We start from the raw sequence: 57,671 nt of genomic DNA on the forward strand, positions 1-57,671 counted from the left end.
AGAGACTGAAGAGAAAGAGTTGATGAAACGTAAATCAGCTCTTTCTTTTTTTATAACTATATTTGTATATTATATATACTTTAGCTAAGCAAATAATAAAGCTATAATAGTTGCTTTATATCAATGCTTAAGCTGAAGAAAAAGATGTTGAAACCCATACGAAAAAATAAATATATGTATAGGATTTGATTATACTTTGATGTATGCTAAATATAGCATGGAAGTAAAAAGCTATTCATGGATTGATTTTTGAAAAGTAGAGACATCTAAAACAAAGGTATAGAGGTGTGAAAGTGTGAAATTTGGAAAGACTTTGACGCTTAATAACGGAGTAGAAATTCCTCAAATTCAATTGGGAACTTGGTTAATCAATAATGATGATGTTAGAAAAACAGTACGCCAGGCAATTGATGTTGGCTACCGTGCCTTTGATACTGCCAAGGACTACGGCAATGAAAGGGGAGTCGGTAAAGGTATTTGGAACTCCGATATTGAACGTAGTGATATATTTTTAACAACTAAGTTGCCAACTGCGGTTAAAGACTATGAAGGTACTAAGGAAGCGATAGACGAAGCCTTAGACCGTTTTAGCTTGGAGTATATTGATTTATTGCTTATTCATTCACCGCAAAACCTTGGATTGAAGTAAATCGAACCAACGACCGCCATTTTGAAGGAAATCTAGAAAATTGGCGTGCAATGGAGGAAGCTGTAAAAGCAGGTAAGGTTAGATCAATTGGCGTATCTAATTTTTTGCAAGAAGACGTGGCAAATATTGTCAATAATGGCACGATAAAGCCTGTAGTTAATCAAATTGAGGTCCATATTAATAAGGTACCAATGGATTTGATGAAATATTGCAATGATTTGGATATTAAAATTGAAGCTTATTTACCATTAGCACATGGACGATTACTTAAAGATCCGAAAATAAATATGCGAAGAAATATAATGTAAGTCCGGCTCAATTAATGTTAGCCTTTGATTTACAACTTGGATGCATTGTATTGCCAAAGAGCGATAATGTTGCGGAAATGAAAGAAAATTTGAATATCAATTTTCAAATTAGTGATGAGGATATGAAAAAATTGGTCAAGCTCAAGGAGAATGACCAAAATGTAGCTGTTTAATAAGTATTGCGATAAACGATACTTATTTATTTTAAGAAAGAAAAATGAACGAAATAAAATTAATAGCAATCGATATTGATGGGACCTTAGTTAATTCTAAAAAAGAAATAACGCCAGCAGTTAAAAAAGCCGTTTTGGCTGCTAGAGATGAAGGTAAACAAATAGTTATTTGTACAGGTCGTCCTCTATCTGGTGCACAGTGGTATTTAGATGAACTAGGCTTAAATAAGCAAGATAATGAGTATGTGGTCAGTTTTAATGGGGCAGTAGTTGAATCAACCAATGGTCAGGTTATTTTCAAACAAGGCTTGAAATATGATGATTATATTGATCTTGAAGCAATTGCACGTAAATTGAACTTGCATTTTCACAGCGTAAGCCTAGATCGAATTTACACAGCTAATCGAGATTTAGGACATTATACAATTTATAATTCGCGTGTAGTTAAATTAGAAGTGTCTTATCGAACTCAAGAAGAGATGCGCCACATTCCACTTATTAAATGTATGTATATTGATGATCCAGATTACTTAGATAGTAAAATTACGAGTCCATTATTTCAAAAGATGAAGGATCGGGTAGTTTTTTCTAAAACTGAGCCATTTTATTATGAAGCGACTGCAGCCGGAGTTGATAAGGGGGCTGGACTAAGAAGACTGTGCGATTATTTGAAAATCGCTCCCAAAAATGTTATGGCTTTAGGTGATCAGGCAAATGATGCACCCATGCTAGAATATGCTGGTGTCGGAGTGGCAATGGGCAATGCAGTTGATTATACTAAAGAGCATGCCGATGCCGTAACCGCTGATTGTGATCATGATGGCGTAGCTCTTGCAATTAATAAATTTGCAAAATAGATGTTAATTTAAACAAATTAGTAGTATCTTGACTTAAGAAAAGAATACTTAAATAGAAGTTAATAAAGATGAGTAAAGCAAAAATTTTAGTTTTAGGTGGCTTAAGAGACGACGCCTTGACAGACTTAAAAGAAGTATGTGATATAACTATTGGACCTGTAGGTCATCGTCCAGATGATGATCGCCAATGGGTTTTAGATCATATCGCCGAATATGATGGTGTAATTGTTGCTAAGATGATTTTTGATAAGCAAATGATCGACGCAGCCAAAAATTTAAAAATAATTTCAACATATGGTGTTGGCTTTGATCATGTAGATACGGAATATGCAAAGGAAAACGAAATTGTAGTTTCAAATTGTCCTGAAAGTGTTCTGCGTCCAACTGCTGAATTAGCTCTAACAATGATTTTAGCTTCTGCACGTCGAATTCGTTACTATGATCATACTTTACGTGAAGGCGTATTTTTAAATGCTGATGAATATGATAATCAAGGCTATTCAATCGAAGGCAAAACCTTGGGAATTTTAGGCATGGGTAGAATCGGTCAGCAAGTTGCTCGTTTTGCTAAGGCATTGGGGATGAAGGTTATCTATCATAATCGTCATCAACTTGATGAAAAAATTGAAGCAGAACTTGATGCTAAGTATGTTGACTTTGATGAATTAATTAAGAATGCTGATTTCTTAAGTTTACATGCTCCTGCAACCGATGAAACTTACCACATTATTAATGCCGATGTGTTTAAACAAATGAAGGACACTGCATTTTTAATCAATGTAGCTCGCGGTTCTTTAGTTGATAGTGACGCTTTGATTTCTGCTTTAAAGAATGATGAAATTGCTGGTGCAGCATTAGATGTCTTTGAAAAAGAGCCACATCCTAGACAAGAATTAGTGGAGATGGACAATGTAATTATGACTCCACATGTTGGTTCAGCTACTCATGTTGCTAGATTTAATTTATCTAAAGAAGCAGCCAATAATGTTTTATCCTTCTTTAAGGATGGCAAAGCCATCAATCAAATTAATTAAAGACAATACGCGTGGTGCTAGTTAAGTCGTTTTAGTTAATAAAAAAGTCCAATCGGATTAGACTCAAGTTGTAACTTAAATTAAATAGAAAAGAGTCTGATCTAATTGAACTACCTCAAGCTTGATCGTTTTTCTCACCATTTACAAGTTAGCTTTGCTCGTCTAAATGTAATTTGTCGTTCCTTGTACAAGTTTTGTGCTCCTGATGAATTGAAGCACCGTAAAAATGTTGATCAGGTTAAAATTTCTGACAGCTCTATCTTAGCGATGCTTATTTGGCAAACTGAAATTGGTATCGAATCTCAAAGAAGATTTTGTAAATTCTTTGTCGGTTTGTCTCATTCTCGCTTTAATCGTCGGGCACGAATGCTTATGCCTTTAATGCGCTGTATCCGTCAAGATTGGAATCAAGAAGTAAAAACAGCTGGAGAATTCTTAATCATTGACAGCTTCCCAGTTCCAGTTTGTCAGCCCATCCGCAACTATCGCGTCAAGATCTTTCGTGGCATAGCTGATATCGGCTATAAAGCCACTAAAAAAATCTATTATTACGGCTTCAAGGTTCACGCGCTAGTAAGTGATGACGGCTATGTGCTTGACTACGCAGTCACTAGAGCATCAGTGCATGATGCCAAAGAAACAGTAGAATTGATGATTAATGCTCATCCAATTAACCATTATCTTTTGGGCGATGAAGGCTACTTAGGAAAAGATTTAGCTACCGAGTTAAAAGGTATGGGCTATGTGCTTTGGACACCATATCGAAGAAACATGGAAGGCGCTAAAAAGCATAACGATCATCAACTGATGGCAATTAGAAGAACAATTGAAAGCGATTTTTCTTTGCTCAGTTACTATAACGCTGAAAATAACCGAGCAAGGAGCTTAGCTGGTTTTCAGCAGCGGCTAGAAATAGCCATTTTAGCTTATAATATGGCATATTGCCTAGAACGATTTAACTAGCACCACGCGTAAAGACAATATAAAAAACAGCAATTTTGAAATTGCTGTTTTTATTTTACATAATTTTGGGTATGTTAGTCGTGATCGAGTTGGCTGTGATGGTAGCCGTAGACAAAGTAAATAACAGTTCCAATTACTAGCCAAATGACAGCCATTAGATATACTTCAGAACTTAAATGACAAATCATAAAGATACAGATTAAACTAGAAATAATAGGTAAGTATGGATAACCTGGAACTTTGAAGCCATCGTTGGTAATATCTGTTCTTTTTCTTAGTTTTAAAATACCGAAAGATACTAACGTAAAGGCAAAAAGAGTACCGAAGTTAACCAAGTTAGCTAATTGATCTACTGAGAAGAATGCTGCACCAAGAGCAATAATAATAGTTACTACTACTAATGCGTTTTGAGGAGAATTGTGTTTTTTGTCTAACTTGCTGAAAGTAGTTGGAAGCAGGCCATCTCTAGCCATGGCATAAATTAAACGAGAACTTGAATAAATCATAGTCAACATCATAGTAGCCATTCCGAGCATTGCCCCAAATGACAGCAATTCTGCCACCCAATTTTGGTGAACGTATTGTAAAGCAAAAGCAACAGGGTTAGAAACGTTTAATTTGGTATAGTTAACCATTCCTGTTAAGACAATTGATACGCCAAAGTATAGCAGAGCTGCAATTGCTAAAGTACCAATAATTCCTAGTGGCATGTTTTTCTTAGGATTTTTAACTTCGGCAGCGGAAGAAGAAACTACATCGAATCCAAGAAAGGCAAAGAAAACCGTGGTTGCTCCCTTGATTACGCCTGAAAAATGATATGGCAAAAATGGATGATAATTTGCTGGTTTAATAAAGTGTAAGCCGGCAAAGATGAAAATTAAGATAATAGCAATTTTGATAAATACTGCTACGATATTGATCTTAATTGAATTTTTCATTCCTCGAGAAAGCAAAATACTGATCAAGAGAATGATTAAAACGGACACTAGGTCAAAATAAACACCATGACTTAGATCCATTGGCCCTGAAACGGCATGGGGAATTTTGAGGCCGAATGGACTAATAAAAGAGCTGAAATAAGAGGACCAACCAGCGGCTACTGTAGCTACAGAGAGCATGTATTCAAGAATTAAAGCCCAACCGATAATCCAGCCGGCAAATTCACCGTACACAATATTCCCGTATGAATAGGCACTACCAGCAACTGGAATAGCTGAAGCAAATTCGGCGTAACACATCCCTGCAAGCGCACAAACTATAGCAGCTACTACGAATGATAAACTTACACCTGGCCCGGCTAGGGTAGCTGCTACTGTTCCTGGTAAGATGAAAATCCCAGTACCAATTACAGCACCTACCCCGAGGGACATTAAGTCTACTGCATTCATTGTCTTGGCAAATTTAATATCTTTACCTAGATAATTTTGAATGCTTTGTTTTCTGAAAATATTAAATCTCATTACATCATCCCTTAAAATAAAGTTAGATTAATTTTACATTATATTTTTAATTTTTTGAAGAATAAAAAGCCCTATTTTGCAATAAATAGGACTTTTTGTGTTAATTCTTAATTTTTTGTTTGTACCACTTGAATGAAAAGCAGATCATTGTGACCACACTTAAGCCGGCAATGATTAAAGAGTATTCTTCAAAGATAGTAACAATAACTTGCCATTTTTCTCCCATGTATGAACCTAAAGCTACTAAAATTGTATTCCAGACTAAGCTTCCTAAGGTAGTGTAAATTAAGAACTTAGACATTTTTACTTTTGCGGTTCCTGCTGGAATAGAGATAAAGCTTCGTACGACAGGGATGCAGCGTCCGTAGAAAATAGCGCCTGTGCCATACTTATCAAACCAATTAATGGCCTTTTGTACATCTCCTCTTTTAAAGCCAAGCATTTTGAACGCTTTGTGATCTAGGATGCGTTCTAAACGCTCTTCATTTAGGAACCAACCAACACCGTATAAAATTAAGGCTCCAAGTACTGCACCAATAGTAGAGGCAATAATTGTTCCCACAACTGTCATTTGTGAGTGGTGTGTAGCAAAGCCAGCGAAAGAAAGAATTACTTCGGAAGGAATTGGCGGAAAAACGTTTTCGATAGCAATTAGAAAACTGATGGCCATGTAGCCAAATTGGTTGATTAAGTCAAAAACAAAATTAGTCATCATGTATCCTCTATATTTCTATAACAATGTACATTTAATTTAGCAAATTTTGATATAAATAGCTATGGCTTGTGAGCAAAGTTAATATCTTCTTAAAAAAGCTGTGGTACACTATTACATACGAATTTTTGTTAGGATGAGAATAATGGCAACACAATTAATTGAAAATAAATTAAAACTTTTACCAGAGAAACCGGGCTGTTATTTGATGAAAGATATTAATGGTACGGTTATTTATGTTGGCAAATCTAAAAATCTAAAAAATAGAGTACGTTCTTATTTTAAAAGCAAACAAGTAGGACGAAGGGCAGAACTTGTTCGTGAAATTAGAGATTATGACATCATTACTGTTTCTACAGACAAAGAAGCCTTTTTATTAGAAATTACTTTAATCAAGAAATACCAACCATATTACAATGTGCAATTAAAGCAAGGGACAGGCTATCCGTATATTGAAATTACACGGGAACATGATCCTCAGACACGTTTAACAAGTATTGTACGTAAAGATGGTGGCTACTATTTTGGGCCTTATCCCAATGTCTATGCTGCACAGGCTACCTTGAAGTTTATTCAAAAAGTTTTTCCATTAAGACGCTGTCATGGTTATCAAGGACGCCCATGTCTTTATTATCATATGGGGCAATGCTTAGGTGCTTGCTTTAAAAAGGTTCCTCAAAAGGAGTACGATGAGCAGATTAAAAAGATCAAACGTTTTTTGAATGGAGATATCGGTGCAGTTAAGCAAGATTTAACTCAAAAAATGGAGCAGGCTTCTGAACAGCTTGAATTTGAAAGAGCTGCGGAGATACGTGATCAGTTAAAATATATTGAAGAAACTGTTGAAAAGCAGAAAATTATTTCTAATGATAATACTCAACGTGATATTTTTAACTATTATGTTGATAAATCATGGATTTCTATTCAGATTTTCTTCTTGCGTCAGGCCAAATTATTGCGGCGTGAGACGCGCATGTTTCCATTGACTGACACCACTGATCCAGAAGACGCCTTTACTTCTTTTATTGTGCAATTTTATGGTCAAAAAAACCGTGTTCTTCCTAAAGAAGTATTGATTCCAGCAGGATTTGATAATGCTACTTTAGCAGAGGTTTTAACAGTACCGGTTAGAACTCCTCAGCGTGGTCAAAAGAAGTCCTTGCTTGATATGGCTAAAGACAATGCTAAGTTGAAGTTAGACGATAAGTTTAGATTATTAGAACTAGGCAACCGTAAGACCAAAGGTGCCCAAAAAGAAATCTTCGATGCACTAGGCTTGCCATATGGCCACATTATTGAAAGTTTTGACCACTCGCACATTCAAGGAGCAGATCCAGTTTCTGCTTTAGTAGTATTCAAAGATGGAGAACCTGATAAAACGGCTTACCGTAAATATAAGTTAAAAGGCGAAGTTGAACATCAAAACGGAGGCGATGAAGTTCGCAATACCCGTGAAGTTGTTCGCCGTCGATATGGTCGTTTATTGCGCGAACATAAGAAGATGCCAGATTTGATTTTGATGGACGGTGGTCAAATTCAGGTTGATGCTTGTGAGGATGTTTTGCGTAATGAGCTTAATTTAAATATTCCGGTAGCGGGTATGGTAAAGGATGACAAACACCGGACTAACCATTTGCTGTTTGGTGATCCGATTAACGGCGTGCCATTAAAACTAATACCGTTGAATCCAAAATCTGAAGGCTTTTATTTAATGACTCGAATTCAGGATGAAGTTCACCGTTTTGCCATCACTTTTCACCGTAGAAGACATGCTAAAAATGCTTTATCTAGCCGGTTAGATTCAATTAAGGGAATTGGACCCAAGAGCCGGAATAAGTTATTGCGCAAGTTTGGTTCCTTGAAGAAAATTAAAGAAGCATCAGTGGATGATTTGCGTGCAGCAGGGTTGACATTACCCCAAGCACAAACTGTAAAATTAATGTTGTAAAACCCAGAATTCGCGCTGTTGAGCGTATTTGTGTGGTATAGTATAAAAGTTAGATTGAGACGGAAGGAAGAGATAAACATGCCTACATTTGTTGATCAGACTAAAATTGAAGTCCAAGCCGGAAAAGGCGGCGATGGCATGGTGGCTTTCCGCCATGAAAAATATGTTCCAAATGGCGGACCAGCAGGCGGTGATGGCGGCCGCGGCGGCAGCATTATTTTTGTTGCAGATAGTGGTTTGCGTACTTTAATGGATTTCCGTTACCGACGCAAGTTTAAAGCCGATAGTGGTGAAAATGGTCGAATAAAATCCCAATATGGTCGTGCAGCTAAGGACCTCTACTTGAAGGTGCCTGTGGGGACAACCGTTTATGATTTTAATACTGGTGAATTAATTGGCGACCTAGTTGAAAAGGGCCAAGAGTTAGTAGTAGCAAAAGGCGGCCGCGGTGGCCGTGGTAATATTCACTTTGCTACGAGTGTAAATACCGCTCCTGAAATTGCAGAAAATGGTGAACCTGGTGAAGACAGAGTTTTACGTCTTGAGTTAAAGCTCTTGGCTGATGTTGGTTTAGTAGGATTCCCATCAGTGGGTAAATCTACTTTATTGTCAGTAACCACTAAGGCTAAGCCAAAGATTGCAGCCTACCAATTTACTACTTTAACTCCTAACTTGGGAATGGTAATTCTACCAGATGGTCGTGACTTTTCAATGGCCGATTTGCCAGGTTTAATTGAAGGAGCTAGCCAAGGCGTAGGACTTGGTATTCAATTTTTGCGTCACGTTGAAAGAACTAAGGTAATTTTGCACTTAGTGTCAATGGACCCTAATAATGGTCGTGAAGCAATTGAAGACTATCACACCATCAAAAACGAGCTGAAAAATTACGAAACAGATTTATCCAAAAAACGAGAACTAATTGTTGCCTCTCAAATGGATATTCCTGGTGCGGAAGAAAAGCTTGCCGCATTTAAGAAGGCGTTAAAAGAAGAGGAAAACAATGAACCTGTTTATGAAATTTCCAGTGTAACTCATAAAGGTGTCAATAAGCTTATGAATGATACTGCAACGCTTGTTGAAGAAGTAGAAAAAGAGCGTGCAGAAGAAGAGCCTAAGGTTGTACAAAAGACCAAGGAATACAAGTATCAGGCACCACAAAAGAATGAATTTACTATTGAAAAAGTTGGAGAACACGAATTTGTTGTTAAGGGCGAACAGTTAGAAAGATTAGTTCAAATGACTAACTTGGATCACCAAGACGGAATTATGCGCTTAGCAAGACGTCTTAAGAGATTAGGCGTTGATGATGCATTGCGTGAAAAGGGAGCAGTTAATGGTGACGATGTCGCCATCGGCAAATTTGTCTTTGAATTCGTGCAATAAGGGTAGAAATGAATATGAGAAGAAATCGGTTTATTACAGGATATTCTGGACTTAGAACATTAGCAGTTATAGGGGTAATACTTTATCACTTTGATCCTAATTCTTTTATCGGCGGGTATCTAGGAGTGCCGATTTTTTTCGTTTTGTCAGGCTATTTAGTGACCGATCATATGCTTAATTCATATGATCAAACTGGTTCTTATAACAATCGCCATTTTTATTTGAATAGAATTAAGAGACTTTATCCGCAATTAATTGCAGTATTATGGATAAGCGCAACATATATTTTTCTTTTTCAAAGGAATTTATTAGCTAAACTAAATCAAATTGTTTTTGCTAATTTGCTAAATGTCTTTAATTTTTGGCAAATAAATAATGGTCAAAGCTATTTTGAACGTTTTGCCAATAATGAATCGCCGTTTACGAACTTGTGGACGATGTCCATCGAAGGACAATTTTATATAATATGGCCGTTAGTCATCTTTTTGTTAGTCAAATTAGTTAAAAAGAAGAAACGAATTTTTTACTTCTTATTAGCGCTATCTTTTTTGTCAGCATTAGAAATGGCAATATTATATTTAACTAAAACTGACATTAATCGAATTTATTACGGAACAGATACTCGATTTTTCTCATTAGGATTGGGAGCCGCTTTAGCTGTTATTTGGCCGGTAGAGGTGTTAAATCCAGAAGTGCCAAAGCAAGATAGAATCATATTAGACTTAGTAGGTCTTGTTTCCTTTATTTTGCTTTTGGTAATGTATTTTGCTAAGGCGATGAATCCACAACAAGCATTTGCATATTGTGGTGGGATGCTGCTATTTTCATTGATTGTGTGCATTTTTGCTGGAGTAATTGCACATCCAAGCAGTCATTGGAATCAAATTATGACTAATAAGCTTTTTGATTGGATCGGTTCAAGAAGTTATGGCATTTATCTTTATCAATTCCCAGTAATGATTTTCTTTGAATCTAAAATTAATAACCTGGGCGATCATCCCGTCATGTATCGAATCATTGAATTGATTTTAATTTTAACTATTAGTGAAATAACATACCGTTTAATCGAGCGGCCAATGAGTAAGATTACTTGGAAGAAGACCAAACAATATTTTGCTCATGTTTTCGATATGCAAGCTAGAAATTATGTGAAGAAAGGTCAAGCCGTATTAGCCGCATTTGTGATAATATTTGGCAGCATTGCTATTGCGATTTCTCTTCATGTTAAAGCAGAAGATTTTAATAAAAGTCAGTTAGCGCAAAGAATAAATCGTAACGCTAAAAAACAAAAGTCAGATAATGCTAAATTAATTGAAAAGTTAAAAAAGCAGAAAAAGCAGAAAAAACAAAAAGAAAATGAATCAAAAATTATAAAAGAAGCGGCTGAGAAAGCAAAAAGTAATCCAGTTAATCAATCATATGTTAAATATGGTATTTCTCAACTTGATTTGGAATTAGCACAAAAAATTCAGGTAACTGCGATCGGGGATTCCGTCATGGCAGGATCAAGCAATGATCTTAAGCAGCTAATGCCTAAAGCTTTGATTGACGCCGCAGTATCTCGTCAATTAAATGTGGCCTTTGGTTTGTTAGATAGTTATAAGAGACAGGGTGTCTTAGCCGACAACGTGCTGATTGGCTTAGGTACGAATGGCCCATTTTCAATGGATGATTTAAATAGGATTATGCAAGAAGTTGGACCTAAACGAAAAGTATTTTGGATCAATGTTCATGTACCAACTCGTGATTGGCAAAGACCAGTAAATGATTTGCTAAAACAAGGTGCAAAACGATATCATAATCTTATAGTCATTGACTGGTATTCATATTCAAAGAATCATCCTAAATGGTTTTATGATGACCATACTCATCCGAATATTAAGGGTTCTAAATATTACAGTACCTTTATCACTAAGACAATTATTAAGCATTCAAAGTTTTAAGTTTAGAATAGGATTTTCATGGAATTACAATTTTTGGGCACTGGAGCAGGACAGCCGTCTAAACAGCGTAATGTTTCAAGTGTCGCGCTTAAGTTATTAGATGAATTAAATGAAATTTGGCTATTTGATGTTGGGGAGGCTACTCAACATCAAATTTTGAGAACAAATATTAGATTAAGAAAAGTTACGAAAATTTTTATTTCGCATAATCATGGTGATCATATTTTTGGCTTACCAGGACTTCTTTCAACTCGATCTTTTCAAGGGGATGTAGGTCCATTAACTATTTATGGTCCTGCTGGTATTGAACAATTTGTTAAAATTTCATTGAAAGTATCAAGAACTAAAGTATCGTATCCAATTAAGTTTGTGGAATTATCTAAACCAGGTTTAATTTGTCAGGATAAGGGATTTCGTGTTTATACTGATCGATTAGATCACAGAATACCTAGTTTTGGATTTAGAGTAGTGGAAGATTCTCACCCTGGTGAACTTTTAATTGATAAACTAGCAAAGTATAATATTCCTAACGGTCCACTTCTGGGTAAATTAAAACGAGGTGAGCAAGTTACTTTAGCTGATGGAACGGTGCTAAATGGCAAGGACTTTTTAGGTGCTGAAAAGCCAGGTAGAATTGTCACCATTATTTACGATACTCGGTCTACACCAAGTATTGCTCGTTTGGCAAAGGATGCTGATGTTTTAATTCATGAGTCAACTTTTGCCGGGAATGAAGCTAAGCTGGCTCATAGTTATTACCATTCAACTTCTGTTCAAGCAGCTAAAATTGCTAAAGAGGAAAATGTTAAGAAGCTATGCTTGAGTCATATTTCTGCTCGTTATATGGGTAGCAAGGCCAAAAAACTTGAGAATCAAGCTAAGAAGGTTTTCCCGAATACAATATTAGTTAATGATTTTGATCAAGTTAATATTCCAATGAAAGGTGCAGAAGAATGAAAGATTCATTAAGAAATAAAGTTGTTATTATTACAGGTGCTTCTAGTGGCATTGGTCGTTCAATTGCTCTTGAAAGTGCTGGCCGCGGTGCTACCGTTATTTTGATTGCTAGAAGAAAAGAACGTCTGGACGAAATTGCGGCAGAAGCTAGAGAATTATCTGGTGCAGAAGCTTACGTTTTCCCAACAGATATGGGCAAGCCTGATGATATTGAAAGGGCTTTTGATGAAATCACCAAGCAAGTTAAGCATATTGATTTCTTAGTTAACTGTGCAGGCTTTGGTAAGTTCGAAGAATTTATGGAACAAAAGATGCAAGATGTAACCAACATGTTTCAAGTAAATGTTTTAGGTTTAATGTACTTCACTAGATTGGTCGGTCGCGTCATGATGGAACAAGAGACCGGTCAAATCATTAACTTCGGTTCAATTACTGGTAAAGTTCCAACTACTAAGTCAGCTGCTTACAGTGCTTCTAAGGCTGCAGTTATTCAATTCTCAAATGTACTGCGTCTAGAACTTAAGCCATTCGGTGTTAAAGTGATGACAGTTAACCCAGGTCCTGTTTACACTAACTTCTTTAACATTGCTGATAAGACAGGCAACTATGTGGAAAATGTACAAGAGTTTATGCTTGATCCAGATGATGTAGCTTGGCAAGTTGTCCATTTCTTTGGCAGCGATAAGCGTGAACTTAATTTGCCATTAAGCTTGGCTGTATTGGCAAAACTTTACAACTTATTCCCAGCACTTGGTGATAAGCTTTCTTTAAAGTTTGCTTCTAGAAAGTAATTGGAAATGGAAAAAGAGAAGAATCTAATTATAGGCTCAATTATCGCTTTAATTGCGGTAATTTTCGTCGTTCTAAATACCGCACCAGTAGCAATTAATTTTGGCTTTTTTAAAGTTAGATTGCCATTAATCGTTATTTTGGTAGTGATGGTAATTATTGGGATGATTATTGCTTGGTTTTTCGGCCGTGATAAAAAAGAGAGAGATAAGCAATATTTCGGTTCAATTTTAAATAAAAACAAGAAGAACCAAGAATAGATCTTGATTTATTCTTAATTGAATAGTATGATTGAATCACGTGAGTAATTCAGGGTTAATTAATCCTGAAGCTTAAGACTACAATAAAGGAGATCAATTAAATGGCAGTTCCTGCAAGACATACTTCTAAACAAAAGAAACGTTCACGTCGTGGTCATATTAAGTTGAGTGTTCCAGCAATGCACTATGATGCAACTACTGGTGAATACCGCTTAAGCCACCGTGTTTCACCAAAGGGTTATTACAAGGGTCGTCAAGTTGTAAATAACAACGATAACGGCAATAACTAATTAAAAGGCACCTGGAATGATGGTGTCTTTTTTTATGCCTAAGAAAAGGAAACAGAAAGATGAAATTAGTATTTTTACACTCTAGTGATACTCATGGCTTTTTACTGCCAACAGATTATCAAAATAAGACTGATTATAATGCACCTTTTAGTTTAAGCAGAGTTAGTTCAGTGATTAAAGCTGAAAAGAAAAAGTATGGTGATAATAATGTTGTTGTCACTGATGCTGGTGATTGCCTTCAAGGTTCTCCACTTGCTTCATATGCTCATTCTACTGGTGATTATAGTGATTTACGCAAATTTACTGAAGCATATAATGCAGTAGGGTATGATGCACGTTGTTTGGGTAATCATGATTTTAATTTTGGATTAGATTATTTAAGCTATTACGTTGATAATAATAAGGCTCCAATTATTAATGACAATGTTTTAGATGCTGAAACTAAGGTGCCGTTTTTTGGTCGTGAATATATCATCATTAAGAGAAACGGCTTAAAGATTGGTATTTTAGGTATTACCACTCAATATATTCCTCATTGGGAACCTAAAGAAAATGTGGCTGGTCTAGAATTTGCATCCGCATATGAAAAGATTAAGCATTATGCCAAAATTTTACGGCCACAAGTAGATATTTTAGCTGTAATGTACCACGGTGGATTTGAAAGTGATCCAGAAACTGGCGAAGCTACTGAGCCACATCGTGGTGAAAATGAAGGCTATAAGATTTTAACTGAAATTCCTGAAGTAGATGTCTTTTTAACTGGTCACCAACACCGTCGTTTGAATGTAGTTACTAAAAATACTGCAATTGTTCAACCAGGTTATCGCGGAGAAGCAGTTGCGGAAGTAATTGTAGATGTTGATGATAACACTAAGAAAATTACCAATATGACTACTAAGTTGATTGATACTAAGGACTATGATCCAGATCCTGCTGTAGTCGAGAAAATTGCCGATTTAGACAAGAGAACTCAAGAATGGTTAGACAAGCCTATAGCTCACTTAAATAAGCCTGCACGGATTGAAAATGCCATGAAAGGCCGCATTGAGGGGGCACCATTCATCAACTTGATTCAACAAATGCAATTATGGTTTACAAAAGCCGATGTCTCTGCCACTGCTGTTATGAGTGAAAATGCTAAAGGTTTTAATGAGACAGTTACTATGCGTGATGTTTTGTTAAACTATCCATATGCTAACCAACTTTGTCGCGTTAAACTGACTGGTAAAGAATTGCGTCATATTATTGAACATAGCGCTGGCTTTTTGAAGAAAGACAAAGATGGCAAGATTGGCTTCATCGATCGCTGGATTAAACCTAAGCCAATGCTTTATCATTTTGATGTCTTTTATCCAGTTGAATATGAAGCTGATTTATCTAAGCCAGAGGGTGAACGTCTGACTAAGCTTACTTTGCATGACAAGCCAATTGAAGACGATAAGATTTATCATTTAGCTGTCAATAATTATCGTGCAATGGGTGGTGGATTCTATCCTGAATACAGTATGGACAAAATCGAAATGACACTTGATAAAGATTATGTTCAAATGTTTAGCGAATACTTAACTCATGGCGATGTACAAGTAGACACCAAGAAAAACTATAAATTCTATTAAGAAGACAAAAAAACACGTGAGAACTTTGAAATTCTCACGTGTTTTAATTTTAAAATAATTATTTTAACTTACTGTATTTACTGTTGTCTTTGTGTGAATGAGCAGTAATAGTTGCAATAATTGCTGAGAAAAGAATGCCGAAGATAAGGCCAACGACCAAGCAAGTTTTGACATCGTTAGTGTTGAATGAGGCACTTTGAGTTAAAGGACCAGCAATAAAGCCTACAACAAACATGTAGATTATGCTCCATACAATTGTGACTAGATATCGACCCATATTGATTCCTTCTTTCGGATAGAATTTTATCAAAAATAAGGCGCAATTTCAAACGAGATTAATGCAATTTGTTATACTTAATTTGATAAATTTCTGCAGTGAAAGGTGGTTATTTTATGCAAGTAGCAACACTTCAAAACCTAAGTTCGTTTACTTTGCTAGATAGTCCTACAAAAGTTCCAGATTTAATCGAAACGGCCAAGAAACGAGGCTATCAGGCAGTAGGATTAGCTGATGTAAACGTAACATATGGCTTGGTTAATTTTTATGAATTGGCTAAAAAAGCGGGAATTAAGCCACTTTTAGGGATGCAGCTGTGTTTAAATGGTTTAGTTGATAGTACGCAGAAATATGACTTGCTTGCGTTTGCTAAAACAAATGCGGGGTACCATAACTTATTGCGTTTATCGAGTGCGATTAATCTACTAACTGAAAATGGACAAAATAATAATGTCTTAACTCTAAGAGATTTAAGCAAGTATTTGACTGATTTATTGCTCGTTGTGCCTGCAAATACTAAAAGCGAATTATTGTACTTATTTGAGACAAATAAGCAATTAGGTAGTGATTTAATTCGAGATTTGAAAGAATTAACGCCTGATCTTTATTTAGGCGTGTATGCTAATCAAAGTATGCAGAATTATATTGATTATGTGCGCAGTTTAAGCAAACAATTTGATTTACCCTTACTTGCAACTGAAGATAGCGAATACTTAAATCCACATGATCAATTTTTACAAAAAACTTTGCGTGCTATTGCTACAGGAAATAAAATTCAGGATGTGCTGCCTTTAGCTAAGCAAGAAGGATCACATTACTTAGTTGAAGCAGAGCAATTGCTTCAGCGATACCATGAATTTGATCTGGATGATGCAGTGAATAATACATGGCAAGTTGCTGAAAAATGCAATGCAGAAGTTGTTTTTCAGAAGCCTGTTTTGCCTAAATATCACCAAAAAAGGTTTGCAACTTCAGAAGAATATTTGCATTACTTGGCTCAAACTGGCTTACAGCAACGCTTTGGTCAAAATAAAATTCCAGCAGAATATCAAAAACGGTTGAATTATGAACTGCGCGTCATTAATCAAATGAGGTTTGATGACTACTTTTTGATTGTATGGGACGTGATTAATTATTGTCATCGTGTTCAAATTACGACTGGACCAGGACGGGGCTCAGCATGTGGTTCGTTAGTTTCTTATTCATTACGAATTACCGAAGTTGATCCAATTGAATACAACTTGCTGTTTGAACGTTTTTTGAATCCAGCTCGTCATGAAATGCCGGATATTGATTTGGATATTCCTGATGTTCAAAGAGATACTGTAATTAAGTATATGTATCAAAAATATGGCATGGATCATGCGGCACAGATTTTGACATTTGGTACGCTAGCAGCAAAGCAAGCATTGCGTGATGTAGGCCGAGCATTTGGCTTAACAATGGTCGAAATTAAGAAATGGGCAGATGCGATTCCATATTCAAAGGGCAAGATTACGTTAAAAGATGCATATCGACAGTCAAGGGAGTTGCGTTTATTAGTCGATGCTACACCCGAAAACAAATTGCTCTTTAAAACAGCTTTAGGTCTAGAAGGATTGCCGCGCCATTACTCTATTCATGCTGCAGGATTAGTGATTAGCGATAATTCAATCGCAGGAATTTCAGGATTGCAAGCGGGTCCGTTAGGGATACCGGTTACGCAACAGACTAAAAAATACGTTGAATCTTTGGGTCTCCTTAAGATCGATTTCTTAGGGTTGCGTAATCTAACTGTGCTAGGCAATATTTTGAATTTGATTCGCCAGCAAGGAATAAAGATCGATCCTAATCAAATTCCTTTAAATGATGCGCAAACTTTGCAGCTATTTCAACAAGGAAAAACGGATGCAGTCTTTCAATTTGAATCTGGAGGAATTCGCCAGGTTTTGCGCAAATTGCATCCCGATAATTTTGAAGACTTAGTAGCGGTGAATGCTTTATATCGTCCGGGTCCTATGCAAAATATTGATGCCTTTGTCAGAAGAAAAAATGGGCAAGAAGCAGTTAGATATCCTGATCCTAGTTTAAAAAAAATATTGCAGCCAACATATGGCATCTTGGTTTATCAAGAACAGGTAATGCAAACAGCGCAAATTTTAGCTGGCTTTTCTTTAGGCGAGGCTGATATTTTGCGGCGGGCCATGTCTAAGAAAAAGCAAGATGTAATTGAACAGGAAAAAGGTAAGTTTATTGCTGGAACAATTAAACAAGGTCATACCAAGGCCGTAGCTGAACGGGTATATCAATATATAGAGCAATTTGCCAATTATGGTTTTAATCGTTCACATGCTGTTGCTTATACTAAGATTGCTTACTGGCTAGCTTACTTAAAAGTCCATTATCCTGCTGCGTTTTATACGGCAATGCTAAATTCAGCAGCTGGAGCTAAAGCTCAGGATTATATTATGCATGCACAGGAAGCTAATATTAAAATTCTGCCCCCTGACATTAATTACAGCAGCCTTGAATATACCTTGAAAGACAAAAAGATTTTAGTAGGGTTAAAGGCTATTAAAGGCTTGCGGGTTGATTTTGCTAAAGAGATTGCCGATAACACCACGCCGTATAAATCATTAAATGATTTTCTTCGCCGAATAGATCCTAAGTTTTTGCAGGTTGATGCTATTAAAGCTTTGATCATGGCCGGAGCCTTTGATCAGCTTGAAAAGAATCGTAACGAATTGCTGATTAATTGCGATGAAATAATTGCTAATGTGCAATTGACAGGCCAAAATATTTCTTTATCTGAGATATTGGGGGATGCTCCGCTTAAGCCAGCAGAAGAGCCAACGAGTGCAGAAAAAGTTGAAATGGAAGAAAAAGTTTTAGGTTTTGCCACAACTACGTCACCATTAATTGCTGTTCAAAAATTTGCTCAAAAATTCAATAGTAGGCCGCTCAATCAATTCCAATTAAATGAATCGGGAGTTGGAGTCGGTAAATTGATCCGATTTAAACAAATTAGAACTAAAAACGGTAAGAATATGGCTTTTGCTAGCTTTGCTGATACTTCTGGAGAGCAAGAGGTTGTGATTTTTCCCCGCATTTATGAAAAATTTGGCACAGAGTTAAAGGTAGGAGATATTTATTTATTGGGATTACGTGTACAAGGAGACCGTTTTGATCAAAATAAAAAGCAATATTTACTTACCAATTTGCGAAAAGTAAATTTTAAAGAATAATTTTAGACAAGAGGAATTTATTTCTTGCCATACATGTAAGTGCTAACATTTTTTAAATAAAAATAAACCGTAATTTAGCCCAATTTTTGTGAGATTTTTGGGTGAAAAAATGTTAATATTTATTTGATGTGAGAAATTACACAAAATAATCATGATGAGGTGAATTCATGAAACGGATTGGTATTTTAACTAGTGGTGGAGACGCCCCTGGTATGAATGCAGCAATTAGAGCTGTCACCAAGACTGCTATCCATCATGGACTTGAAGTCTTTGGAATTCGTTATGGTTTCGCTGGTTTGGTTGCAGGTGACTTTGTTCCGCTTACTACGGAAAATGTTGACCACAAGATAAGTGAAGGCGGTACATTCTTGTACAGTGCCCGCTTCCCTGAATTTGCACAAGAAGAAGTGCAACAAAAGGGTGTTGAGCAATTAAAGAAGCATGGTATTGATGCTGTTATCGTTATTGGCGGTGATGGATCATACCATGGTGCTTTAGCCTTGACTCGCCACGGCGTAAACTCAGTTGGTTTACCAGGAACTATCGATAATGATATTCCTTATACTGACTACACGATTGGCTTTGATTCTGCTTGTCGTACTGCTATGGACGCAATCGATAAGATTCGCGACACAGCAAGTAGTCACCACCGCGTCTTCGTTGTTAACGTAATGGGACGTGAATGTGGTGACATCGCTATGCGTGTTGGTGTAGCTAGTGGTGCAGATGCAATTGTTATTCCTGAACGTCCATACGACGTAAAAGAAATTGCAGAAACTATCACTCGTGGTTTTGCAGATGGCAAAGATCATGGTATCATTGTTTTAGCAGAAGGTGTCATGACCGCTGATAAGTTTAAGGATGAATTACTTAAATACGGCGATTTTGATGCTCGTGCTAATGTCCTTGCGCATATGCAACGTGGTGGCTCACCAACTGTCACAGATAGAGTAAATGCTACTAAGATGGGTAACTATGCTGTTAAGTTGCTTCTCGATGGGAAGGGCGGTTTAGCTGTCGGCATGGAGAATGGTCAACTTGGTACCCACGACATTCTTGATCTGTTTGACGGAAAGCACCATGGCGATTATGCGTTGTTGGATGTAAATGAAGAAATGACTAAATATTAATTTAGTTGATTTTTGGAGAGGATTTTTTTAATAATGAAGAAAACTAAGATTGTTAGTACTTTAGGACCAGCTTCAAACGATATTGAAACTATTACTGCTTTAGCTAAAGCTGGTGCAAACGTATTCCGTTTCAACTTCTCACACGGTGACCACCCAGAACACCTTGCTCGTATGAAGATGGTTCGTCAAGTGGAAAAGGATACTGGTTTGCTTCTTGGTATCGACCTTGACACTAAGGGTGCTGAAATCAGAACCACTGAACAAGAAGGTGGTAAGTTTACTATTAATACCGGTGACATGATCCGTGTATCAATGGACGACACTAAGAAGGGTAACAAGGACATGATCCACGTTACCTACGAAGGTTTGTACGATGATACTCACGTTGGTGGTCACGTATTAATCGATGATGGTTTGGTTGACCTTTTGATCAAGGAAAAGGACGACTCAAAGAGAGAATTAGTCTGTGAAGCTCAAAACACTGGTGTTATCGGCTCAAAGAAGGGTGTTAACGCTCCTGGTGTTGAAATTCGCCTTCCAGGTATCACTGAAAAGGATACTGACGACATTAAGTTCGGTTTACAATACGGTATTAACTTCATTACTGCTTCATTTGCACGTAAGGCTCAAGACATCTTAGACATCCGTAAGCTTTGTGAAGAAGCTGGTGCAGATTACGTTAAGATCTTCCCTAAGATTGAATCACAAGAAGGTATTGACAACGCTGACGAAATCTTACAAGTTTCAGATGGTTTGATGGTTGCTCGTGGTGACATGGGTGTTGAAATTCCATTCATGGAAGTTCCATTTGTACAAAAGAGCTTAATCCGCAAGGCTAACGCACTTGGTAAGCCAGTTATTACTGCTACTCAAATGCTTGACTCAATGCAAGAAAACCCACGTCCAACTCGTGCCGAAGTTTCTGACGTTGCTAACGCTGTTCTTGATGGTACTGACGCAACTATGCTTTCAGGTGAATCAGCAAACGGTCTTTACCCAGTTAAGGCTGTTAAGGCAATGGCTGAAATTGACGAACGTACTGAAAAGCAAATGCTTAAGCGTAACACTTTAGCACTTCAAAGATTCGAAGCTTACAAGGGTTCAAATGTAACTGAAGCTATCGGTGAATCAGTTGTACGTACTGCTCAAGAATTAGGTGTTAAGACTATCATTACTGCAACTAACTCAGGTTACACTGCACGTATGATTTCTAAGTACCGTCCAAACGCAGACATCATTGCTTTGACTTTCGATGAAAAGATCCAACACTCATTGGGTATCGTTTGGGGTGTACAACCATTATTGACTGAAAAGCCTAAGTCAACTGATGATATGTTTGAAGTAGCTGCTAAGGTAGCTAAGGAAAAGGGCTTTGTTAAGGAAGGCGACCTTGTAATCATCGTTGCTGGTGTTCCAGTTGGTGACTCAGGTACAACTAACTTGATGAAGTTACAAATCATCGGTAACAAGCTTGTTCAAGGTTTAGGTGTTGGTAACGGTTCAGTTATCGGCAAGACTGTTGTAGCAAACTCAGCTGAAGAAGCTAACAGCAAGGTTAAGGAAGGCGACATCTTAGTTGCTAAGACTACTAACCCAGACTACAACCCAGCTATCAAGAAGGCTTCAGGTTTAGTTGTTGAAGCTTCAGGTTTGACTTCACACGCAGCAGTTATCGGTTTATCATTAGGTATCCCAGTTGTTGTTGGTGCAACTAACGCTACTGAAAAGATTTCTGATGGTTCAACTATTACTGTTGATGCTCGTCGTGGTGCTATCTACCAAGGCGAAATCTCAAACCTTTAATTAAAAGATAAAATAAAAATAGATTAGCTAATCAAAAAAATAGTCAGCTTTCGAGCTGGCTATTTTATTTTGCGCAAATATCTTTTATACTTGTATATGAAAGAATATGTAAAGTAGGAGATTATAAACATGCTTGGAACTGTTGCAAAAGGAAAAATAATTGATGAAAATGATAATGCCTATTATGTACAAATTGATGGCACTACTTATGAACTAAAAAAGCAAGAGCTTACCCAAGACGAAATTCCTAAGATCGGTGATGAAATAGAAGGCTTTATTTATGATAACAAGTCTCATGATCGAGAAATGACCCAGTTTTTACCTTTTGCTCAGCCTGATCAATATGGCTGGGGCAAGGTAACAGAAGTTCGACCGGGTTTAGGTGTATTTGTTGATGTCGGATTACCCGATAAAGATGTGGTAGTATCTATGGATGACTTGCCACGAGAAAAGGAAAGATGGCCTCGTCGTGATGATCGTCTTTTGGTGCGATTAGAAACCGACTATAAGGATCGAATTTGGGCTAAGTTAGCAGATGAAAATATTTTTGATCAGTTAGCAGCAAACTTTCCGAATGGAATGAATAATGAAAATGTTTTCGGAACTGTTTATGCTAGTCGTGAAATTGGTGCCTTTGTTTTAACTAATGATTATTATTTAGGTTTTGTACACGAATCACAAATGCCTCGTCCAATGCGCTTAGGTGAACAGTTTAAGGGCAGAGTTATTGGTATCAGTCAATATGGTCGATTAAATTTAAGTACTTTGCCACGTGCTTTTGAAGAAATTGACGATGATGCTCAGATGATTTTGATGAGTTTGCGCCGAAGAGAGACTAAAACTTTACCATTTTACGATAAATCTGATGCGCAAGATATAAAGCGTTACTTCGGTATTTCTAAATCCGCATTTAAGCGCGCATTAGGTCATTTGCTCAAAGCAGGCTTAATCGAAGAAGATAAAACTGCCGGTGCTATCACTTTAATTAAAGATCCAGAAGAGAATACTGATGGAGAAGAATAAACTACAAGACCAGATTGATGATTATTTACGCTATAGTCAAATTGAACGTGGCCTAAGCAATAATACGATTACTGCTTACCGTCAAGATTTGGAAGAGTACCTGGCTTTTGTAAAAAAAGAGGGTATGAATTCTTGGCCAACAGAGGCTAGCGATGTAGATGCCTTTTTAGCAAGACAATACGATTTAAATAAAGCTACTAGTTCAATTAGTCGGCTCATTTCTAGTATGCGTAAATTTTATCAATGGCTTGCGCGTCAAAACATTCAGAAGTTAAATCCAATGCTTGAAATTGATTTACCTAAAAAAGAGCGACGTCTTCCTGTAGCTCTAAATCAGAAAGAAATTAATGATTTGCTTGCACAACCTGATATTAAACGAAAATTGGGTTTAAGAGATCGAGCAATATTGGAAACTTTATATGCGACTGGTATGCGTGTAAGTGAATTGATTAATTTGGAATTACAAGACTTACATGAAGATTTGGGTTTAGTTAGAGTATTGGGTAAAGGCTCTAAGGAGCGCTTGATACCGATTAGTTCAGTTGCTTTGCATTGGATAAAGCAATATCAACAAGATGTGCGAGATCCATTAATTTTAAAAGCTGGTCAAAATGATGAGCATATTTTCTTGAATAGTCGAGGCAAGCAACTTACACGGCAGGCAATTTGGCAAATGATAAAAAAATATTGTCAATCTGCTGGAATTACTAAAGATGTTACTCCCCATACATTGCGCCATACGTTTGCAACGCACTTACTTGAAAATGGGGCAGATTTACGGGTAGTGCAAGAGATTTTGGGACACTCAGATATTAGTACTACCCAAATTTACACTAATCTATCTCAAAAACATATTTTACAAGTATATCAAAAGACACATCCTCGTCTTTAGGTGATTAATAATGCTAATACAATATAAAAAAGACTATGAAAAAACGGCAATGGGATTACTCTCATATTTGCCTGATTTTAAAAATATTGAAAATCTAAAAGAAGAAGTAGGACTTAATCAAGAAGATAATGATTTTCTGCTTTATTTGTACCGTAATAAACAGAATAATATTGTAGGAGTGTTGGGTACACAAGTAACTAAGCAGTTTGTTGTGATCAGATATCTTTCTTTAGCTCCCGGTTTTCGTGAAATTAGTTATGAAAAAGAAATTGTCAGTGAGTTAAAAAATGAATACCCTGATAAAAGAGTTACCGCTGTACCTGAATATACCAATTTATTAAAAACTGTCGAAGAAGATAATGAATAAAAGTAATTTAACGTTAGAGTTACCTAATTTTGAGGGGCCATTAGATTTATTGCTCCATTTAATTCAATCGCAAAAAATAGATATTTATGATATTCCCATTGCTCAAATTACTAGTCAATATTTAGAGTACTTGAGGCAAATGCAAAGTCTGAATTTACAAATTGCTGGGGAATATTTTGTGATGTCTTCAACTTTGCTTAGAATAAAGTCACAATATTTATTGCCACAAAATGATTTTGTAGATGAAGTGGAAGCTGAAGATGATCCTCGGGATGAATTAGTACAGCAATTAGTACAATATTCAATTTTTAAAAAGATTTCTGCATATTTTAAAGAAAGAAATGAAGAAGTACCAATTGTTGTGTCAAAGGAAGCAAGTGTTTCAACTTCTGTTAAGGTTCAACCATTGCCTAAAGGACAAATTACTTCAAATGAACTGGCAACAACTTTTTCCATGGTTCTCCGCAGATTAAAGATGCGTCAACCGGATACTGCTTCAATTAAAGTGGCTGAGACTCCAATTAACGAAATGATTGATTATTTGCATCAGCGTTTTGCAAAAAAACGACAAGTCAGCTTTTTTAGTTGTACTGATCAAATGCATAGTATTTCTGATGTGATTGGTTTGTTTTTAGCAATGCTTGAATTGAGCAAAAAACACGAAATTCGAATTTTACAAGCAAGAGAATTTGGTGATTTAAATTTAGAAAGAATTGATGTAAATGGCAAGTAAAGAGGCAAATTTAGAAGCACTTTTATATGCGGCTGGTGATAATGGATTAGAAGAGCAAAATTTAATTGAAATGCTAGAGATTGATGGTGAAACTTTAGATAAGGTTGCCGAGAATTTGCAACGAAAGCTAACGAAGAATTCAGATTCTGGCTTGCAATTAATTCATATTGCTCATACATACAAGTTGACTACTAGTCCGCAAACAGCCAAGATTATTGAAAAATATTTTCAAAAAGATTTAACAAAAAACTTAAGTCAATCAGCTCTAGAAATTTTGGCAATTGTTGCATATCGTCAGCCTATTACTAGGGTAGAAATTGATGATATTCGTGGGGTTAATTCATCTGGAGCATTGCAGACATTAGTTTGGCGCGGTTTGATTAAAGCCGATGGCAAAAAAGATGCTCCTGGACATCCTAAATTGTATGTAACTACGGATTATTTCTTACAGTATTTTAATTATCATAGTTTAGCAGATTTGCCTTTAATAGAAGATTTTGTGGATAATGATAGTAATGGTGAAATAGATTTGTTTGAGGCAAAAGGAACCGCAGATAAGCAAATGCAGAAAGAGAAAAGATAATGGTAGAGAGACTGCAAAAAGTAATAGCAGAAGCAGGAATTGCTTCCAGAAGAAAAGCAGAAAAAATGATTGTAGCTGGCCGCGTAAAAGTGGATGGTAAGGTAGTTACTAAGCTAGGAACCAAGGTTGAAACTTTCAGTAATATTACGGTTGATGATGAACCAATTGAAAGAGAAAGCTTGCATACATATCTTTTCTATAAGCCACGTGGTGTTGTTTCTACTGCAGATGATGATAAGGGTAGAAAAACGGTTGTTGATTATTTTGAAGATGTGCCATATCGTTTATATCCAGTTGGCCGTCTTGATTATGATACTTCAGGTTTGCTTTTAATGACTAACGATGGTAAGTTAGCTAATTTATTAATGCACCCTAGAAATGAAGTATCTAAAGTTTATGTTGCTAAAATCAAGGGGATTTTAACTCCTGATGAGATTAAAACATTAACTACAGGGGTTAAATTGGATCGTTTTAAGGCTGCTCCAGCAAAGGTAAAGATTCTTAAAACAGATAAACGTAAAGATACTCAAATTGTTCAATTGACTATCCACGAGGGACATTATCATCAAGTTAAGCGTATGTTTAAGGCTGTAGGACATTTAGTTGAAAAATTATCCCGTGAAAAATATGCATTTTTAACCTTAGATTCTCTTACTTCTGGACAATATCGCGAATTGTCAAAGCGCGAAGTTGACAAATTAATGAGATTAGATTAACTTATACTTAGAAATTAAATATATAGGTTATTGTCTTCAGGGCAGGGTGAAAATCCCGACCGGCGGTTAGAGTCCGCGACCCACGCAAGTGGCTGAATCTTTTGATACCGATAGTTAAAGTCTAGATGGAAGAAGACAGATCAATAAAGTAAATCTTACTTTACTTTATAAAGGTCTGTTGCTGGAGCAATAGACCTTTTTTGTAGGAAGGAAAGTAAGTCATGAGTAAATCTAGAGCAAATGCTACAGGATTAGCTAATATTATTGCGTATGCGTTAATTGGGTGTATTGCCTTTGTGGTAATGAAATTTGAGTTTCCAATTATCCCTGGCGTAGGCTTTTTAAAGTTTGATTTTTCAGATGTAATTATTACAGTTGGAATGTTTATCTTTGGAGCTGTTCCAGGTGTAATTATTGCATTAATTAGAATGGTGTTAAGCTTGATTTTTGCTGGTTTTGCTTTACCAAGTGTAGTAGGTGAAATTGCAGCTTTTCTTGCTTCGATGTCTTTCTCTTTGCCATTTTATTTCTTTAGTAAGAATGTTACGGTTGAGAATAGAAAAACTAAGATGGGAATAGTTAAACCAATGTGTGGATTAATTATTGGTATTCTGGCAATGACCTGTGTGATGTCTTTAACTAACGCATTTATTTTGACTCCAGTATATGCAGTAACTGCGGTTCCTAATTTACCTGCGATTAATAGTTATGGTGCTTTGTATCACTTCACTGAAAAGGTATATCTAGGTCAGTTATTACATTTACCATCTATGCAAGCTTATATTTTTACGATTATAGTGCCATTTAATTTATTAAAAGGTGTAATTAACAGTGTCGTTGTATATTTGCTTTTTGAGGCAACTATTAAGACGATTAAGCCATTTGTACGAAAAAGATTTAATTTGAATTAAAGTAAAATCCCATTAACTTTTTAAGTTGATGGGATTTTTCATATTCAAAGACTATTAAAGTATGCTAGAATTAATCCGTTAAGTGAATGGAGGAATTTACAGATGGATAAAAAATCAACAGGGCCATATCAACACTATGAACGGCCAACTGAAAAGCGAAGTTCACAGGATAAGCAGCCCAGTGGATCTGCTAGATGGATTGCAGTTATTGTGATTTTAGTTGTTATATTAATTGCATTAATCCCAGTTGTTCATCGTTTGTCATCAGGCCATTCTGAAAAAGCTGAAGAAGTTCAAACAGTTAAGAAGGTTTCTTCTAAAAAGTCATCTAAGGCAATTAAATCATCAAGTAAAGCTAAAAAGACTTCATCTTCAGCTAAGAAGAATTCTGTTGAGACTAGTTCAAGTTCATCTCAAAAGACTGAACCTAAGACTTATTTAGTTAAAGATGGTGATACTTTAACTAATATTGCAGAAAAATATGGCATGACTGTTGATCAATTAGCCAGATTAAATAATCTTGAAGATTCTTCAAACGTCAATGTTGGCCAAACACTTAAATTGAGATAATCTTTCAGAAAGGGTAAAAGAGGTCGAGCAGTAAGATCTCTTTTTTATTAAAATGCAAGTAGCAGTAGATGGACCTGCATCAGCAGGTAAAAGCACGGTTGCTAAAATCATTGCTAAAAAGCTGTCTTACGTTTATATAGACACTGGTGCAATGTATCGTGCATGTACAGTTATTGCTCGTAATCACAAGCTAGATTACGGGGATGAAGCAGGAATTTTGCAAGCTATTGATGAAGATGGAATTGAATTGAAATCTGAACATGGTGAGCAAAAGGTGTATGTAGCAGGAAAAGATGTTTCTAAAGAAATTAGAACACCAGAAATTTCTGCTAATGTGTCACAAGTTTCTGCCTTGCCTAAAGTACGAGAAAAAATGGTTAGTTTACAACGTCAAATGGCAGGTAAAACTAATGTAATCATGGATGGTCGTGATATTGGTACGACCGTTTTACCAGATGCGGAAGTAAAGATCTTCTTAGTGGCTTCTGCTAGATCTCGTGCTGAGCGTCGACTTTTAGATTTTAAAGAGCGCGGCATTGAATCTAATCAGACAGTGGATGAAATCGAACAAGATATTGCAGCAAGGGACTATAAAGACTCACACCGCAAGATTTCACCATTAAAAAAGGCAGATGATGCAATTGAAATTGATACTACAAATATGTCAATTGAGCAGGTTGTAGACGCAATTTTAGCCGAAATCGAAAAAAGTCAAAAAATTTTTTAAAAAAACAGCACAAAATAGTAGAAAAATATCAAACTTTCCTTTAAAATGGGACATGATATTGGGAGGTACATATGTCAGAAAACAGTAATCAATTTTTAGACGCATTAAAGCAAATGCAAGGAGTTGAGGTCGGAGATATTGTCGATGTCGAAGTATTAGACGTTGAAGACGGCCAAATCGATGTTGGCGTTGTAAACGCTGGTGTTGAAGGCGTTATTACTCGTCGTGAATACACTTCAGATCGTAACGCAGACTTACATGATTTAGTTAAGCCTGGCGACAAGTTCAAGGCCTTGGTATTAAGAAGAGCCGGTGGCGATAAGGAAAATGGTGAATTCTTCTTCTCAGTTACCCGCTTGAAGGAAAGAGAAGCTTACGACAAGTTACAAAAGGACTTCGAAGAAGGAAATGCTATCGAAGGTACTGTAACTTCATCAGTTCGTGGTGGTTTACTTGTAGATGTTGGTACACGTGGTTTCTTGCCAGCTTCATTAATTTCAAACCGTTACGTTTCAGATCTTAAGCCATACATTGGTAAGACTATGAAGCTTAAGATTACTGAAATTGATCCTAACAAGAACCGTTTGATTCTTTCACACAAGGATTTAGTTGAAGAAGAACGTGAAGAAGCATTTGATAAGGTTGCATCACAATTAGTTGTTGGTGACGTTATCGAAGGTAAGGTTTCACGCTTAACTAACTTCGGTGCATTTATCGATGTCGGTGGTGTTGACGGTTTAGTTCACATTTCAGAAATTTCTTACAAGCATGTTGATAAGCCAAGTGATGTTTTGAAGGCTGGTCAAGATGTTAAGGTTAAGGTCATTGGTATTGACAATGACAGACATCGTATTTCCCTGTCTATTAAGCAAACTGAACCTTCACCATTTGAACAAGCTACAGCTGACTTAAACGAAGGCGATATTTTTGAAGGCGAAGTTAAGTCATTAACTAACTTTGGTGCATTTGTTGAAGTTACTGACGGTATTCAAGGTTTAGTACACGTTTCAGAAATTTCAAACAAGCACGTTGACAAGCCAAGCGATGTTTTGAAGGTTGGTCAAACTGTTAAGGTTAAGGTTTTGAACATTGACCCAAGTGACAGAAGAATTTCACTTTCAATCAAGGCTGCTGACTCAAACGCTTCTTCATCAGATAACCACAGTTCTCGTCCACATCGTTCACGTAACGAAAACTCAGTTAACAAGAAGTACATGGGTGACAACGATAACGGCTTTGCATTAGGTGACATCATTGGTGACCAATTAAAGGACCGTAAGTAGTCATTTCTGTTAAAAAAGCCGACTCTGTGTCGGCTTTTTTATTTTTATATTTTTAAAGGAGGGGCATATGGCTTTACCAGTTGTTGCAATCGTTGGACAACCAAATGTAGGTAAATCTACACTTTTTAATAGAATAATCAATCAACGCTTAGCAATCGTAGAAGATAAACCCGGTGTTACTCGTGATCGTAATTATGCTCAAGCTGAATGGATGGGCCATAAATTTGATTTGATCGATACAGGTGGTATTACCTGGGAAGGCGGAAAAATCGAAGAAGAGATCCGTGCACAGGCTGAGATTGCAATTGAAGAAGCAGATGTCATCGTGATGTTAACTAATGTAGTAAATCATGTGACTGATCTTGATGAAAGAATTGCACATCTTCTTTATCGCACTAAAAAACCGGTAATTTTAGCGGTTAATAAGGCAGATAATCCTGAGCAAAGAAATGATATTTATGATTTTTATAGTTTAGGATTAGGTGATCCAATTCCTGTCTCTAGTAGTCATGGTACGGGAATCGGTGATTTGCTAGATGAAATAGTTAATGATTTTCCAGCAGAAAAAGATAGCGAAGCTGATGACGTCATTTCATTTAGCGTAATTGGACGACCAAATGTAGGTAAATCTTCAATTGTTAATAAATTATTGGGTGAAGATCGAGTAATTGTTGCAAATGAAGAAGGTACTACTCGTGATGCAGTTGATACGCCATTTACTAAAGACGGAATTAAATTTAAAGTTGTAGATACTGCTGGTATTAGAAGACGTGGAAAAGTCTACGAAAAAACCGAGAAGTACTCTGTCTTGCGAGCTATGGCTGCTATTGAACGCTCAGACGTGGTTTTACTTGTTCTTGATGCAAGTACAGGCATTAGAGAACAAGACAAGCACGTGGCCGGATATGCCCATGAAGCAGGGCGCGGAATTATCATTGTTGTAAACAAGTGGGATTTACCAAAGAAAAATAGTACTAGTGCTAAAGAATTTGAACGCGAGATTAGAGCTGAATTTCAATATTTGGATTATGCTCCAATTTTGTTTGTTTCAGCTAAAACTGGTCAACGTCTTGATCAAATTCCATCAATGGTTAAAGAAGTTTATGACAATCAAAATCAACGTATTCAATCAAGCGTGTTGAATGATTTATTGCTTGAAGCAAGTAAGTTAGTTCCAACACCAATGGTTAAGGGAAAGAGATTGCGCGTTTACTATATGACACAGGTAAGTACCAATCCACCAACTTTTGTTGTTTTTGTCAATGATCCAGAATTAATGCACTTTTCTTACGAACGATTTTTGATTAATCAATTGCGACAAAACTTTGATTTTGCTGGAACTCCGATCAAAATTCTTCCACGTAAGAGAAAATAATGAAAAAAACACCAATATTTTGTAAAAATCCTTGTTGTAACAGGGGTTTTGTGATATTTTGGTTTCTAGGAAACAATGATTAGTCTAGATCTAGATCATTATTCCTTGTTTTTTCAAAACAAAGAAAAAACTTTGAACTTCGGGTTCAAATTCAGGAGGTGAAATATTTATGGCAAATAAAGCTGAATTAGTTTCTGAAGTTGCTTCAAAGACTAAGTTAACCAAGAAGGAAGTTGCTGCTGCTGTTGATGCTATCTTTGGCTCAATTCAAGACAACCTTGCTAAGGGTGAAAAGGTACAATTAATCGGTTTTGGTACTTTTGAAGTACGTCACCGTGCAGCACGTAAGGGTCGTAACCCACAAACTGGTGATGAAATCGAAATCCCAGCTAGTGAAGTACCTGCATTTAAGCCAGGTAAGGCTCTTAAAGAAGCTGTTAAGTAAGATACTTAACCTTAGTTTAAAAAGACGTTGGACTTTGTTCCAGCGTCTTTTTTTAGTACAATTAAAGTCTGACTGGAGGCAAAATAATGAGTTATTCAGAACAATTACTTGATTCAATTCAAAACCATGATTTTTCACAAAGCAAACATCTTTTAAAAGAAGCATTAGATAAAGATGACCCTGAAATTTTATCTTCTTTAGCGGAAAATCTGACCGATTTAGGATTTACAGATTTAGCTAAAGAAGTTTATCGCGCTTTAATTGCAAAATTTCCTCAGGAAGACTTATTTAAAGTCTATTTGGCAGAAATTATGCTTAATGATGGAGATGAAGATGATGGTCTCTCGCTTCTGTATGGCGTTTCTAAAGAGTCTTCAGCCTATCTGGATAGTTTACTTGTACAAGCAGATTACTACCAAACAAGCGGCTTAATTGAGACAGCTAAAGATAAATTGCTTCAAGCTCTTAAACTTGCTCCAGAAGAGGATGCAATTAAATTCGGATTAGCTGAACTTGACTATTTAAGTGGAAACTATGAACAAGCCTTATCTTTATACCAAGATTTAATTCAGCGCCAGAAAACTTTTGGTGAAGTTAACCTAAATCAAAGATTAATTGCTACTAACGCAAAATTAGGCAATTACGAAGCAGCCGCAAAAATTATTAGAGAGCACAGCAGTAGCCTGCTAGATATTGATAGCAAGTATGAAGCTGGGCTAGTAATGCTAGCTGTTGGTGATGATGATCAGGCTATTAAGCTATTAGACGAAGTAATAGATCAAAGTCCTGATTATGTCAATGCTTATCCTTTACTTGCTCAAGCTTATGAACATAAGCATGATAACGAGCAAGTATTGCGCAGCGTACAAGCAGGATTAGCCTATAATGAATTAGATGAAACTCTTTATTCAATGGGGGCGCGTGCAGCCGCAAATTTGAATCAGTTGGACACTGCGGCAGATTTGCTCGAGAAGGGGCTTAAACAGGCGCCTGACAATAGTGAATTACGGATTCAACTATCTAACCTATATTTGCATCGACACCAGAATAAGCAAAATATTGCCTTATTCAAAGACTTTGATAATGAGAACATTGATGCTCAAGCTCACTGGAATATGGCTTTGTCATATGAACGTCTAGATGATACAGAAAAAGCACAAAGTGAATTTTTATTGGCTTATCCAGATTTTAAAGAGAATCCAGATTTCTTGCATCAAATGATTATGTTCTTTAGTGTTCAAAACAATCCTGATATTACTAAACAGTTATTGCAAAAATATCTTGAATTAGTACCCGAAGATATGGAAATGCAAGATTTGTACAATAATTTGTAAAAAATAAACGTCTGAGAAAATTGCTTTTCTCGGACGCTTTTTATTTACGGATTAATAAGTGATGCCGTTTTTGCTTATATGTAAATCCTTCACCTAACGCTTCGTGAACTTCAATAATTGACACAAATGCATTAGGATCTTCCTGCCTAATTAGTTGTTTAATAGTCGCTATTTCTCTAGGAGACACGACTACGTAGATTACTCGTTTATCATCTTGTTTATAACCACCTAGAGCTTTAAAGTAAGTAAAACCACGATCAAGTTTTAAATCAATCATTTTACCAATTTGTTCATACTTATTAGAAATAATTAATAAACCACGTGCACTATAAGCACCTTGTTGTACAGTATCCATTACGCGTGATAAGACAAAAGAAGCAAGCAAAGTATACATCATATGCTTGAGATCTAGATAGGACAGGGATGCAAATAAAACTACAGCATCACAGAATAGCAGCATTTTGCCAGATGAAATGCCAAATTTGATTTGACAAATTCGAGCAATAATATCAGTCCCGCCAGAGGTACCGTTATATCTGAAAACCAGCCCTAAACCTATACCTGAGAGTACACCTGCTGAAATTGCAGAAAGGAAGAGGTCGTGTTCTAAATCTAATTGTTTTATAATAGGTACTGAACGCCAAAACCAAAGAAAAAAGGAAAGGCAGAGCGTTCCCCAGATTGTATAGGTTAATAAGCGTTTGCCCATAAAACGATAACCTAATATGATTAATGGAATATTAAGTACTAGGGTGGAAAGTCCCATATTAATATTCCAAAAATGGCGTAAGATAAGTGAAATACCACTTATTCCACCGTCGGCTAATTCATTGGGAACTGAAATGATTTCCAAGCTTAGTCCATAGATGGCACATCCTAATGCAATCATAAAGATATCAATTGCGGTAGATTTATTGATTTTAAGCATAATGATTACCTCCTTTATATCTTTCCCTTCATTTTAACAAACTAAAAGTGAAAAGTTATAAATAAAGAAATTAAGAATTGAGATTTTGCTAATGATTAAAGTAGATAAATTACCAGAAGTATTTATTAAAGCAATGCCGGTTTTACAGATTTTAGAAGATGCCGGCTTTGAAGCATATTTTGTCGGTGGTTCAGTGAGAGACCTTTTACTTGATAGACATGTTCATGATGTAGATATTACTACTAGTGCCTATCCTGAAGAAGTTAAAGAGCTTTTTGAAAAGTCGATTGATACAGGAATTAAGCATGGTACGGTAACCGTTTTGTATGGCGGTGAAAGCTATGAAATTACCACTTTTAGAACTGAATCTGGTTATCAAGATTTTAGAAGACCAGATCATGTTACATTTGTACAAAACCTTGATGAAGATTTAAAGCGCAGAGATTTTACAATTAACGCACTAGCAATGGATCTTCATGGGCAAATTGTTGACCTGTTTAATGGTATAGAAGATTTAAAAAATCATATTATTCGTGCGGTTGGTGATCCTGAAAAGAGATTTCATGAAGATGCATTAAGAATGATGCGGGCAGTTCGTTTTACCAGTCAATTAAAATTCAATTTGGAAGAAAAGACTGGACAAGCAATTAAGGATAATCATGAACTTTTAAAGAAAATTTCGGTAGAACGAATTCGGGATGAATTTGTAAAGATGGGATTGGGTCCTCATTCAAGACAAGCTTTTCAGATTTTCCTTGATACGCAATTAAGTGAAGATGTTCCTGACTTTGCAGGAAAAAAAGAATTACTGCAAATTTATCCACGTTTGCAGTTTAGTCCAACTCTTGAAACAAGTTTGTGGTCATTGATTATTATTCTACTTAAGCTTCCTAATGAAGAAATCAGTCGATTTATGCGAGATTGGAAAAATTCTAATGCTATGACTGAACAGGTAGGACGTATTATTAAATTCTTTGACCTTATTTCTGATTATACTCCGAATGATTATGAATTATTCCAAGCAGGTGAAAGGACAATAATTAATACTATCGATGTGGCTCATATTTTGGGACAGCCTGTTGCTTCGGAAGCGTTGGTTGATCGTTATATGGCTTTGCCGATTAAAAAGCCAGCTGAGCTTGCAATAGATGGACGCTTTTTAATTAAGCATGGGATGCGTCCTGGTGCTCAATTAGGACATACTCTTAATCAAATTAGAGAATTAGTAGTTTCAAGCAGATTAGAGAATAGTCCAGATGCAATAGAAAAGTATTTAGAAAATTTAGATTAACTAAAAAAGATGTATCAGAATTGATACATCCTTTTTAAACGTAAAGTAAAACGGAAAAATACATTAAAATTGAACCTAACATGACGAATAAATGCCAAACCGTATGGATAAATGGCACATTACGCATACTGAATAAAATCGCTCCGACCGTATAAGCAATACCACCACTGACTAATAGCCAAAAGCCTGTTGGGCTAAGACGCACATACAAGTATGAACCGGATAAAATTACTAACCAGCCCATAGCAACGTAAAGTACGGTGTCGAGAATTACATGCTTTCCCCGGTTGAAAATATAATAGATGATCCCAAAGATCGTTAATCCCCAGATCAAGCCAAATAATGTCCAACCCCATGCACCGCCAATTGCAACTAAAGAGTATGGGGTATATGAACCTGCAATCAAGAGAAAAATTGAAGAATGGTCGAAAATCTGGAAGACATTTTTAGCTCGCGTAAAAACTAAACTATGATATAAAGTTGAAAACAAATATAACAAGACTAGGCATGAACCATAAATAGTAAAAGTTACTATGCGCATGGGACTGCCAGTATGTGCAGCTTTAACAATTAAAACTACTAAGCCTGCAACAGCTAGACCAAAGCCGATGCCATGTGTAATAGCACTAAAAATGTTATCAAGTAAATAGTATCTTTCCGATCTTAATTTTGGCTCCTGCCAAAGTTTTTTCATTTTTGTGATGCAACAATCCAACAATCCAATCATTCCTTTTTTCTTCTGGAAAATTTTTGATATACTAACTATATGTTACTTGCTCATATTTTATCATAAAAATTAAAGTGAGCATCTTAGAATAGGGGTCGAATACATTGTCAAAAATTAAAATTATGACAGATTCCTCAGTTCAATTAACTGAAGAAGAAATAAAAAAATATGATATTACTGTTGTACCTTTGTCAGTAACTATTGATGGTAAGACATATGTTGACGGTGTAGATATTACTAGACGCGACTTTATTGAAAGAATGGATGAAGGCAGTGATGTGCCTAAGACCAGTCAGCCTCCAATTGGTCGCTTTGTAGAAACAATTAAAAAGTTGACTGCTGATGGCAGTGAAGTGTTAGGAATCTTTTTGGCTAAGTCTCTTAGTGGAACAATCGATGCCGCTAAGCAAGCAGCTCAAATGGTTCCTGATGCTAAGGTCGTATGCCATGATTCTGGTTATACAGATCGAAGCGAAGGCTATGAAGTCCTTGCTGCAGCTAAAGATGCTCAAGCAGGCAAGTCTATTGATGAAATCTTGGATCATCTGAAGAAAATGGAAGACAATATGTATTTGGAAATGATGATTCCTGATTTAACCAATATTGTAAAAGGCGGCCGACTTGGAAAATTGGCTAGTCGTGTAGTCAGCATGTTAAATATTAGAATCTTCTTGCAAATGAAGAATGGGAAAGTCTTAGTACCTAAAAAGGGACGGGGCAAGAAATTCACCGAAAAGTTTAATGATATGTTGGTTGACCAATTGAAGGAATTGGGTGATCAGGTTAAGCAAGTAGGTATTTCATATGTTGATACACTAGATGATATGGAAAAATTAGCTGCTCGTTTTAAGGAAGTAAATCCTAATTTAGATATTTTGATTCGAGAAACTAGTCCAATTATTATTACTCATGCAGGTCATGGTGCCTACGCAGTTATGTTTTATACGGAGTAAAAATGGCTTATCGAGAAAGTTTTTATCGTTATTTGATGACGCAGCGTGATGCGGATTCTTCAGATGAAATAGCACAATTTGCGAATAACGCACAGCATGATCTGACTTTTCCTAAGCAGGAACAAGATTATGAAAAATTGTCAGATTATTTAGAACTTAATGCTAGTTATTTACCAAGTATGTCTATTTTTGATCGTGCATATAGAATGTACGAAGACAAAATGATGTATTAAGCCCAAGCCTCTGTTGCCTGGGCTTTTTCATTGGATGAGAAATAAAATGGAAGTAATGATTTTTATTGGAGTGCTCGTCTTTGCTGTTGCCATGGCAACGATGATCCAGCAACGATTTTTACAAAAAATATCAGTTAATTATATTGCCCTAGTTATTGGGATGGCAATTGCGTTAGTGCCGCAGACCAATCTTTTAATTGAAAATTTTAATTCAGAAGTCTTTTTGGGCTTGATTGTCGCACCGCTCTTATTTTTTGAGGGCCAAAGAACTCGGCTATATAGTATTTTACGTAGCTGGCGTGCAATCGTTGGCTTAACGGTAGTAATGATCGTGTTAGCAACAGTTGTAGCAGGATTGGGAGTTTATGCTATAGGACTTTCTCTGCCACTATCATTTATTTTGGCAGCTGTTTCTACACCAACAGATGCAACGGCAACTGAATCAGTCATTCACGGGCTAAAGCTGCCTAAAAAAATTAGTTTTTATCTTAAAGATGAATCTTTATTTAATGATGCGTCCGGTATTATACTGCTCAATATGGCAGTAGATTGGTATATTCATAAGCAGCTTCATGTTGGTGAAGCGATTATTGACTTCCTTTATTCTGCTGGTGGTGGAATTGTGCTAGGAATTTTAATCGCGGCTATTCTAGTCTTTTTGAGGCAAAAGAGCTTCAGATCAAAATACCATTTGGTATCTGATGTAAAGATGCCCATGGAAGTTTTATTCTTTTTGACACCTTTTATTATTTATTTTGTAGCTGAAGAAATTCATGTTTCAGGGATCATAGCTGTGGTAGCTGCGGGTTTACTTCACAACGTAGAATCTGAGCGTAGTCGTTTAACGAATGCATCGATTTTTTACAGTAATCACCAATTTTCACAATTAATAATTGATATTTTAAATGGTGCTGTCTTTTTGCTTTTAGGAATTATTATTATTCGATCAATGCGCGATGATGTTTTCAATCAACAGACGATTGAGGCAATTTTAATTGGTATAATTTTATATGTTGCGAATTTGGCAGTGCGCTTTTTCTATTGTCGATTTTCACCATCAATTAAAGGAAAAGTCAGTTCAAAGGACGCATTAATCTTTAGTTTAGGTGGAATTCATGGTGCAGTGACTTTTGCCTTGGCTTATACTTTAAGTGAAATGAGCGTTAATATTGCTGATTTTCATTTGATTTTAGTTAGTGAAATTGTATTGATTTTATTAAGTTTAATAGTTCCTACAGTTGTGTTTAGATTTATTTTGGAAAAAGACAAGCCTGATTTAGATCAAAGGAAAGAAGTAAATCGTGTACGCAAGGCGATGGTTCATTATGCACTAAAGCAGATGAATCAGGTTTATTTGCCTAAAAAGATTCGCAAGCAGCTAGAGTTCGATTTGCGAACACAAATGAATCAAACTTCTATTAAGGATTTTATTAGAGAAGTTAAATATACTGTTAAACAAAAAGAATTAACAGATGATCAAAAAGAATTTAGAGCGGAAGTTTATCGCTATGCTTTTAGACAAGAACGTAATTATTTAGGAAAAATTGCACAGCAAGAACAAGAGTATCGGCATGGCTTTTTGGTATTATATCGAGAAATTTTGATTGCGGAAGTAATTTTCTTAGGTGATGAAGAAGAATAATATTAAAGAAAGAAGAGATAATATGGCAACAATTCAATGGTATCCAGGTCACATGAATAAGGCTCGAAATCAGCTCGAAGACAAATTAGGCTTGATCGATGTTTTAGTTGAAGTTCTTGATGCTAGAATTCCCGAATCATCAAGAAATCCAATGATAGAAGAATTAGTAGGCAATAAGCCTCATATTATTATTTTGAATAAAGCAGATTTAGCTGATCCTGCTTTAACTAAAAAGTGGGCCACTAAATTAAGTGGACCAGGTAAATATGTCTTGGCTATTGATTCACTGCATAATACCAATATGCAAAAGTTAATCTCAATGGTTAAAAAAGCTGCTGCAGAAAAGACTAAAAAACTGGAAGCTAGAGGTGCCTCAAATCCTACGATTAGAATAGCTCTTGCAGGTATTCCTAACTGCGGCAAATCGACCATCATTAATCGCTTAGTAGGACGCAATGTGGCTGAAGTAGGTAATAAGCCAGGCGTTACGAAAGGCCAAAGATGGCTAAAGACCAGTAGTAATATTCAAGTTTTGGATACACCGGGTATCTTATGGCCTAAGTTTTCAGACCAAGAAGTTGGTTATAAGTTGGCTGCCTTTGGTGCAATTAAGGATAGCGTATTTCATGCTGATGATGTGGCTTTATATGTACTTGAGAATTTACGCCAGCACTATTTGAAAGATTTGACTAAGTTTTCTAAGTTAAATAGTGCAGATATTGAGAATTTGTCAGATCCGGATATTCTTTTAGCAATGACTGAAAAATATGGTATGCGTGATGATTATGATAGATTTTCACTATTTATGTTGCAGCGATTACGTAAGGGCGCAATTGGAAGAATTACGTTAGATAGGCCAAGCAATGACGATTAAAGAAGTAAAAGAATTATTATCATCAAATGATGTAACTGAGGCTCAATTAGCGGAATTAGAAAAAGATCCTCGGGTGGGCGTACAGAAATTAATAGTTAGTTATCGAAAAAAGCAAGCTAAGTTATTAGCAAAGAAAGAAGCTTTTTTAGAACGCTTTTCATATGAAAAACAATTTTGGCAAAAAGGAGAATTAGTCGCTGGCGTTGATGAAGTTGGTCGTGGACCTTTGGCTGGGCCAGTAGTCACAGCTGCTGTGATTATTGATCATAATTTTGATTTATTAGAAGTGAATGATTCTAAAAAATTAAGCCCTGAAAAAAGACTGCAACTTTATCCTAAGATTTTGTCAGAAGCTGTCAGCGTCGGAATTGGCGTCAAAAGTGCCGCTGTAATTGATCAGATTAATATCTATGAAGCAGACCGTCAGGCGATGGCTCAAGCAGTAAAAGCTCTTGATGTAAAACCTGATGCACTCTTGGTTGATGCTATGAATGTACCAATAGATATACCCCAAATTGAGTTGATCAAGGGGGATGCTAAATCCAATTCTATTGCAGCTGCGTCTATTGTTGCTAAGGTATTTCGGGATAAATTGATGGATGATTATGATAAAATTTATCCACAATATGGTTTTCCTAGAAATGCGGGTTATGGCACTAAGGAACATGTTGAAGCGTTAAAGAAATATGGTCCAACTCCGATTCACCGTAAGACTTTTGCTCCTGTAAGTGATTTTTTTAAATAAAATTCGATTTTAAAAGAAAAAAGCCTCTTTTTTTGCGTAATAAATAGTGGAGGCTTTTTATGAAAAAGAAAGAATTTTTATTAAGACTAAAATTGCAAAAGGGTGTCGGCTACGTAAAATTATTAACGATTGCCAATCAAATGAAGCCGGGATTAGAAATTGAAATTGATGATTTAAACGAGATGGATTTATCAGAAAAATTGATAAATGCATGTCAATTGGCTTTTAATGATGATAAATTAGCCAAACTGACTAGCCAAATTGAGCGGCAATGTATTGTAATTAGTTTCTTTGATGAAGAGTATCCTGAAAAACTCCGGCAGATTTATCGTCCGCCTTTAATTTTATTTGCACAGGGAAATTTGTCTTTATTAAAGAAGGATATCGTAACGATTGTTGGTTCGCGTTATCCGACACGCTACAGTAGGGATGTAATTAATCGATTAGTTCCAAATTTGCTTGATCAAAATAAAGTAATTGCTAGCGGTTTAGCTAGGGGAGTAGATGCCTTGGCACATGAAGCCACTTTAAAAAATGAAGGTCGTACTATTGCCGTAGTTGGCAATGGCTTGAACCATTCTTATCCTACAGAAAATTATTCCTTGCAAGAGCAAATAAAAAATAATGGTTTAATTATTAGTGAATACCTGCCAGATACGCCGCCGAGGCCCTATAGATTTCCCGAGCGTAACAGGATTCTTGCTGGTCTGAGTGAAAGTATCATTGTTACAGAGGCCAAAGAAAAGTCTGGTTCACTAATTACTGCGAGCTTAGGATTACAAGAAAATAGAGATATTTATGCAGTCCCTGGTCCAATTACTAGTAAGTTGTCGGCAGGTCCTAATCAGTTGATTGAAGCGGGCGCTACACCAATTGTTGATTTTAAATTTAAAAACGAAAAGATTTGACAATTAACAAAGTATTATTTATCTTTGGACTGTATAAAGTAAAAAATAATATTTAAATAAGGAGGCATTTAATGCCTACTAAAGCAAAAAGTAAATCAAAAACTAAAAAACGTAAAAAAACTTTAGTTATTGTGGAATCTCCTGCAAAGGCTAAAACTATTGAAAAATATTTGGGTAGAAATTATCACGTTATTGCCTCAAAAGGCCATATTCGTGATTTACCTAAGTCTCAAATGGGGATTGACTTTGAAGATAACTATAAGCCAAAGTATATTTCCATTCGTGGCAAAGGTGACACAATTAAAGAACTTAAAAGCGAAGCTAAAAAAGCTAAAGAAGTCTACTTGGCATCCGACCCCGATCGTGAAGGGGAAGCTATTGCTTGGCACGTTGCGCATGCTCTTAATTTAGATGAGAATGCCAAAAACCGAGTAACTTTTAACGAAGTTACCAAAGATGCGGTTAAAGAAAGTTTTAAGCATCCACGAACAATCGATATGGATACTGTTGATGCTCAACAAGCTCGTCGTGTTCTTGACCGAATCGTAGGTTACTCACTTTCCCCAATTTTATGGGCTAAAGTGAAAAAAGGTTTGAGTGCTGGTCGTGTTCAATCTGTTGCTTTGAAGCTAGTTATTGATCGTGAAAAAGAGATTAAGAACTTCAAGCCTAAGGAATACTGGACAATTGATGCCGAGTTTGCAAAAGACAAAGAAAAGTTTAAGTCTGCTTTTTATGGTGTTGATGGCAAGAAGACAGAATTGCCAAATATTGATGCAGTTAAAGAAGTTTTAGCAAAGATTGATAAGAAGAAAGACTTTATTGTTGAAAAAGTTGTTTCTCGTCAACGTCGCAGACAGCCTGCTGCACCATTTACTACTTCAACTATGCAACAAGAAGCTAATAAACGCTTAGGCTATAGAACTCGTAGAACTATGAGCATTGCACAGCAATTATATGAAGGAATTAGTCTAGGCAAGCAGGGCACTGTTGGTTTAATCACCTATATGAGAACTGACTCTAAACGAACTTCTCCAGTTGCTCAACAAGAAGCTTCAAAGTTCTTGCATGAAAATTATGGAGCAGAATTTGCTGCTAAGAGTCAAAGACATTTTAAGAATCAGGAAGATGCTCAAGATGCCCACGAAGCAATTCGTCCAACTAGCGTATATAGAACTCCTGAATCATTAAAGGATGTTTTAACTAAAGAGCAATACCGTTTGTATAAACTAATCTGGTCACGTTTCTTAGCTAGTGAAATGACTCCTGCTGTTTATGACACTGTTAGAGCAGATATTGTGCAAAATGGCGTAATTTTTAGAACTACTGGTTCAAAAATGAAATTTGCTGGTTTTACTAAAGTTTATGATAATCAGCAAGAAAAGAATGTTGAATTGCCAGACTTGCAAGAAGGCGATCAAGTTAAAATGACCAAGTCAGATAACAAGCAGCACTTTACTTTACCCCCTGCTCGTTATACTGAAGCTAGCTTGGTTCACGCTCTAGAAGAAAATGGTGTTGGACGTCCATCAACTTATGCACCTACAATTGATACTATTCAACGTCGCTATTACGTCAAGTTAGATGGTCGTTCAATTGTTCCAACTGAATTAGGTGAAATTGTTGATACATTAGTTGAAGAATTTTTCCCAGACATTGCTAATGTAGACTATACTGCTCATCTTGAGAATGAATTAGATGAAGTCGAAGATGGTAAAAAGCAATGGGTAAGTGTAGTTGACGAATATTACCAACCATTTAAGAAGGAATTGAACAAAGCAGATAGCGAAATTCAAAAGGTACAAATTAAAGACGAACCAGCTGGATTTAACTGCGATATCTGTGGTGCACCGATGGTAATTAAGATGGGACGTTATGGCAAGTTCTATGCATGTTCACGTTTCCCAGATTGTCGTAATACTAAACCAATTGTGAAGAAGATTGGTGTGGTTTGTCCTAAGTGTGGTAAAGGTGAAGTGGTAGAAAAGAAATCACGTAGAAATCGCAAATTCTATGGCTGTTCACGTTATCCAGAATGTGATTTTGTATCATGGGACAAACCAATTGGCAGGAACTGCCCTAACGATGGTCATTTCTTAGTAGAAAAGCATTCGAAGAAAGGACCAGTTATCTTGTGTCCAAATGGTGATTACCGTGAGGAACCACAAGAAAATGAAGATAAATAAGATTAAGAATAAGGTGATTTAATGCCCAAAAATGTAACTGTAATCGGAGCAGGTCTTGCTGGAAGTGAAGCAACCTGGCAATTAGCTAAGCGTGGAATTCACGTTGACCTGTACGAAATGCGTCCTCAAAAAGAGACGCCTGCACATGAAACCGGCGAATTTGCGGAATTAGTCTGCACAAACTCCATGCGTTCTAATCAGTTGTCTAATGCAGTAGGACTTTTAAAAGAAGAAATGCGTCATCTTGATTCATTGATTATGAAAGCCGCTGATAAGACCCAAGTTCCTGCTGGTGGAGCATTAGCAGTGGATCGTGACAGTTTTAGTAAATACGTAACTGATACTTTGCGTGGCTTAGATAATGTCACAGTTCATGAGGAAGAAATTACTGAAATTCCGGCAGAAGGCATCACTATTATTGCCACTGGTCCTTTAACCAGTGACGCATTGGCTGAGCAAATTCAGAAGTTTTCTGGTACAGATAGTCTGCACTTCTTTGATGCCGCAGCTCCAATTGTAGCTGCGGATTCAATTGATATGAATATTGTTTATAAAAAATCACGCTACGATCGCGGAGAAGCTGCTTACTTAAATTGTCCAATGAACAAGGAACAATATGAAAACTTCACTCGTGAATTAATTAAAGCAGAAACTGCTCAATTACATGGTTTTGAAAAGAATGATGTTTTTGAAGGTTGTATGCCAATTGAAGTTATGGCCGCTCGAGGTGCTAAGACGATGTTGTTCGGACCGCTTAAACCAGTAGGTCTGGAAGATCCTCATACCGGTGAAACACCATATGCAGTAGTCCAACTTCGTCAAGATAATGCTGCTGCTTCAATGTATAACATCGTTGGTTTCCAAACTCACTTGAAGTATGGTGAACAAAAGAGGGTCTTTTCTATGATTCCTGGACTTGAAAATGCTCGTTTTGTTCGTTACGGCAAGATGCACAGAAATACTTATATGGCTTCTCCAGACGTGTTGACTGCTAGTTACGAAGCTAAGAAGCGTCCTGGATTGTTCTTTGCAGGACAGATGACAGGTGTTGAAGGCTACGTTGAAAGTGCAGGAAGTGGCTTAGTAGCCGGAATTAACGCTGCACGTGAAGCTTTAGGTGAGGAGCCAATTGCCTTTCCTAAAGACACTGCATTAGGGTCAATGGCAAATTATGTTACTACTACTAGTGCCAAGCATTTTCAACCAATGAATGCTAGTTTTGCGCTTTTACCTGCCTGGGAAGGTAAGAAGATCCGTAAAAAGCGTGAACGTCACGAAAAAATTAGTGAACGTGGTATCGAAAGCATAGATAAATTTAAAGCGGAAGTTTTAGATTAATGTCAGAAAAACAAGATGAATTAACTCATTTTATTTCTTATTTGCAAAATGAGCGACATTATAGCGATTTAACTATTTCTTCTTATCAAACCGACTTGTTAGAAGCTAAAAAATTTTGGCAAAATAATGGTGGCTTTGATGGCTGGAAGAATGTGCAAGAACGTGATATTCAGATTTATTTACAAAATTTAGCTGATCGTAAATTAGCACGTAGCAGTCAAGCGCGACAAATGTCGAGTTTACATTCATTTTTCCGCTTTTTGACGCGAAGAAAATTTATCCAGATTGATCCCACACAGGGAATTGCCCTAAGACGTGGGGAGAAAAAATTACCAGAATTTTTTTACGAGAACGAGCTGAAGCAGGTATTTGACTCACTGAAAGGTAATCAGCCTTTGACAGTGCGTAATTTGGCATTATTTGAACTGTTTTACGCTACGGGGATGCGTGTAAGTGAAGTTAGCAATTTAACCTTGCATCAAATAGATCTTAATTTACAAACGATTTTGGTCCATGGTAAAGGAAATAAAGATCGTTACGTTGCTTTTGATGATCATACAAAAAAATCGCTAGTTAAGTATCTTGAAGATGCACGACCTAATTTATTAAAAGATGATGCTGAACAGCATGTTTTTTTAAGTAATTTAGGCAAGCCTTTGAGCAAACGCGGAATTGAATATGTGATGCAAAAAACTTTTAATCAGGCTGGAATAAGTGGAAAAGTTCACCCTCATGAGTTGCGTCATACTTTTGCAACCGCTATGCTTAATAATGGGGCGGATTTACGCAGCGTCCAAGAACTATTAGGACACAGTAGTTTATCTGCTACCCAGATTTATACGCATGTTACAATGGCGCATTTAAAATCAGATTATGAAAAATACTTCCCTCGTAATAAAGAAAGTTGAGGTTTAATATGACAACAATTTGTTCAGTAAGATTTAATGGAAAAACTGCAATTGCAGGTGATGGACAAGTTACTTTAGGTGAAAAGGTAATCGCTAAGGCAACTGCACGTAAGATTCGTCGTATTTACCATGATCGTGTAATTATTGGTTTTGCCGGTGGTGTTGCTGACGCTGTTAGCTTGCAAGATATGCTTGAAGGCAAGCTTGAAGCATATAGTGGTGATCTTCGTCGTGCAGCCGTAGAAATGGCTCAAGCATGGCGTAAGGATCCAACTTTGCAAAAATTAAACGCAATGTTAATCGCATTTAATGATAAAGATTTGTTACTAATTTCAGGTAATGGTGAAGTTCTTGAACCAGATGAAAACGTTGTGGCAATTGGTTCAGGAGGTAACTTTGCACAAGCAGCAGCTATTGCAATGACACGTCATGCAAATGATATGCAAGCTGATGAAATCGCTCATGAAGCTGTAAAAATTGCCTCAGGAATCGATGTCTTTACTGATGATCATATTGTTACCGATGAAATTTAAGGAGTAAAGTATGGCTATTAAAACACCAAAAGAAATAGTTAAGATCTTAAACGAATATATTATCGGTCAAGATGAAGCTAAAAAGTCAGTTGCAATTGCTCTTTATAACCGTTATCGTAGAATGCAATTGTCTAAGCAAATGCAACATGAAATTACACCTAAAAACTTGCTAATGGCAGGTCCTACAGGTGTTGGTAAAACTGAAATTGCTCGTCGTTTAGCTTCAATTGTAGAAGCACCATTTGTTAAGGTAGAAGCTACTAAATTTACTGAAGTAGGTTACGTTGGTCGTGATGTTGAATCAATGGTCCGTGATTTAGTAGGCGAAGCCGTACGTATGGAAGAAAAGGATCAATTTGCGCGTGTAAAGCCTCAAGCTACTAAAGAAGCTAACAAGCAATTGGTTCGTTTGCTTGCTCCTGGTGTTAAGCGTGAAAAGCGTGGAAACCAAATGCAACAAATGCAAGACATGATGTCTATGCTAATGGGCGGTGCAAATCCAAATAATCAAAATGGCGATCAAGAAGAAGTAACTGATGAAGTTAGAAATCAGCGGATGGATGTTGCTGAAAAGCTAAATAAAGGTTTGCTTGAAGATCGTGAAGTAACCATTGAAGTTGAACAAGCTCCTAAAGCTAATCCAATGAGTGACATGATGGGACAAATGGGAATGGACATGGGTTCCATGCTTAATGACATTATGCCAAAGAAGAAGGTTAAGCGTACTTTATCTGTTCGTGACGCACGTGAAGTCTTGATTCAAGAAGAATCACGTAAGATGGTAGATTATGATACTATTTATCAACGCGCTATTGAGAGAAGCCAAAATAATGGTATTATCTTTATCGATGAAATTGACAAAATTATTGCTGGTAACAAGCGTAATTCTGGTGAAGTTTCTCGTGAAGGTGTACAAAGAGATATTTTGCCAATCGTTGAAGGTTCAACCGTAAATACTAAGTATGGTCCTGTTTCAACTGATCATATTTTATTTATTGCTGCTGGTGCCTTTGCAGAAAGCAAGCCAAGTGATTTGATTCCGGAATTGCAAGGTCGTTTTCCAATTAGAGTAGAACTTAATGCATTGACTAAGGAAGACTTTGTCAAGATTTTAAAGGATCCACAAAATTCATTGCTTAAGCAATATATTGCTTTAATGAAGGCTGATGGTATTAAGTTAATCTTTACTCAAGAAGCAGTTGATAAGATTGCTCAAATTGCCTTTGATGTTAACCAGGGGACAGACAATATTGGTGCCAGACGTCTTTCTACTATTCTTGAAAAATTACTTGAAGATGTTCTCTATGAAGGTCCTGATATGGAAATGGGCGAAATTACCATTACTGAAGCATACGTTGAAGAAAAATTACATGACATTATCATGAACAAGGACTTAACTAAGTTCATTTTATAATTTATAAATTAAGTAACAGCTGATTATCCAGCTGTTTTTTGTTAAAAGCATCTGTTTTGTTTAATGATTAATGTTAAAATATAAGTAATCAAAGCGATTACATTATATTTTTGATATTATTAAATAAGCTAAGTAAGGACAAATTAAGTTATGGATTATACTATTGAAAATAATATGATTAAAGTTGTAATCTCAGATCAAGGTGCTGAGATTCAAAGTGTTAAAAGTGTTCATACTGGTGAAGAATTTATGTGGCAAGCTGATCCTAAAGTTTGGGGAAGACATGCACCGGTTCTTTTCCCAATTGTAGGTAGACTGAAGAATGACGAATATACTTATAAGGGTAAGACTTACCATTTAGGACAACATGGTTTTGCAAGAGATTCTAAGTTTGAGGTTGAAAATCATACTCAAGAAAGTATCACATTCTTGTTAAAAGATAACGAAGAAACCCATAAGGTTTATCCTTTCAAATTTGAATTTAGAGTAAATTATAATTTGATGAATAATTTACTTGAAGAAAACTTTAGCGTTTTAAATAAATCTGATGACACTATGATCTTTGGTGTTGGCGGACATCCAGGATTTGACTTGCCAATAAAAGATGATGAAAAGAAGGAAGATTACTTCTTCGATATGCATCCATCTGTAGCTCGTGTGAAAATTCCTTTAAAGAACGCATTCCTTGATTGGAATAACCGCTCATTAGCTTCAACTGATAGTTTTATTTCCTTGAGTGATGAATTATTTAAGAATGATGCTTTAATTTATGAATTACATGGACACGATAATAAAGTATCACTTAGAACTGACAAGAGTAAATTCCATATTAATGTTTGGACCAGAAATGCACCATTTGTTGGTATTTGGTCACAATATCCTAAGACAGCGGATTATGTATGTATTGAGCCATGGTGGGGAATTGCTGACAGAGATGATGCAGATGGTCAATTAGAACATAAATATGGCATGAATCATTTGGAACCTAATAAAGAATTTCAAGCCGGTTTTAGTATGACGTTCCACTCAGATGCAGATCCTGAAGAATAAAAATAATTTGAATATTTGACTTTAAAAGCTTTCCGATTGGAAGGCTTTTTTGTTTTTTGAGAAAAAATAAAAATAAATTTAATGGCTTTCATTGTTTAAATAAAGCAATTTCAAGATTTTCTATACGAAATTGAACTATTGACATTTTAAATGAAAGTAATATGATTTGTTTATCAAATAATTTGAATATCAAACTATTTGATAAGCAAAATAAAGAGGTGAACTAAATGATCTTGAATGCCGTAGAAATAGAACGGCTAACTGGACGTAGTGAGCCGCTTAGTTTAGTAGATTGTGTTCTTGAAAAAAATTCGAATGAATTAACTGCATTGACGAATGTAACGATGAATGAAGAATTTTTTCAAGGGCACTTTCCGGGTAATCCGGTGATGCCAGGAGTATTGATCGTTGAAGCGTTAGCGCAGGGATGTGAAGTATTGCTTGATAATGATCGATCTGCTTTGAAACTGAGTCAAATTAAAAAAGCTCGTTTTAGAGAAATGGTTAAGCCAGGAGATCAGTTAACAATTAAAGTTAAACGTAAGCTTAAAGACGAATTTATTTTTAAAACTGAAGCATATATCCAAGATAAGCTTGTTTGTAGTGCAGAACTTTCTTTCTCTTAAATAATTTAAATGATTTTGTTTTATAATTTAAGTTGAATATAAACGATAAAGGAACTAGATTATGAAACACTTATATCAAGAGATAAATGATGCGCTTTACAACACTTATTACGGTATTAATCGCATTGAAGAAGAAGAACTTAAAAAGAGTCAGTTCAAAGATTTAACTGTTAAAGAGTTACATGCAATCGATGCGATTACGATGTATGATCATCTAACCGTTTCGCAAGTGGCCGATAAGTTGCACTTGTCACGTGCTACAGTTACTTCGACAGTCGATCGGCTTGTCCGTAAGGGATATGCAGAAAGAATTCGTGATGAAAAAGATCGCAGAGTAGTTCGATTAGCTTTAACCAAAAAAGGACGAGTATTATGCCGTGCTTATCATGCTTATCACAACATGATGGTTAAAAGCTTTTTGCAGAATTTAAATGATGATGAATTACAAACGATCTATCACGCTTTTAAAAATTTGGAGAAATTCGTCAATTCACACTAGATGGGATTGAAAAACGTGAAAGATGTTGAGTTTATAGCTACTAGTTTTGCAGTGCCTGAACGAGTTGTTACAAATGATCAATTGGCTTCATTCATGGATACTTCTGATGAATGGATTAGTAAGCGGACTGGAATCAGACGAAGACATATAAGTACAGAGAAAAATACTTCTTCGTTAGCATTTCGTGCGGTAGAGAAGTTACAAGAAAAAAGTAACTTTTCTCCGGACGAAATTGACTTAATTATTGTGGCGACAATGTCACCTGATAATATGACTCCGAGTACCGCGGCGATGGTCCAAGCAATGTTGGGAGCAAAGAATGCCGTTGCCTTTGATTTGTCTGCAGCTTGTTCAGGCTTTTCTTATGCTATTTCTGTAGCTCGTAGTATTTTGCTTAGCAATCACTGGCACAAAGCGATTGTAATCGGTGCGGAAGTTTTATCTAAGTTGATTGATTGGCATGATCGTTCGACAGCCGTTTTGTTTGGCGATGGTGCTGGAGCTGCATTACTAAGTGTAAGCAATGAGCAGCATTTATTAGGCCAGGATTTAAAAACTTTTGGAAATATGGGTAATAAGTTAACTGCTGGTCATACTAAGCCGAAAAAGGATTTGCTTGAAAATGATCGAAAAATGTCTGCTTTTGAGATGGACGGTCGAGAAGTATATCGTTTCGCAACGCATCAAGTTCCTAAATCTATTTTACTGGCCGCTCAACAAGCTAATGTTAATTTGGATGAAATAGATCATTTTTTATTGCATCAGGCTAATGAACGAATAATTAAGCAAGTCGCTAAAAAATTGGATCAACCACTAAGCAAGTTCCCAATGAATATTGCTGAATACGGCAATACTGCTGCAGCCAGTGAGGCAATTCTCTTAGCAGAATGTGTAGCTAATAAAGTAATTAAGAAAGGCGATTTAGTCGCCATGAGTGGTTTTGGCGGAGGATTAACCGTAGCCACACTAATATTTAAATTTTAGAAAATAAGAGGTAAAAATAATGACTAAAGAAGAAATTTTAAAAGATGTTCAAGAAATTGCACAAGACGAATTAGATGTTGAACCTGAAAAGATCACTATGGACACTAATATTAAAGAAGATTTAGATGCCGATAGTTTAGATTTATTTGAAATCTTGAATGAACTTGAAGATAAATATGACATTGAACTTGACGCTGATGATAGTATTCAAACTATTAGTCAATTAGTTGATTTTGTTAAGGATCAAATGGACAAGCAAAAATAATGAAGTTCGGTTTACTATTTAGCGGTCAAGGTGCTCAAAGGGCAGGTATGGGAATTGATTTCTTAGCTGATCCGCTTTTTAAAGAAACAGTAGAAATTGCTAGTGAAGCTAGCGGTCAAGATATTGTTGCTGATTTTAAGAGCGAGCATGATGAATTGAAAAAGACAGTTCATGTTCAGCCAGCTTTAGTTGCCTTTGAAGCCGGAATTTATCGGATGTTACAACGTGATTTGCCAGATTTTAATGCTGCTGGAATGGTGGGCTTATCTTTAGGCGAATATGGGGCAATGATTGCCAGCAAAGCGATTTCTTTAAAAGAGGGAATTAGTTTAGTTAGTGATCGTGCAAAATATATGCAAGAAGATGCTGATCAAGTTTCTAGTAGCATGGCTGCGTTAATCAAGCCAGATGTTGATAAAGTAAATGCAATTTTGACGGCATTGCAAAATACTGACCAACAAGTATATTTTTCTAATTTTAATTCACCTAAGCAAATTGTAATTGGTGGGGAAGAGTCAGCAGTTAAAAAGGCTGTGCAAGAAATTAATGATCAGGAAGCAGCAAAGCGAGCTGTCGAATTAAAAGTAAATGGTGCTTTTCATACGCCTTTATTTAACGAGGCAAGCAAAAAAATGCATCAACGACTTGCTAACGTTTCTTTTGCTCAAGTTGAAATCCCAGTAATTTCTAATACTACGGTTAAACCATTTACTGATGACTGGGCTGAAATTATGGAAAGACAATTAGCTGTGCCAACTCATTTTGGTTCTTGTGTGCAATATTTGATAGATCAAGTAGGAATTGACGCTACTCTTGAAATCGGTCCAGGAAAAACTTTATCCAGCTTTGCACGACAAGTTGACCGCAAACTTGAACACTATCATATTGGTAATTTGACAGATTATCAAAAATTTATTGAGGAAGAACATGGAATTAAAAAATAAAGTAGTTTTGATTACTGGTTCAACCCGTGGCATTGGTCAAGCGATGGCTTTAGCGTTCGCTAAGGCGGGTGCAAAGGTCATTATTAATGGACGACATGAACAACTGAGCGACGAATTTAAGGCTATTCTAGATAGTGAAAACGCGGAATATCAGTATTTATCTGCTGATTTAGCACAAACAGATTTAAAAGAGTTTGCTAAAAAAGCATGGGATCTATATGGGAAAATTGACGTGTTAATCAATAACGCTGGTATTAATCGCGATAAAATGTTGATCGGGATGCGTGAAGCAGATTTCGATCAAGTTATTAATCTTGATCTGCGAGTTCCTTTCTTTTTAACTAAGGCAATTATTAAAAAGATGAATAAAGAGCGTAGCGGCGTGGTTATCAACATGTCCAGTATAGTCGGCTTACATGGCAATGCAGGACAAGCTAATTATGCTGCAGCCAAGGCAGGTCTAGTCGGTTTTACCAAAGCAGCAGCACGTGAAGCAGCTATGCGTAATATTCGTGTGAATGCCATTGCACCAGGAATGATTAATACTGATATGACTGCTGAATTATCAGACAGAGTAAAAAAGAATATTTTAGAGCAGATACCATTAACTCGTCTAGGTGAGGCTAACGAAGTGGCAGAGACTGCTATTTTTTTGGCACAAAATGACTATATTACGGGTCAAACTATCGTGGTTGATGGTGGAATGACAATGTAGGAGAAATCTCAATGCAAAGAGTCGTAATTACAGGAATGGGAGCCATCGCTCCTAATGGAAATGGCTATGAAAACTTTGTCAACAATAGTTTGGCAGGTAAAATCGGCATTAAAAAGATTAGTAAATTTGATGCGAGTGAAACTGGGATTACGGTTGCCGGCGAAATAGATGACTTTGATCCTAAAGAATACGTTGGTAAAAAAGAGGCTCGCCGAATGGATCTGTATTCTCAATATGCAGTACAAACTGCATCAGAAGCAGTGAAGATGGCCGGAATCAATGAAGAAAATACTAAGCCTGAAGATTTAGGTGTGATTTTTGGTTCAGGTATCGGTGGATTAACTACAATTGAACAACAAGTTATTCGCATGCATGATAAAGGTCCACGTCGAGTTTCTCCATTTTTTATCCCTATGGCTATTGCTAATATGGCAGCCGGAAATATTTCAATTCGTTTTAATGCACAAAATATTTCTACCTCAATTGTGACTGCTTGTGCTTCGGGTACTAATTCGATCGGTGAAGCTTATCGCCAAATTCGTGAAGGCCGAGCTCAAGCAATGATTACTGGTGGTAGTGAGGCGACTGTCAATGAAACAGCAATCTCCGGTTTTGCTGCTTTGACTGCTTTATCACAAAATACAGATCCTGACCGTGCTTCTTTGCCTTTTGATCAAGATCGAAATGGTTTTGTCTTAGGCGAAGGCAGTGGAGCAATGGTTTTAGAAAGCTTGGAACATGCACAAAAGCGTGGTGCCAAGATTTTAGGAGAAATTGTTGGCTACGGTACAACAAGTGATGCCTACCATATTACATCACCTGATCCAGATGGTAAAGGCGCAGCTCGTGCAATGCAAATGGCAATTGATGAAGCTGGGATTACGCCGGATGAGATAGGTTATATTAATGCACATGGTACAGCAACTCATGCTAATGATAGCGGAGAAAGCAAGGCTATTAATCAGGTATTTGGATCAGATAGCAGCGTGCGCGTTTCTTCAACTAAGGGCATGACAGGACACTTGTTAGGTGCAGCTGGCGCAATTGAAGCCGTAATTACTGTAGCAGGTTTGATGAAAGATAAGTTTCCAATGAATGTGGGATGTTTTAATCAAGATCCTGAGTGTTCAATTAATTTAATTAATCAAGATAATCAAAGCTTTTCTACTGAATATGCGATTTCTAATTCCTTTGGCTTTGGAGGACATAATGCTGTATTAGCATTTAGAAAATGGAGTGAAAATTAATGGATTTGCAAGCAATTTCAAGTTTAATGGATCAGTTTGAAGATTCTGATATTAGAGAATTGAAAATTGACGAGGGTGATTTTCATCTTTACTTGAGTAAAAACAAGATTAATAAGATGCAAAGTAAACCTGCTCCAGTAGTTGAAAATAAAGAACCAGCTTCTAAAACATTAGCTAAATCTGAAGATACTGAAGTGGAAAGTACTTCTGATGCTAAGGATGCGGCAGTTAAGGCTCCAATTGTGGGTATTGTTTATCTGCAAGCAAAACCAGGTCAACCAGCCTTTGTAAAGGTGGGTGATCACGTAGAAAAAGGTCAAACTGTTTGCATCATTGAAGCCATGAAGATGATGACAGAAATTAAGAGTACTTTAACTGGAACGGTAACAGCAATTAATGTTGAGAACGAAGATTTAGTTGAAGTCGATCAACCCTTGATTTCAGTAAAGGAAGATTAAAATGGCTAAAGAATTAGACATTGCTGCTATAGAAAAAATTATTCCGCACAGATACCCGATGCTTTTGATAGATCGTGTAATTGATCTTGAAGAAGGAAAAAGTGCTACAGCGATTCATAATGTGAGTTTTAGTGAAAAGTTTGTGCAAGCTTCTTCAAAAAGTGATCCAGCTTTCCCCTCGCCGCTAATTGTTGAAGCAATGGCTCAAACTGGAGCGGTAGCTCTTTTGAGTACTTCAGATTTTCAGGGCAAGACTGCATATTTTGGTGGTATTCAAAAAGCTGATTTTATGAGAGAGGCTCGTCCAGGTGATCAAGTAGTGTTAAAAACTGAATTAACCAAGATTCGCAAAAATATTGGTGTAGGTAAAGGCATTGCTACTATAGATGGACACAAGATTGCAGAAGCAGAATTAACATTTATGATTGGCTAGGTGAAATTGATGTTTAAAAAAGTTTTAGTAGCAAATCGAGGCGAAATTGCAGTTCGCATTATTCGTTCGCTAAAAGAGATGAATATTAAGACTGTCGCAATTTACTCAACTGCTGATCGTGATAGTTTGCATGTACAGCTTGCTGATGAAGCAGTCTGTGTAGGAAGACCGCAGCCTACTGATTCATATTTGAATATTAAAAATATTTTAGCAGCAGCTGTAGGGACAGGTGCGGAAGCAATTCATCCAGGTTATGGTTTTTTGTCAGAAAGTGCTGAGTTTGCCCAGATGTGCACTGATTGCGGTTTGATTTTTATCGGACCAAAAGCTGAAACAATTGATCGCATGGGAAATAAGGAACATGCACGTCAAACTATGGTTGCTCACCGTGTACCAGTTACTCCAGGTAGTACTGGTTTTATTACTTCAGCTGATGAAGCTAAGCAAATTGCGGAAAAAATAGGCTATCCAGTTTTGTTAAAGGCAGCAGCTGGCGGTGGCGGTAAAGGCATTCGCCAGGTTACAAAACCCGAAGAAATGGCTGCCGCATTAGCCTCTGCTCAAAGCGAAGCTAAAAATGATTTTGGTGATGATCGCATGTATTTGGAAAAAGTTATGCAAAATGTAAAGCATATTGAGGTCCAAATTTTTAGGGATAGTTTTGGTCATACTGTGTACTTCCCAGAGCGAGACTGTTCATTGCAGAGAAATAAGCAAAAGGTGCTTGAAGAGAGTCCTTGTGAGTTAATTACTCCTGCTGAACGAAAGCATTTGGGTGAAATTGCAGTCAAAGCAGCAGAAGCAGCAGATTATGTAAATACTGGTACCATTGAGTTTTTAATGGATCAAGACCATCATTTTTATTTTATGGAAATGAATACTCGTATTCAGGTTGAACACACTGTTACTGAAATGGTTACGGGTGTTGATCTAGTAAAAGCTCAGATTATGGTTGCTGCAGGTCAAGATTTGCCTTTTACTCAAGCTGATTTAAGGGTAAAGGGACATGCAATCGAATGCCGCATTAATGCGGAAGATCCGGCCAATAATTTTATGCCTTCAGTAGGGAATATTGATTATCTTTATTTACCAATTGGCAATCCAGGGATGCGAATCGATACTGCACTTTATCAAGGCGGCATGATTTCACCATTCTATGATTCGATGATTGCCAAGGTAGTAGCTTTCGGTCAAACTCGTACAGAAGCAATTGCTAAAATGGAACGGTTGTTAAAAGAAATGGTTATTCGCGAAATTACTACAAACCAAGAATTTCATTTAGCAATTTTAAAGGATCCCGGATTTAAGAGCAGCAAATTTACTAATACTTATTTAGAGAAGGAATTTTTACCTAAATGGAAGGAGCGTGCACATGGTCAAGCTGTTTCCGCATAAAAATACGTTAACTGAAAAGCATGTGAAGGCGAATAAAGTTGCCGATGATCGCGTTCCTGATGGCATACTTAAGAAATGTCCGAAGTGTCATACTGAAATTTTTGCTAATCAGTTAGATTCATATTTGACCTGCCCTAATTGTGATTATGGTTTTAGAATTCCCGCTAAAAAGCGAATTGAATGGTTAGTCGATGATTTTGAGGAATGGGACAGCGAGATTTCGCCTTCAGATCCACTCAAATTTCCCAATTATGATCAAAAGATAGCTAAAGCAAAGAAAAATAGTGGCCTTAATGAAGCTGTTTTGACAGGACAGGCTAAGATTGACGGTCAAAGCTTTGCACTAGGCATCATGGATCCCACTTTTATTATGGGTTCATTAGGTCAAATGACTGGTGAAAAAATTACCCGTTTATTTGAAAAAGCTACAAAAAAAGGATTGCCTGTTGTTTTATTTACTGCATCTGGTGGTGCCCGCATGCAAGAAGGTATCTTATCATTAATGCAAATGGCTAAAGTATCCAATGCCGTTGCTAAGCACAGTCAAGCTGGTCTTTTGTATATTGCCGTTTTAACTGATCCAACTACTGGAGGAGTAACTGCTAGTTTTGCGACAGAAGCAGACATAACTCTAGCTGAACCACATGCAATGGTTGGCTTTGCCGGTCAACGTGTAATTGAGCAAACAATCCACCAAGAGATTGCTCCTGATTTGCAGGATGCGGAGAATGTGCTTAAACACGGCTTTATTGATCATATAGTCAAAAGACAAGATGAAAGAAGCACAATCGAGTGGCTTTTGAAGTTTGGTGGTGAAGCAAATGACTAAGAAAGCAATGGAAGTTGTTCAGGCAGCTAGGGATGAAAAACATATCTCAGGTCATGAATTAAGAAAAGTCCTTTTTCCAGATTTCTTTGAATTGCATGGTGATGACTTAAGTGGTGATGATCCAGCAATTGTTGGCGGATTAGCAACGTTTCATGGTCAACCGGTAACTGTCATTACTACTAGTCGCGGCCATAGTCTAAATGAACGAATAGAAAAGCACTTTGGCCAACCAGAGCCTAGTGGATATCGCAAAGCTTGTCGCTTAGTAGAAAATGCAGCCAAGTTTCATCGACCAGTATTTTTATTTGTAGATACTGCGGGTGCTTATCCAGGTAAAAGTGCAGAAGAAAATGGCCAAGGTGAAGCAATTGCGCAAAATCTTTTGCGTATTGGCCAAGCTAAAACGCCAATTATTACCATAATATATGGTGAAGGTGGATCAGGCGGTGCTTTAGCTCTTGCCTGTGGTGACGGAGTATGGATGCTAGAAGATAGTATTTATTCTGTTTTGTCTCCTGAAGGTTTTGCTTCTATTTTATGGAAAGATGCTAAAAAAGCAGCAGAAGCTGCGGAAGTGATGCGGTTAACACCAAAGGATCTGTTACAGCAAAAGGTAATTGAAGGTATTATTGACGAGCCAGCAGACCATCTGCAAGTATGTCAAAATATTGAGCAAGTTTTACAAACTGAATTAGATAAGCTGCAAAATTTATCTGCTGAAGAGCTATTAGTAAGACGCTATGAACGTTTTAGGAAGTTTTAGGTGAAAAAATGAGTGGTATCTTAACAGGAAAGAAAATTTTGGTAATGG

General features: G+C 36.6%; 58 protein-coding genes, 1 pseudogene and 1 riboswitch (1 of these 60 running past the window's edge). Of the genes and pseudogenes, 54 read left to right on the forward strand and 5 right to left on the reverse strand.

Translation table 11 applies throughout. The features are described 5' to 3' along the window. Positions 1 to 295: 295 nt before the first annotated feature. The 4 genes and pseudogenes from CP368_RS00915 (at position 296) to CP368_RS00930 (ending at position 3,984) form a co-directional block, all read left to right on the forward strand. Positions 296 to 1,130 (forward strand): annotated as a pseudogene (locus CP368_RS00915) (aldo/keto reductase). Positions 1,131 to 1,174: 44 nt separating this feature from the next. Then, the gene (gene yidA, locus CP368_RS00920; protein WP_098043667.1) at positions 1,175 to 1,987 is read left to right on the forward strand and encodes a sugar-phosphatase; all 813 of its coding nucleotides are present in this window, start codon (positions 1,175 to 1,177) and stop codon (positions 1,985 to 1,987) included. A 68-nt stretch (positions 1,988 to 2,055) separates the two neighbouring features. After that, complete coding sequence (locus CP368_RS00925) at positions 2,056 to 3,021, forward strand: NAD(P)-dependent oxidoreductase (protein WP_098043668.1); 966 nt, start codon at positions 2,056 to 2,058, stop codon at positions 3,019 to 3,021. A gap of 105 nt (positions 3,022 to 3,126) precedes the next feature. Beyond that, positions 3,127 to 3,984, forward strand: a complete 858-nt coding sequence (locus tag CP368_RS00930; protein ID WP_087712523.1) for an IS982 family transposase — start codon at positions 3,127 to 3,129, stop codon at positions 3,982 to 3,984. A 74-nt stretch (positions 3,985 to 4,058) separates the two neighbouring features. Here the strand turns inward: CP368_RS00930 and CP368_RS00935 are convergent, their stop codons facing one another. Then, positions 4,059 to 5,444 (reverse strand): APC family permease, encoded by a 1,386-nt coding sequence (locus tag CP368_RS00935; RefSeq protein ID WP_056945430.1) that lies wholly within the window; start codon positions 5,442 to 5,444, stop codon positions 4,059 to 4,061. Positions 5,445 to 5,544: 100 nt separating this feature from the next. Further along, a complete protein-coding gene (locus CP368_RS00940) occupies positions 5,545 to 6,156 on the reverse strand; it encodes a DedA family protein (RefSeq protein WP_098045647.1) in 612 nt (203 codons plus the stop codon). Positions 6,157 to 6,301: 145 nt separating this feature from the next. Between CP368_RS00940 and uvrC the strand changes: the two genes are divergently transcribed. From uvrC to CP368_RS00980, 8 genes are all read left to right on the forward strand, one after another. Next, complete coding sequence (gene uvrC, locus CP368_RS00945) at positions 6,302 to 8,104, forward strand: excinuclease ABC subunit UvrC (RefSeq protein ID WP_025005821.1); 1,803 nt, start codon at positions 6,302 to 6,304, stop codon at positions 8,102 to 8,104. A 78-nt stretch (positions 8,105 to 8,182) separates the two neighbouring features. Further along, positions 8,183 to 9,487, forward strand: coding sequence for a GTPase ObgE (obgE, locus tag CP368_RS00950; protein WP_025005822.1), 1,305 nt, complete (start codon positions 8,183 to 8,185; stop codon positions 9,485 to 9,487). 14 nt (positions 9,488 to 9,501) lie between these two features. Continuing rightward, a complete protein-coding gene (locus CP368_RS00955; protein ID WP_025005823.1) occupies positions 9,502 to 11,430 on the forward strand; it encodes an acyltransferase family protein in 1,929 nt (642 codons plus the stop codon). 18 nt (positions 11,431 to 11,448) lie between these two features. Next, positions 11,449 to 12,387, forward strand: coding sequence for a ribonuclease Z (gene rnz / locus CP368_RS00960; RefSeq protein WP_098045648.1), 939 nt, complete (start codon positions 11,449 to 11,451; stop codon positions 12,385 to 12,387). Continuing rightward, positions 12,384 to 13,178 (forward strand): SDR family oxidoreductase, encoded by a 795-nt coding sequence (locus tag CP368_RS00965; RefSeq protein WP_098045649.1) that lies wholly within the window; start codon positions 12,384 to 12,386, stop codon positions 13,176 to 13,178. Before rnz ends, CP368_RS00965 begins: the two co-directional genes overlap by 4 nt. Positions 13,179 to 13,184: 6 nt before the next feature. Next, positions 13,185 to 13,436, forward strand: a complete 252-nt coding sequence (locus CP368_RS00970) for a lipopolysaccharide assembly protein LapA domain-containing protein (protein WP_098045650.1) — start codon at positions 13,185 to 13,187, stop codon at positions 13,434 to 13,436. 101 nt (positions 13,437 to 13,537) lie between these two features. After that, on the forward strand, positions 13,538 to 13,726 hold the full coding sequence (rpmF, locus tag CP368_RS00975) for a 50S ribosomal protein L32 (RefSeq protein ID WP_003547064.1): 189 nt from the start codon (positions 13,538 to 13,540) through the stop codon (positions 13,724 to 13,726). 59 nt (positions 13,727 to 13,785) lie between these two features. Then, positions 13,786 to 15,342, forward strand: coding sequence for a bifunctional UDP-sugar hydrolase/5'-nucleotidase (locus CP368_RS00980; RefSeq protein ID WP_087176187.1), 1,557 nt, complete (start codon positions 13,786 to 13,788; stop codon positions 15,340 to 15,342). Positions 15,343 to 15,400: 58 nt separating this feature from the next. Here the strand turns inward: CP368_RS00980 and CP368_RS00985 are convergent, their stop codons facing one another. After that, positions 15,401 to 15,619: a YjzD family protein gene (locus CP368_RS00985; RefSeq protein ID WP_025005734.1), complete on the reverse strand. Its 219-nt coding sequence runs from the start codon at positions 15,617 to 15,619 to the stop codon at positions 15,401 to 15,403. A 116-nt stretch (positions 15,620 to 15,735) separates the two neighbouring features. On the opposite strand from CP368_RS00985, the gene CP368_RS00990 reads away from it, so the two are divergent. The 16 genes from CP368_RS00990 (at position 15,736) to CP368_RS01065 (ending at position 32,735) form a co-directional block, all read left to right on the forward strand. Continuing rightward, positions 15,736 to 18,843, forward strand: a complete 3,108-nt coding sequence (locus CP368_RS00990; RefSeq protein ID WP_098045651.1) for a DNA polymerase III subunit alpha — start codon at positions 15,736 to 15,738, stop codon at positions 18,841 to 18,843. Positions 18,844 to 19,010: 167 nt separating this feature from the next. Further along, the gene (gene pfkA, locus CP368_RS00995) at positions 19,011 to 19,973 is read left to right on the forward strand and encodes a 6-phosphofructokinase (RefSeq protein WP_025005735.1); all 963 of its coding nucleotides are present in this window, start codon (positions 19,011 to 19,013) and stop codon (positions 19,971 to 19,973) included. Between the two features lie 33 nt (positions 19,974 to 20,006). After that, positions 20,007 to 21,776, forward strand: coding sequence for a pyruvate kinase (gene pyk / locus CP368_RS01000; protein WP_098045652.1), 1,770 nt, complete (start codon positions 20,007 to 20,009; stop codon positions 21,774 to 21,776). A 129-nt stretch (positions 21,777 to 21,905) separates the two neighbouring features. Further along, positions 21,906 to 22,799 carry a S1 RNA-binding domain-containing protein gene (locus CP368_RS01005; protein WP_025005737.1) on the forward strand — a complete coding sequence of 298 codons (894 nt, stop codon included), beginning with the start codon at positions 21,906 to 21,908 and terminating at the stop codon, positions 22,797 to 22,799. Then, a complete protein-coding gene (gene xerD, locus CP368_RS01010) occupies positions 22,786 to 23,691 on the forward strand; it encodes a site-specific tyrosine recombinase XerD (protein ID WP_025005738.1) in 906 nt (301 codons plus the stop codon). The genes CP368_RS01005 and xerD overlap by 14 nt, the downstream gene beginning before the upstream one ends. A 10-nt stretch (positions 23,692 to 23,701) precedes the next feature. Then, positions 23,702 to 24,058 carry a reductase gene (locus CP368_RS01015; protein ID WP_025005739.1) on the forward strand — a complete coding sequence of 119 codons (357 nt, stop codon included), beginning with the start codon at positions 23,702 to 23,704 and terminating at the stop codon, positions 24,056 to 24,058. Then, complete coding sequence (locus tag CP368_RS01020) at positions 24,051 to 24,791, forward strand: ScpA family protein (protein WP_098045653.1); 741 nt, start codon at positions 24,051 to 24,053, stop codon at positions 24,789 to 24,791. The genes CP368_RS01015 and CP368_RS01020 overlap by 8 nt, the downstream gene beginning before the upstream one ends. Continuing rightward, positions 24,781 to 25,374 carry an SMC-Scp complex subunit ScpB gene (gene scpB / locus CP368_RS01025; protein ID WP_098045654.1) on the forward strand — a complete coding sequence of 198 codons (594 nt, stop codon included), beginning with the start codon at positions 24,781 to 24,783 and terminating at the stop codon, positions 25,372 to 25,374. The genes CP368_RS01020 and scpB overlap by 11 nt, the downstream gene beginning before the upstream one ends. Next, positions 25,374 to 26,090, forward strand: a complete 717-nt coding sequence (locus CP368_RS01030) for a pseudouridine synthase (protein WP_025005742.1) — start codon at positions 25,374 to 25,376, stop codon at positions 26,088 to 26,090. The genes scpB and CP368_RS01030 overlap by 1 nt, the downstream gene beginning before the upstream one ends. A gap of 28 nt (positions 26,091 to 26,118) precedes the next feature. Further along, positions 26,119 to 26,231: riboswitch (FMN riboswitch) on the forward strand. An 80-nt stretch (positions 26,232 to 26,311) separates the two neighbouring features. Then, positions 26,312 to 27,001 (forward strand): ECF transporter S component, encoded by a 690-nt coding sequence (locus tag CP368_RS01035; protein WP_025005743.1) that lies wholly within the window; start codon positions 26,312 to 26,314, stop codon positions 26,999 to 27,001. Positions 27,002 to 27,103: 102 nt separating this feature from the next. Beyond that, positions 27,104 to 27,571, forward strand: a complete 468-nt coding sequence (locus CP368_RS01040; protein ID WP_098045655.1) for an SAG1386/EF1546 family surface-associated protein — start codon at positions 27,104 to 27,106, stop codon at positions 27,569 to 27,571. Positions 27,572 to 27,623: 52 nt separating this feature from the next. Next, positions 27,624 to 28,298, forward strand: a complete 675-nt coding sequence (gene cmk, locus CP368_RS01045) for a (d)CMP kinase (protein WP_098036274.1) — start codon at positions 27,624 to 27,626, stop codon at positions 28,296 to 28,298. Positions 28,299 to 28,369: 71 nt separating this feature from the next. Next, positions 28,370 to 29,581 (forward strand): 30S ribosomal protein S1, encoded by a 1,212-nt coding sequence (gene rpsA, locus CP368_RS01050; protein ID WP_098036275.1) that lies wholly within the window; start codon positions 28,370 to 28,372, stop codon positions 29,579 to 29,581. Between the two features lie 67 nt (positions 29,582 to 29,648). Next, positions 29,649 to 30,956 carry a ribosome biogenesis GTPase Der gene (der, locus tag CP368_RS01055; RefSeq protein ID WP_087176181.1) on the forward strand — a complete coding sequence of 436 codons (1,308 nt, stop codon included), beginning with the start codon at positions 29,649 to 29,651 and terminating at the stop codon, positions 30,954 to 30,956. Between the two features lie 169 nt (positions 30,957 to 31,125). Then, positions 31,126 to 31,401, forward strand: a complete 276-nt coding sequence (locus CP368_RS01060) for an HU family DNA-binding protein (protein WP_003547110.1) — start codon at positions 31,126 to 31,128, stop codon at positions 31,399 to 31,401. Between the two features lie 86 nt (positions 31,402 to 31,487). Further along, positions 31,488 to 32,735, forward strand: coding sequence for a tetratricopeptide repeat protein (locus tag CP368_RS01065; protein ID WP_098045656.1), 1,248 nt, complete (start codon positions 31,488 to 31,490; stop codon positions 32,733 to 32,735). A 40-nt stretch (positions 32,736 to 32,775) separates the two neighbouring features. On the opposite strand, the gene CP368_RS01070 is transcribed toward CP368_RS01065, so the two are convergent. Further along, on the reverse strand, positions 32,776 to 33,663 hold the full coding sequence (locus tag CP368_RS01070; RefSeq protein WP_087176180.1) for a YitT family protein: 888 nt from the start codon (positions 33,661 to 33,663) through the stop codon (positions 32,776 to 32,778). Positions 33,664 to 33,754: 91 nt separating this feature from the next. Between CP368_RS01070 and CP368_RS01075 the strand changes: the two genes are divergently transcribed. After that, positions 33,755 to 34,954 carry a CCA tRNA nucleotidyltransferase gene (locus CP368_RS01075; RefSeq protein ID WP_025005749.1) on the forward strand — a complete coding sequence of 400 codons (1,200 nt, stop codon included), beginning with the start codon at positions 33,755 to 33,757 and terminating at the stop codon, positions 34,952 to 34,954. Positions 34,955 to 34,988: 34 nt separating this feature from the next. Here CP368_RS01075 and CP368_RS01080 read toward each other — a convergent pair whose 3' ends face one another. Next, on the reverse strand, positions 34,989 to 35,681 hold the full coding sequence (locus CP368_RS01080; protein WP_025005750.1) for a hemolysin III family protein: 693 nt from the start codon (positions 35,679 to 35,681) through the stop codon (positions 34,989 to 34,991). A gap of 104 nt (positions 35,682 to 35,785) precedes the next feature. Here CP368_RS01080 and CP368_RS01085 point away from each other — a divergent pair, with 104 nt between their 5' ends. The 25 genes from CP368_RS01085 to fabI all read left to right on the forward strand — a co-directional run. Next, positions 35,786 to 36,634 carry a DegV family protein gene (locus CP368_RS01085; protein ID WP_087235574.1) on the forward strand — a complete coding sequence of 283 codons (849 nt, stop codon included), beginning with the start codon at positions 35,786 to 35,788 and terminating at the stop codon, positions 36,632 to 36,634. Between the two features lie 2 nt (positions 36,635 to 36,636). Continuing rightward, positions 36,637 to 36,867 carry a YozE family protein gene (locus CP368_RS01090; protein WP_025005752.1) on the forward strand — a complete coding sequence of 77 codons (231 nt, stop codon included), beginning with the start codon at positions 36,637 to 36,639 and terminating at the stop codon, positions 36,865 to 36,867. 46 nt (positions 36,868 to 36,913) lie between these two features. Beyond that, a complete protein-coding gene (locus CP368_RS01095) occupies positions 36,914 to 38,509 on the forward strand; it encodes a sodium:proton antiporter (RefSeq protein WP_098043676.1) in 1,596 nt (531 codons plus the stop codon). A gap of 22 nt (positions 38,510 to 38,531) precedes the next feature. After that, positions 38,532 to 39,383 (forward strand): ribosome biogenesis GTPase YlqF, encoded by an 852-nt coding sequence (ylqF, locus tag CP368_RS01100; RefSeq protein ID WP_056945444.1) that lies wholly within the window; start codon positions 38,532 to 38,534, stop codon positions 39,381 to 39,383. Continuing rightward, complete coding sequence (locus CP368_RS01105) at positions 39,373 to 40,128, forward strand: ribonuclease HII (RefSeq protein ID WP_025005755.1); 756 nt, start codon at positions 39,373 to 39,375, stop codon at positions 40,126 to 40,128. The genes ylqF and CP368_RS01105 overlap by 11 nt, the downstream gene beginning before the upstream one ends. 59 nt (positions 40,129 to 40,187) lie before the next feature. Then, the gene (gene dprA / locus CP368_RS01110; protein ID WP_087176178.1) at positions 40,188 to 41,036 is read left to right on the forward strand and encodes a DNA-processing protein DprA; all 849 of its coding nucleotides are present in this window, start codon (positions 40,188 to 40,190) and stop codon (positions 41,034 to 41,036) included. A 71-nt stretch (positions 41,037 to 41,107) separates the two neighbouring features. After that, positions 41,108 to 43,222, forward strand: a complete 2,115-nt coding sequence (gene topA, locus CP368_RS01115; RefSeq protein WP_025005757.1) for a type I DNA topoisomerase — start codon at positions 41,108 to 41,110, stop codon at positions 43,220 to 43,222. A 21-nt stretch (positions 43,223 to 43,243) separates the two neighbouring features. Beyond that, positions 43,244 to 44,560, forward strand: coding sequence for a methylenetetrahydrofolate--tRNA-(uracil(54)-C(5))-methyltransferase (FADH(2)-oxidizing) TrmFO (gene trmFO, locus CP368_RS01120; protein ID WP_025005758.1), 1,317 nt, complete (start codon positions 43,244 to 43,246; stop codon positions 44,558 to 44,560). Beyond that, the gene (xerA, locus tag CP368_RS01125) at positions 44,560 to 45,468 is read left to right on the forward strand and encodes a site-specific tyrosine recombinase/integron integrase (RefSeq protein ID WP_025005759.1); all 909 of its coding nucleotides are present in this window, start codon (positions 44,560 to 44,562) and stop codon (positions 45,466 to 45,468) included. Before trmFO ends, xerA begins: the two co-directional genes overlap by 1 nt. Before the next feature lie 8 nt (positions 45,469 to 45,476). Continuing rightward, a complete protein-coding gene (gene hslV, locus CP368_RS01130) occupies positions 45,477 to 46,001 on the forward strand; it encodes an HslVU peptidase proteolytic subunit (RefSeq protein WP_014918884.1) in 525 nt (174 codons plus the stop codon). A gap of 10 nt (positions 46,002 to 46,011) precedes the next feature. Then, positions 46,012 to 47,415 (forward strand): ATP-dependent protease ATPase subunit HslU, encoded by a 1,404-nt coding sequence (hslU, locus tag CP368_RS01135; protein WP_098043678.1) that lies wholly within the window; start codon positions 46,012 to 46,014, stop codon positions 47,413 to 47,415. A 150-nt stretch (positions 47,416 to 47,565) separates the two neighbouring features. Then, on the forward strand, positions 47,566 to 48,465 hold the full coding sequence (locus CP368_RS01140; RefSeq protein ID WP_098043679.1) for an aldose 1-epimerase family protein: 900 nt from the start codon (positions 47,566 to 47,568) through the stop codon (positions 48,463 to 48,465). 227 nt (positions 48,466 to 48,692) lie between these two features. Further along, a complete protein-coding gene (fabZ, locus tag CP368_RS01145; RefSeq protein WP_098045657.1) occupies positions 48,693 to 49,091 on the forward strand; it encodes a 3-hydroxyacyl-ACP dehydratase FabZ in 399 nt (132 codons plus the stop codon). Positions 49,092 to 49,152: 61 nt separating this feature from the next. Beyond that, positions 49,153 to 49,590, forward strand: a complete 438-nt coding sequence (locus tag CP368_RS01150; protein WP_087176172.1) for a MarR family winged helix-turn-helix transcriptional regulator — start codon at positions 49,153 to 49,155, stop codon at positions 49,588 to 49,590. Between the two features lie 15 nt (positions 49,591 to 49,605). Beyond that, complete coding sequence (locus CP368_RS01155) at positions 49,606 to 50,574, forward strand: beta-ketoacyl-ACP synthase III (RefSeq protein ID WP_369822576.1); 969 nt, start codon at positions 49,606 to 49,608, stop codon at positions 50,572 to 50,574. A gap of 19 nt (positions 50,575 to 50,593) precedes the next feature. After that, positions 50,594 to 50,839, forward strand: coding sequence for an acyl carrier protein (locus CP368_RS01160; protein ID WP_087176170.1), 246 nt, complete (start codon positions 50,594 to 50,596; stop codon positions 50,837 to 50,839). Continuing rightward, positions 50,839 to 51,783 (forward strand): ACP S-malonyltransferase, encoded by a 945-nt coding sequence (locus CP368_RS01165; RefSeq protein ID WP_098036283.1) that lies wholly within the window; start codon positions 50,839 to 50,841, stop codon positions 51,781 to 51,783. The genes CP368_RS01160 and CP368_RS01165 overlap by 1 nt, the downstream gene beginning before the upstream one ends. Beyond that, on the forward strand, positions 51,767 to 52,498 hold the full coding sequence (locus CP368_RS01170; RefSeq protein WP_087176168.1) for a 3-oxoacyl-ACP reductase family protein: 732 nt from the start codon (positions 51,767 to 51,769) through the stop codon (positions 52,496 to 52,498). The genes CP368_RS01165 and CP368_RS01170 overlap by 17 nt, the downstream gene beginning before the upstream one ends. Before the next feature lie 11 nt (positions 52,499 to 52,509). Next, positions 52,510 to 53,745 (forward strand): beta-ketoacyl-ACP synthase II, encoded by a 1,236-nt coding sequence (fabF, locus tag CP368_RS01175; protein ID WP_098036285.1) that lies wholly within the window; start codon positions 52,510 to 52,512, stop codon positions 53,743 to 53,745. Continuing rightward, positions 53,745 to 54,203: an acetyl-CoA carboxylase biotin carboxyl carrier protein gene (accB, locus tag CP368_RS01180; RefSeq protein WP_087176166.1), complete on the forward strand. Its 459-nt coding sequence runs from the start codon at positions 53,745 to 53,747 to the stop codon at positions 54,201 to 54,203. Before fabF ends, accB begins: the two co-directional genes overlap by 1 nt. Before the next feature lies 1 nt (position 54,204). After that, a complete protein-coding gene (fabZ, locus tag CP368_RS01185; RefSeq protein ID WP_087235565.1) occupies positions 54,205 to 54,636 on the forward strand; it encodes a 3-hydroxyacyl-ACP dehydratase FabZ in 432 nt (143 codons plus the stop codon). Between the two features lie 9 nt (positions 54,637 to 54,645). Continuing rightward, positions 54,646 to 56,031 (forward strand): acetyl-CoA carboxylase biotin carboxylase subunit, encoded by a 1,386-nt coding sequence (accC, locus tag CP368_RS01190; protein ID WP_098045659.1) that lies wholly within the window; start codon positions 54,646 to 54,648, stop codon positions 56,029 to 56,031. Continuing rightward, positions 56,009 to 56,860: an acetyl-CoA carboxylase carboxyltransferase subunit beta gene (locus CP368_RS01195; RefSeq protein WP_098045660.1), complete on the forward strand. Its 852-nt coding sequence runs from the start codon at positions 56,009 to 56,011 to the stop codon at positions 56,858 to 56,860. The genes accC and CP368_RS01195 overlap by 23 nt, the downstream gene beginning before the upstream one ends. After that, positions 56,853 to 57,623, forward strand: a complete 771-nt coding sequence (accA, locus tag CP368_RS01200) for a carboxyltransferase subunit alpha (RefSeq protein ID WP_098045661.1) — start codon at positions 56,853 to 56,855, stop codon at positions 57,621 to 57,623. The genes CP368_RS01195 and accA overlap by 8 nt, the downstream gene beginning before the upstream one ends. Before the next feature lie 8 nt (positions 57,624 to 57,631). After that, positions 57,632 to 57,671 carry the 5' end (the start) of an enoyl-ACP reductase FabI gene (fabI, locus tag CP368_RS01205; RefSeq protein ID WP_098045662.1) on the forward strand. The gene runs 719 nt beyond the window's last position, so 40 of the gene's 759 nt are visible here — the first part of the coding sequence; the start codon lies at positions 57,632 to 57,634; its stop codon lies off the right edge, out of view.

It is taken from the genome of Lactobacillus sp. UMNPBX17 (assembly GCF_002553735.1).
Classification (GTDB): Bacteria; Bacillota; Bacilli; order Lactobacillales; family Lactobacillaceae; genus Lactobacillus; species Lactobacillus gallinarum.

What these genes read in the sequence shown, in the direction of transcription:
- CP368_RS01165 (WP_098036283.1), top strand. Translation starts at nt 50,839, where the DNA reads ATGAAGTTCGGTTTACTATTTAGCGGTCAAGGTGCTCAAAGGGCAGGT.
- fabF (WP_098036285.1), top strand. Translation starts at nt 52,510, where the DNA reads ATGCAAAGAGTCGTAATTACAGGAATGGGAGCCATCGCTCCTAATGGA.
- hslU (WP_098043678.1), top strand. Translation starts at nt 46,012, where the DNA reads ATGGCTATTAAAACACCAAAAGAAATAGTTAAGATCTTAAACGAATAT.
- CP368_RS00955 (WP_025005823.1), top strand. Translation starts at nt 9,502, where the DNA reads ATGAGAAGAAATCGGTTTATTACAGGATATTCTGGACTTAGAACATTA.
- CP368_RS00925 (WP_098043668.1), top strand. Translation starts at nt 2,056, where the DNA reads ATGAGTAAAGCAAAAATTTTAGTTTTAGGTGGCTTAAGAGACGACGCC.
- CP368_RS00990 (WP_098045651.1), top strand. Translation starts at nt 15,736, where the DNA reads ATGCAAGTAGCAACACTTCAAAACCTAAGTTCGTTTACTTTGCTAGAT.
- CP368_RS01075 (WP_025005749.1), top strand. Translation starts at nt 33,755, where the DNA reads ATGATTAAAGTAGATAAATTACCAGAAGTATTTATTAAAGCAATGCCG.
- ylqF (WP_056945444.1), top strand. Translation starts at nt 38,532, where the DNA reads ATGGCAACAATTCAATGGTATCCAGGTCACATGAATAAGGCTCGAAAT.
- CP368_RS01070 (WP_087176180.1), bottom strand. Translation starts at nt 33,663, where the DNA reads ATGCTTAAAATCAATAAATCTACCGCAATTGATATCTTTATGATTGCA.
- CP368_RS01035 (WP_025005743.1), top strand. Translation starts at nt 26,312, where the DNA reads ATGAGTAAATCTAGAGCAAATGCTACAGGATTAGCTAATATTATTGCG.
- obgE (WP_025005822.1), top strand. Translation starts at nt 8,183, where the DNA reads ATGCCTACATTTGTTGATCAGACTAAAATTGAAGTCCAAGCCGGAAAA.
- rnz (WP_098045648.1), top strand. Translation starts at nt 11,449, where the DNA reads ATGGAATTACAATTTTTGGGCACTGGAGCAGGACAGCCGTCTAAACAG.
- CP368_RS01170 (WP_087176168.1), top strand. Translation starts at nt 51,767, where the DNA reads ATGGAATTAAAAAATAAAGTAGTTTTGATTACTGGTTCAACCCGTGGC.
- accA (WP_098045661.1), top strand. Translation starts at nt 56,853, where the DNA reads ATGACTAAGAAAGCAATGGAAGTTGTTCAGGCAGCTAGGGATGAAAAA.
- der (WP_087176181.1), top strand. Translation starts at nt 29,649, where the DNA reads ATGGCTTTACCAGTTGTTGCAATCGTTGGACAACCAAATGTAGGTAAA.
- CP368_RS01065 (WP_098045656.1), top strand. Translation starts at nt 31,488, where the DNA reads ATGAGTTATTCAGAACAATTACTTGATTCAATTCAAAACCATGATTTT.
- uvrC (WP_025005821.1), top strand. Translation starts at nt 6,302, where the DNA reads ATGGCAACACAATTAATTGAAAATAAATTAAAACTTTTACCAGAGAAA.
- pyk (WP_098045652.1), top strand. Translation starts at nt 20,007, where the DNA reads ATGAAGAAAACTAAGATTGTTAGTACTTTAGGACCAGCTTCAAACGAT.
- CP368_RS01060 (WP_003547110.1), top strand. Translation starts at nt 31,126, where the DNA reads ATGGCAAATAAAGCTGAATTAGTTTCTGAAGTTGCTTCAAAGACTAAG.
- CP368_RS00965 (WP_098045649.1), top strand. Translation starts at nt 12,384, where the DNA reads ATGAAAGATTCATTAAGAAATAAAGTTGTTATTATTACAGGTGCTTCT.
- CP368_RS01160 (WP_087176170.1), top strand. Translation starts at nt 50,594, where the DNA reads ATGACTAAAGAAGAAATTTTAAAAGATGTTCAAGAAATTGCACAAGAC.
- accC (WP_098045659.1), top strand. Translation starts at nt 54,646, where the DNA reads ATGTTTAAAAAAGTTTTAGTAGCAAATCGAGGCGAAATTGCAGTTCGC.
- topA (WP_025005757.1), top strand. Translation starts at nt 41,108, where the DNA reads ATGCCTACTAAAGCAAAAAGTAAATCAAAAACTAAAAAACGTAAAAAA.
- rpmF (WP_003547064.1), top strand. Translation starts at nt 13,538, where the DNA reads ATGGCAGTTCCTGCAAGACATACTTCTAAACAAAAGAAACGTTCACGT.
- cmk (WP_098036274.1), top strand. Translation starts at nt 27,624, where the DNA reads ATGCAAGTAGCAGTAGATGGACCTGCATCAGCAGGTAAAAGCACGGTT.
- CP368_RS01015 (WP_025005739.1), top strand. Translation starts at nt 23,702, where the DNA reads ATGCTAATACAATATAAAAAAGACTATGAAAAAACGGCAATGGGATTA.
- scpB (WP_098045654.1), top strand. Translation starts at nt 24,781, where the DNA reads ATGGCAAGTAAAGAGGCAAATTTAGAAGCACTTTTATATGCGGCTGGT.
- CP368_RS01030 (WP_025005742.1), top strand. Translation starts at nt 25,374, where the DNA reads ATGGTAGAGAGACTGCAAAAAGTAATAGCAGAAGCAGGAATTGCTTCC.
- CP368_RS00935 (WP_056945430.1), bottom strand. Translation starts at nt 5,444, where the DNA reads ATGAGATTTAATATTTTCAGAAAACAAAGCATTCAAAATTATCTAGGT.
- CP368_RS00985 (WP_025005734.1), bottom strand. Translation starts at nt 15,619, where the DNA reads ATGGGTCGATATCTAGTCACAATTGTATGGAGCATAATCTACATGTTT.
- fabZ (WP_087235565.1), top strand. Translation starts at nt 54,205, where the DNA reads ATGGCTAAAGAATTAGACATTGCTGCTATAGAAAAAATTATTCCGCAC.
- pfkA (WP_025005735.1), top strand. Translation starts at nt 19,011, where the DNA reads ATGAAACGGATTGGTATTTTAACTAGTGGTGGAGACGCCCCTGGTATG.
- yidA (WP_098043667.1), top strand. Translation starts at nt 1,175, where the DNA reads ATGAACGAAATAAAATTAATAGCAATCGATATTGATGGGACCTTAGTT.
- CP368_RS01140 (WP_098043679.1), top strand. Translation starts at nt 47,566, where the DNA reads ATGGATTATACTATTGAAAATAATATGATTAAAGTTGTAATCTCAGAT.
- xerD (WP_025005738.1), top strand. Translation starts at nt 22,786, where the DNA reads ATGGAGAAGAATAAACTACAAGACCAGATTGATGATTATTTACGCTAT.
- CP368_RS00970 (WP_098045650.1), top strand. Translation starts at nt 13,185, where the DNA reads ATGGAAAAAGAGAAGAATCTAATTATAGGCTCAATTATCGCTTTAATT.
- CP368_RS01195 (WP_098045660.1), top strand. Translation starts at nt 56,009, where the DNA reads ATGGTCAAGCTGTTTCCGCATAAAAATACGTTAACTGAAAAGCATGTG.
- rpsA (WP_098036275.1), top strand. Translation starts at nt 28,370, where the DNA reads ATGTCAGAAAACAGTAATCAATTTTTAGACGCATTAAAGCAAATGCAA.
- CP368_RS01150 (WP_087176172.1), top strand. Translation starts at nt 49,153, where the DNA reads ATGAAACACTTATATCAAGAGATAAATGATGCGCTTTACAACACTTAT.
- CP368_RS01095 (WP_098043676.1), top strand. Translation starts at nt 36,914, where the DNA reads ATGGAAGTAATGATTTTTATTGGAGTGCTCGTCTTTGCTGTTGCCATG.
- hslV (WP_014918884.1), top strand. Translation starts at nt 45,477, where the DNA reads ATGACAACAATTTGTTCAGTAAGATTTAATGGAAAAACTGCAATTGCA.
- xerA (WP_025005759.1), top strand. Translation starts at nt 44,560, where the DNA reads ATGTCAGAAAAACAAGATGAATTAACTCATTTTATTTCTTATTTGCAA.
- fabZ (WP_098045657.1), top strand. Translation starts at nt 48,693, where the DNA reads ATGATCTTGAATGCCGTAGAAATAGAACGGCTAACTGGACGTAGTGAG.
- trmFO (WP_025005758.1), top strand. Translation starts at nt 43,244, where the DNA reads ATGCCCAAAAATGTAACTGTAATCGGAGCAGGTCTTGCTGGAAGTGAA.
- CP368_RS01090 (WP_025005752.1), top strand. Translation starts at nt 36,637, where the DNA reads ATGGCTTATCGAGAAAGTTTTTATCGTTATTTGATGACGCAGCGTGAT.
- accB (WP_087176166.1), top strand. Translation starts at nt 53,745, where the DNA reads ATGGATTTGCAAGCAATTTCAAGTTTAATGGATCAGTTTGAAGATTCT.
- CP368_RS00940 (WP_098045647.1), bottom strand. Translation starts at nt 6,156, where the DNA reads ATGACTAATTTTGTTTTTGACTTAATCAACCAATTTGGCTACATGGCC.
- CP368_RS01005 (WP_025005737.1), top strand. Translation starts at nt 21,906, where the DNA reads ATGCTTGGAACTGTTGCAAAAGGAAAAATAATTGATGAAAATGATAAT.
- CP368_RS01020 (WP_098045653.1), top strand. Translation starts at nt 24,051, where the DNA reads ATGAATAAAAGTAATTTAACGTTAGAGTTACCTAATTTTGAGGGGCCA.
- CP368_RS01105 (WP_025005755.1), top strand. Translation starts at nt 39,373, where the DNA reads ATGACGATTAAAGAAGTAAAAGAATTATTATCATCAAATGATGTAACT.
- CP368_RS01040 (WP_098045655.1), top strand. Translation starts at nt 27,104, where the DNA reads ATGGATAAAAAATCAACAGGGCCATATCAACACTATGAACGGCCAACT.
- CP368_RS01080 (WP_025005750.1), bottom strand. Translation starts at nt 35,681, where the DNA reads ATGATTGGATTGTTGGATTGTTGCATCACAAAAATGAAAAAACTTTGG.
- dprA (WP_087176178.1), top strand. Translation starts at nt 40,188, where the DNA reads ATGAAAAAGAAAGAATTTTTATTAAGACTAAAATTGCAAAAGGGTGTC.
- CP368_RS00980 (WP_087176187.1), top strand. Translation starts at nt 13,786, where the DNA reads ATGAAATTAGTATTTTTACACTCTAGTGATACTCATGGCTTTTTACTG.